At 70.5% G+C, this 56,321-nt stretch carries 54 protein-coding genes and 3 tRNA genes (1 of these 57 only partly in view); 31 read left to right on the plus strand and 26 right to left on the minus strand.

The window, feature by feature from the left end; all coding sequences use genetic code 11:
• Positions 1-83: 83 nt before the first annotated feature.
• The 3 genes from GH747_RS05225 to GH747_RS05235 form a co-directional block, all read right to left on the minus strand.
• Entirely contained in the window at positions 84-692 is a 609-nt protein-coding gene (locus GH747_RS05225; RefSeq protein WP_149768446.1) for a malonic semialdehyde reductase, read from the minus strand.
• A 120-nt stretch (positions 693-812) separates the two neighbouring features.
• A tRNA-Asp gene (locus GH747_RS05230) sits at positions 813-886 on the minus strand.
• A 117-nt stretch (positions 887-1,003) separates the two neighbouring features.
• Positions 1,004-1,076, minus strand: a tRNA-Glu gene (locus tag GH747_RS05235).
• Positions 1,077-1,185: 109 nt separating this feature from the next.
• On the opposite strand from GH747_RS05235, the gene GH747_RS05240 reads away from it, so the two are divergent.
• From GH747_RS05240 to GH747_RS05265, 6 genes are all read left to right on the plus strand, one after another.
• On the plus strand, positions 1,186-1,533 hold the full coding sequence (locus GH747_RS05240; RefSeq protein WP_323740625.1) for a metallopeptidase family protein: 348 nt from the start codon (positions 1,186-1,188) through the stop codon (positions 1,531-1,533).
• Positions 1,530-2,315 carry a pirin family protein gene (locus tag GH747_RS05245; protein ID WP_205602765.1) on the plus strand — a complete coding sequence of 262 codons (786 nt, stop codon included), beginning with the start codon at positions 1,530-1,532 and terminating at the stop codon, positions 2,313-2,315. The genes GH747_RS05240 and GH747_RS05245 overlap by 4 nt, the downstream gene beginning before the upstream one ends.
• On the plus strand, positions 2,312-2,737 hold the full coding sequence (aroQ, locus tag GH747_RS05250; RefSeq protein WP_205602766.1) for a type II 3-dehydroquinate dehydratase: 426 nt from the start codon (positions 2,312-2,314) through the stop codon (positions 2,735-2,737). The genes GH747_RS05245 and aroQ overlap by 4 nt, the downstream gene beginning before the upstream one ends.
• A gap of 160 nt (positions 2,738-2,897) precedes the next feature.
• Positions 2,898-4,280, plus strand: a complete 1,383-nt coding sequence (locus GH747_RS05255) for an FAD-binding oxidoreductase (RefSeq protein WP_228552780.1) — start codon at positions 2,898-2,900, stop codon at positions 4,278-4,280.
• On the plus strand, positions 4,277-5,569 hold the full coding sequence (locus GH747_RS05260; protein WP_149768450.1) for a class I SAM-dependent methyltransferase: 1,293 nt from the start codon (positions 4,277-4,279) through the stop codon (positions 5,567-5,569). The genes GH747_RS05255 and GH747_RS05260 overlap by 4 nt, the downstream gene beginning before the upstream one ends.
• A 39-nt stretch (positions 5,570-5,608) precedes the next feature.
• Positions 5,609-6,160: a hypothetical protein gene (locus tag GH747_RS05265; RefSeq protein ID WP_149768451.1), complete on the plus strand. Its 552-nt coding sequence runs from the start codon at positions 5,609-5,611 to the stop codon at positions 6,158-6,160.
• 65 nt (positions 6,161-6,225) lie between these two features.
• Here the strand turns inward: GH747_RS05265 and GH747_RS05270 are convergent, their stop codons facing one another.
• Positions 6,226-8,463 carry an MMPL family transporter gene (locus GH747_RS05270; RefSeq protein WP_163695299.1) on the minus strand — a complete coding sequence of 746 codons (2,238 nt, stop codon included), beginning with the start codon at positions 8,461-8,463 and terminating at the stop codon, positions 6,226-6,228.
• 139 nt (positions 8,464-8,602) lie between these two features.
• Between GH747_RS05270 and GH747_RS05275 the strand changes: the two genes are divergently transcribed.
• The 4 genes from GH747_RS05275 to GH747_RS05290 are packed head-to-tail and all read left to right on the plus strand — an operon-like array spanning position 8,603 to position 11,709.
• Positions 8,603-9,934, plus strand: a complete 1,332-nt coding sequence (locus tag GH747_RS05275) for a sensor histidine kinase (protein WP_163695300.1) — start codon at positions 8,603-8,605, stop codon at positions 9,932-9,934.
• Positions 9,886-10,530 (plus strand): response regulator transcription factor, encoded by a 645-nt coding sequence (locus tag GH747_RS05280; protein ID WP_149768454.1) that lies wholly within the window; start codon positions 9,886-9,888, stop codon positions 10,528-10,530. The genes GH747_RS05275 and GH747_RS05280 overlap by 49 nt, the downstream gene beginning before the upstream one ends.
• 47 nt (positions 10,531-10,577) lie before the next feature.
• Positions 10,578-10,898 carry a DUF2812 domain-containing protein gene (locus GH747_RS05285; RefSeq protein WP_149768455.1) on the plus strand — a complete coding sequence of 107 codons (321 nt, stop codon included), beginning with the start codon at positions 10,578-10,580 and terminating at the stop codon, positions 10,896-10,898.
• A gap of 22 nt (positions 10,899-10,920) precedes the next feature.
• Positions 10,921-11,709, plus strand: coding sequence for an exodeoxyribonuclease III (locus GH747_RS05290; protein WP_149768456.1), 789 nt, complete (start codon positions 10,921-10,923; stop codon positions 11,707-11,709).
• A 445-nt stretch (positions 11,710-12,154) separates the two neighbouring features.
• On the opposite strand, the gene GH747_RS05295 is transcribed toward GH747_RS05290, so the two are convergent.
• On the minus strand, positions 12,155-12,439 hold the full coding sequence (locus GH747_RS05295; protein WP_149768457.1) for a GIY-YIG nuclease family protein: 285 nt from the start codon (positions 12,437-12,439) through the stop codon (positions 12,155-12,157).
• Between the two features lie 486 nt (positions 12,440-12,925).
• Here GH747_RS05295 and GH747_RS05300 point away from each other — a divergent pair, with 486 nt between their 5' ends.
• Positions 12,926-15,244, plus strand: coding sequence for an Orn/Lys/Arg family decarboxylase (locus tag GH747_RS05300; protein WP_205602767.1), 2,319 nt, complete (start codon positions 12,926-12,928; stop codon positions 15,242-15,244).
• 7 nt (positions 15,245-15,251) lie between these two features.
• Here the strand turns inward: GH747_RS05300 and GH747_RS05305 are convergent, their stop codons facing one another.
• Positions 15,252-15,791: a putative immunity protein gene (locus GH747_RS05305; protein WP_149768458.1), complete on the minus strand. Its 540-nt coding sequence runs from the start codon at positions 15,789-15,791 to the stop codon at positions 15,252-15,254.
• A gap of 89 nt (positions 15,792-15,880) precedes the next feature.
• On the opposite strand from GH747_RS05305, the gene GH747_RS05310 reads away from it, so the two are divergent.
• Entirely contained in the window at positions 15,881-16,234 is a 354-nt protein-coding gene (locus tag GH747_RS05310; protein WP_149768459.1) for a VOC family protein, read from the plus strand.
• A gap of 9 nt (positions 16,235-16,243) precedes the next feature.
• Here the strand turns inward: GH747_RS05310 and mnhG are convergent, their stop codons facing one another.
• Genes mnhG through GH747_RS05340 form a run of 6 tightly spaced genes read right to left on the minus strand, consistent with a single transcriptional unit; the run spans position 16,244 to position 22,481 of the window.
• Positions 16,244-16,579: a monovalent cation/H(+) antiporter subunit G gene (gene mnhG / locus GH747_RS05315; protein WP_149768460.1), complete on the minus strand. Its 336-nt coding sequence runs from the start codon at positions 16,577-16,579 to the stop codon at positions 16,244-16,246.
• Positions 16,576-16,926 (minus strand): monovalent cation/H+ antiporter complex subunit F, encoded by a 351-nt coding sequence (locus GH747_RS05320; protein WP_205602768.1) that lies wholly within the window; start codon positions 16,924-16,926, stop codon positions 16,576-16,578. The genes mnhG and GH747_RS05320 overlap by 4 nt, the downstream gene beginning before the upstream one ends.
• Positions 16,923-17,528 carry a Na+/H+ antiporter subunit E gene (locus GH747_RS05325; protein ID WP_149768461.1) on the minus strand — a complete coding sequence of 202 codons (606 nt, stop codon included), beginning with the start codon at positions 17,526-17,528 and terminating at the stop codon, positions 16,923-16,925. The genes GH747_RS05320 and GH747_RS05325 overlap by 4 nt, the downstream gene beginning before the upstream one ends.
• Positions 17,525-19,150 (minus strand): Na+/H+ antiporter subunit D, encoded by a 1,626-nt coding sequence (locus tag GH747_RS05330; protein WP_228552781.1) that lies wholly within the window; start codon positions 19,148-19,150, stop codon positions 17,525-17,527. The genes GH747_RS05325 and GH747_RS05330 overlap by 4 nt, the downstream gene beginning before the upstream one ends.
• Positions 19,147-19,587, minus strand: coding sequence for a Na(+)/H(+) antiporter subunit C (locus GH747_RS05335; RefSeq protein ID WP_149768462.1), 441 nt, complete (start codon positions 19,585-19,587; stop codon positions 19,147-19,149). Before GH747_RS05335 ends, GH747_RS05330 begins: the two co-directional genes overlap by 4 nt.
• Positions 19,584-22,481 carry a Na+/H+ antiporter subunit A gene (locus GH747_RS05340; protein WP_149768713.1) on the minus strand — a complete coding sequence of 966 codons (2,898 nt, stop codon included), beginning with the start codon at positions 22,479-22,481 and terminating at the stop codon, positions 19,584-19,586. The genes GH747_RS05335 and GH747_RS05340 overlap by 4 nt, the downstream gene beginning before the upstream one ends.
• Positions 22,482-22,623: 142 nt before the next feature.
• Between GH747_RS05340 and GH747_RS05345 the strand changes: the two genes are divergently transcribed.
• The 5 genes from GH747_RS05345 to GH747_RS05365 all read left to right on the plus strand — a co-directional run bounded on the left by GH747_RS05345 (position 22,624) and on the right by GH747_RS05365 (position 28,562).
• Complete coding sequence (locus GH747_RS05345) at positions 22,624-23,325, plus strand: response regulator transcription factor (protein WP_149768463.1); 702 nt, start codon at positions 22,624-22,626, stop codon at positions 23,323-23,325.
• Positions 23,322-24,776, plus strand: a complete 1,455-nt coding sequence (locus GH747_RS05350; protein ID WP_149768464.1) for a HAMP domain-containing sensor histidine kinase — start codon at positions 23,322-23,324, stop codon at positions 24,774-24,776. The genes GH747_RS05345 and GH747_RS05350 overlap by 4 nt, the downstream gene beginning before the upstream one ends.
• A 265-nt stretch (positions 24,777-25,041) precedes the next feature.
• The gene (locus GH747_RS05355) at positions 25,042-26,274 is read left to right on the plus strand and encodes a bifunctional glycosyltransferase family 2/GtrA family protein (protein WP_149768465.1); all 1,233 of its coding nucleotides are present in this window, start codon (positions 25,042-25,044) and stop codon (positions 26,272-26,274) included.
• A complete protein-coding gene (locus GH747_RS05360) occupies positions 26,271-28,187 on the plus strand; it encodes an ArnT family glycosyltransferase (RefSeq protein ID WP_149768466.1) in 1,917 nt (638 codons plus the stop codon). Before GH747_RS05355 ends, GH747_RS05360 begins: the two co-directional genes overlap by 4 nt.
• A gap of 36 nt (positions 28,188-28,223) precedes the next feature.
• The gene (locus GH747_RS05365) at positions 28,224-28,562 is read left to right on the plus strand and encodes a hypothetical protein (RefSeq protein ID WP_149768467.1); all 339 of its coding nucleotides are present in this window, start codon (positions 28,224-28,226) and stop codon (positions 28,560-28,562) included.
• Positions 28,563-28,717: 155 nt separating this feature from the next.
• Here GH747_RS05365 and GH747_RS05370 read toward each other — a convergent pair whose 3' ends face one another.
• Positions 28,718-29,785, minus strand: a complete 1,068-nt coding sequence (locus GH747_RS05370) for an alpha/beta hydrolase (protein ID WP_149768468.1) — start codon at positions 29,783-29,785, stop codon at positions 28,718-28,720.
• A 134-nt stretch (positions 29,786-29,919) separates the two neighbouring features.
• Here GH747_RS05370 and GH747_RS05375 point away from each other — a divergent pair, with 134 nt between their 5' ends.
• Entirely contained in the window at positions 29,920-30,594 is a 675-nt protein-coding gene (locus GH747_RS05375; RefSeq protein ID WP_205602769.1) for a hypothetical protein, read from the plus strand.
• Between the two features lie 10 nt (positions 30,595-30,604).
• Here GH747_RS05375 and GH747_RS05380 read toward each other — a convergent pair whose 3' ends face one another.
• The 3 genes from GH747_RS05380 to GH747_RS05390 are packed head-to-tail and all read right to left on the minus strand — an operon-like array spanning position 30,605 to position 33,323.
• Entirely contained in the window at positions 30,605-31,483 is an 879-nt protein-coding gene (locus GH747_RS05380) for an alpha/beta fold hydrolase (protein ID WP_149768469.1), read from the minus strand.
• Positions 31,480-32,277, minus strand: coding sequence for a family 1 encapsulin nanocompartment shell protein (locus GH747_RS05385; RefSeq protein ID WP_149768470.1), 798 nt, complete (start codon positions 32,275-32,277; stop codon positions 31,480-31,482). Before GH747_RS05385 ends, GH747_RS05380 begins: the two co-directional genes overlap by 4 nt.
• Positions 32,274-33,323, minus strand: a complete 1,050-nt coding sequence (locus GH747_RS05390) for a Dyp-type peroxidase (protein ID WP_149768471.1) — start codon at positions 33,321-33,323, stop codon at positions 32,274-32,276. The genes GH747_RS05385 and GH747_RS05390 overlap by 4 nt, the downstream gene beginning before the upstream one ends.
• Positions 33,324-33,415: 92 nt before the next feature.
• Between GH747_RS05390 and GH747_RS05395 the strand changes: the two genes are divergently transcribed.
• A complete protein-coding gene (locus GH747_RS05395) occupies positions 33,416-33,805 on the plus strand; it encodes a pyridoxamine 5'-phosphate oxidase family protein (RefSeq protein WP_149768472.1) in 390 nt (129 codons plus the stop codon).
• Between the two features lie 8 nt (positions 33,806-33,813).
• Here the strand turns inward: GH747_RS05395 and GH747_RS05400 are convergent, their stop codons facing one another.
• Together GH747_RS05400 and GH747_RS05405 are read right to left on the minus strand one after the other, a co-directional pair.
• The gene (locus tag GH747_RS05400; RefSeq protein WP_228552782.1) at positions 33,814-34,773 is read right to left on the minus strand and encodes a cation diffusion facilitator family transporter; all 960 of its coding nucleotides are present in this window, start codon (positions 34,771-34,773) and stop codon (positions 33,814-33,816) included.
• A 46-nt stretch (positions 34,774-34,819) separates the two neighbouring features.
• Positions 34,820-36,016: an SLC13 family permease gene (locus GH747_RS05405; RefSeq protein ID WP_205602770.1), complete on the minus strand. Its 1,197-nt coding sequence runs from the start codon at positions 36,014-36,016 to the stop codon at positions 34,820-34,822.
• A gap of 78 nt (positions 36,017-36,094) precedes the next feature.
• Between GH747_RS05405 and GH747_RS05410 the strand changes: the two genes are divergently transcribed.
• Complete coding sequence (locus tag GH747_RS05410) at positions 36,095-37,483, plus strand: NAD-dependent malic enzyme (protein ID WP_149768474.1); 1,389 nt, start codon at positions 36,095-36,097, stop codon at positions 37,481-37,483.
• A gap of 22 nt (positions 37,484-37,505) precedes the next feature.
• On the opposite strand, the gene GH747_RS05415 is transcribed toward GH747_RS05410, so the two are convergent.
• Positions 37,506-38,000 (minus strand): thioesterase family protein, encoded by a 495-nt coding sequence (locus GH747_RS05415; RefSeq protein WP_149768475.1) that lies wholly within the window; start codon positions 37,998-38,000, stop codon positions 37,506-37,508.
• Positions 37,997-38,833 carry a 1,4-dihydroxy-2-naphthoyl-CoA synthase gene (menB, locus tag GH747_RS05420; protein WP_149768476.1) on the minus strand — a complete coding sequence of 279 codons (837 nt, stop codon included), beginning with the start codon at positions 38,831-38,833 and terminating at the stop codon, positions 37,997-37,999. Before menB ends, GH747_RS05415 begins: the two co-directional genes overlap by 4 nt.
• 141 nt (positions 38,834-38,974) lie before the next feature.
• On the opposite strand from menB, the gene xylB reads away from it, so the two are divergent.
• The 3 genes from xylB to GH747_RS05435 are packed head-to-tail and all read left to right on the plus strand — an operon-like array spanning position 38,975 to position 42,737.
• A complete protein-coding gene (xylB, locus tag GH747_RS05425; protein WP_149768477.1) occupies positions 38,975-40,411 on the plus strand; it encodes a xylulokinase in 1,437 nt (478 codons plus the stop codon).
• Positions 40,408-41,583: a xylose isomerase gene (xylA, locus tag GH747_RS05430; RefSeq protein ID WP_149768478.1), complete on the plus strand. Its 1,176-nt coding sequence runs from the start codon at positions 40,408-40,410 to the stop codon at positions 41,581-41,583. Before xylB ends, xylA begins: the two co-directional genes overlap by 4 nt.
• Positions 41,580-42,737 (plus strand): ROK family transcriptional regulator, encoded by a 1,158-nt coding sequence (locus GH747_RS05435; protein WP_149768479.1) that lies wholly within the window; start codon positions 41,580-41,582, stop codon positions 42,735-42,737. The genes xylA and GH747_RS05435 overlap by 4 nt, the downstream gene beginning before the upstream one ends.
• A 46-nt stretch (positions 42,738-42,783) precedes the next feature.
• Here GH747_RS05435 and GH747_RS05440 read toward each other — a convergent pair whose 3' ends face one another.
• Complete coding sequence (locus GH747_RS05440; RefSeq protein WP_149768480.1) at positions 42,784-43,989, minus strand: ROK family protein; 1,206 nt, start codon at positions 43,987-43,989, stop codon at positions 42,784-42,786.
• A gap of 110 nt (positions 43,990-44,099) precedes the next feature.
• Here GH747_RS05440 and GH747_RS05445 point away from each other — a divergent pair, with 110 nt between their 5' ends.
• The 5 genes from GH747_RS05445 to GH747_RS05465 all read left to right on the plus strand — a co-directional run bounded on the left by GH747_RS05445 (position 44,100) and on the right by GH747_RS05465 (position 50,045).
• Positions 44,100-45,632, plus strand: a complete 1,533-nt coding sequence (locus GH747_RS05445; RefSeq protein ID WP_149768481.1) for a sugar ABC transporter ATP-binding protein — start codon at positions 44,100-44,102, stop codon at positions 45,630-45,632.
• Positions 45,629-46,642, plus strand: coding sequence for an ABC transporter permease (locus tag GH747_RS05450; protein ID WP_228552783.1), 1,014 nt, complete (start codon positions 45,629-45,631; stop codon positions 46,640-46,642). Before GH747_RS05445 ends, GH747_RS05450 begins: the two co-directional genes overlap by 4 nt.
• Positions 46,643-46,664: 22 nt before the next feature.
• Positions 46,665-47,714 (plus strand): substrate-binding domain-containing protein, encoded by a 1,050-nt coding sequence (locus GH747_RS05455; protein WP_149768482.1) that lies wholly within the window; start codon positions 46,665-46,667, stop codon positions 47,712-47,714.
• 88 nt (positions 47,715-47,802) lie between these two features.
• Positions 47,803-49,041 carry a Gfo/Idh/MocA family protein gene (locus GH747_RS05460; RefSeq protein ID WP_149768483.1) on the plus strand — a complete coding sequence of 413 codons (1,239 nt, stop codon included), beginning with the start codon at positions 47,803-47,805 and terminating at the stop codon, positions 49,039-49,041.
• Entirely contained in the window at positions 49,038-50,045 is a 1,008-nt protein-coding gene (locus GH747_RS05465) for a sugar phosphate isomerase/epimerase family protein (protein ID WP_149768484.1), read from the plus strand. Before GH747_RS05460 ends, GH747_RS05465 begins: the two co-directional genes overlap by 4 nt.
• A 13-nt stretch (positions 50,046-50,058) precedes the next feature.
• On the opposite strand, the gene GH747_RS05470 is transcribed toward GH747_RS05465, so the two are convergent.
• Complete coding sequence (locus GH747_RS05470) at positions 50,059-50,667, minus strand: pentapeptide repeat-containing protein (protein ID WP_163695301.1); 609 nt, start codon at positions 50,665-50,667, stop codon at positions 50,059-50,061.
• A 139-nt stretch (positions 50,668-50,806) separates the two neighbouring features.
• Between GH747_RS05470 and GH747_RS05475 the strand changes: the two genes are divergently transcribed.
• Complete coding sequence (locus GH747_RS05475; RefSeq protein WP_149768486.1) at positions 50,807-51,394, plus strand: 5' nucleotidase, NT5C type; 588 nt, start codon at positions 50,807-50,809, stop codon at positions 51,392-51,394.
• Positions 51,395-51,478: 84 nt separating this feature from the next.
• On the opposite strand, the gene GH747_RS05480 is transcribed toward GH747_RS05475, so the two are convergent.
• The 3 genes from GH747_RS05480 to bsh all read right to left on the minus strand — a co-directional run bounded on the left by GH747_RS05480 (position 51,479) and on the right by bsh (position 54,812).
• Complete coding sequence (locus tag GH747_RS05480) at positions 51,479-52,336, minus strand: alpha/beta hydrolase family protein (protein ID WP_149768487.1); 858 nt, start codon at positions 52,334-52,336, stop codon at positions 51,479-51,481.
• A 315-nt stretch (positions 52,337-52,651) separates the two neighbouring features.
• Entirely contained in the window at positions 52,652-53,674 is a 1,023-nt protein-coding gene (locus tag GH747_RS05485) for an NAD-dependent epimerase/dehydratase family protein (protein ID WP_149768488.1), read from the minus strand.
• Positions 53,675-53,864: 190 nt separating this feature from the next.
• Positions 53,865-54,812 carry a choloylglycine hydrolase gene (bsh, locus tag GH747_RS05490; RefSeq protein WP_149768489.1) on the minus strand — a complete coding sequence of 316 codons (948 nt, stop codon included), beginning with the start codon at positions 54,810-54,812 and terminating at the stop codon, positions 53,865-53,867.
• A 367-nt stretch (positions 54,813-55,179) separates the two neighbouring features.
• Here bsh and GH747_RS05495 point away from each other — a divergent pair.
• Positions 55,180-55,252, plus strand: a tRNA-Lys gene (locus tag GH747_RS05495).
• Between the two features lie 68 nt (positions 55,253-55,320).
• Here the strand turns inward: GH747_RS05495 and GH747_RS05500 are convergent.
• A complete protein-coding gene (locus GH747_RS05500) occupies positions 55,321-55,824 on the minus strand; it encodes a DUF6924 domain-containing protein (protein WP_149768490.1) in 504 nt (167 codons plus the stop codon).
• A 73-nt stretch (positions 55,825-55,897) separates the two neighbouring features.
• Here GH747_RS05500 and GH747_RS05505 point away from each other — a divergent pair, with 73 nt between their 5' ends.
• On the plus strand, positions 55,898-56,321 hold the beginning of the coding sequence (locus GH747_RS05505; protein WP_149768491.1) for a DUF2252 domain-containing protein. It continues 992 nt past the right edge of the window; only the first 424 of its 1,416 coding nucleotides appear in the window; its start codon is at positions 55,898-55,900; its stop codon lies off the right edge, out of view.

A 56,321-nucleotide genomic window follows, 5' to 3' on the forward strand; every position in this document is an offset into this window, starting at 1 on the left:
TGCGCCCGGGGCGACCCGGGCGAGCACCACTATACAAGGCGGTCCCGACCGGCGAGAAGCCGGTCGGGAGTCCCTGCTTCCGATCAGACGACCGAGATGACGTCGGCGTCGTCGAGGCGCGGGAGCCGGTCGAGCCAGCTGTCCTCGGCGGGGTGGCCGATGTTGACGACGACGAGCGTCTTCTTCGACGTGCCGGCGTGGAACTCGGCATCGATGCCGGCGCCGTCGAAGCCGGTCATCGGGCCTGCGTAGAGGCCGGCGGCGCGGACGCCGATGATGAAGTAGCCGATCTGCAGGCCCGTGTTGAGGTCCGCCATGGACGTACGGCTGTCCTCCTGGCCGTGGAGCATGTCGCGGATGCCGGGGGCGTGCGGGAAGACCGTCGGGAGGTTCTCGTGGAACTCGGCGTCCGACGCGAGGATCGCGACGAGGGGGGCCTTGCCGGTCTTCGCGCGGTTGCCCTCGGACATGTGGGGCAGCAGACGCTCACGGCCGACGGCACTCTCCACGAGGGTGATGCGCAGCGGCTGGCTGTTCATGGCAGTAGGGCCGAACTTCACGAGGTCGTACACGGCGCGGATCTCGTCAGCGGTGACGGGCTCGTCGGTGAAGGCGTTCGCGGTACGGGCCTCGCGGAAGAGGAGGTCCTGCGCAGCGCGGGGGAGCTGAAGCTCGGGCAGAGTGATGGTCATGGTGGTTGAAACGCCAACCATAAAGGGTGTGTTCCGCAACCTTCTGTGGCATGAGTCACGGGCTGAGGCCGCAACGAACGACGAAGGTCCGAGCCGGATGGCTCGGACCTTCGTTGCTTGCGACCCTGACGAGACTCGAACTCGCGACCTCCGCCGTGACAGGGCGGCGCGCTAACCAACTGCGCCACAGGGCCATTGTTCAGTTTTCGCACCGCTCAGCGGTGCGAGCACCACTTTAGCGGACGCCTCTCTGGACTCCAAAACGGGGGTCCCTGTTTTGGGCACCCGCCCCAGAACGAGTCGAGAGAGCGTACCCCCTACGGGATTCGAACCCGCGCTACCGCCTTGAAAGGGCGGCGTCCTAGGCCGCTAGACGAAGGGGGCGCCCCGCACCCGTTCAAAGCGGTGCGGACGGTTCATCGTACGGGGAGGCCCTGCGTGGCGCCAAAGCCGGGACGACCTCCTGGTGCGCTCGGGCAGACTGGATCCCGTGATGGACATGTCGCAGGACCGCTTCGCCGAGCTGGTCGAGCAGGCGTTCGACGCCCTTCCGGAAGACCTCGTCGGTCTCCTCGAGAACGTCGTGCTGCTCATCGAGGACGATGCGCCCGCGGACGACCCCACCCTGCTCGGGCTGTACGACGGAGTTCCCGTCACCGAGCGCACCTCCGCCTACGGGGGTGTCCTGCCGGACCGGATCACGATCTACCGCAACCCGACCCTCGCCATCTGCGACGTCGAGGAAGACGTGGTGGAGGAGGTCGGGATCACCGTCGCGCACGAGATCGCGCACTACTTCGGGATCGACGACGACCGCCTTCACGAGCTGGGGTACGCGTGAGGGGTTTCGACGCGCTGCGCTCGCTCAACGAGCGGTGGAGGGGGCGCAGCGCGTCGGGGCCGCGCCGCGAGCTCGCGGTGATCCGCGCCGACGACCGGTACGCGACGCGTCGCGACGGGATCACGACGCGCCACAGCTTCTCGTACGGGGACCACTACGACCCCGACAACGTGGCGTTCGGTCCGCTGCGTGCGGTGAACGAGGAGCGGCTCGAGCCTGGCGCCGGCTACGACAGCCACCGGCACAGCGACGTCGAGATCGTCACCTGGGTTCTCGACGGCGCGCTCGCGCACGAGGACTCGACCGGCACGCGCGGGGTGGTCCGACCGGGCGAGGTGCAGCACGTCAGTGCGCGCGCAGGCGTCGAGCACACCGAGCGCAACGCGTCGGCGACCGAGCCGCTGCGTTTCCTCCAGATGATGCTCGCCCCGTCCGACGGCGAGCTCGCGGACCCCGATCCCGGGCCGCCGGCGTACCGGCAGTGGGACCTCCAGGGAGCCCGCGGATACCTTCTCGACGTCCTGCGGCTGCGCGACGGCGTCACGCTGCACGCGGCGCTGCTCGATGCCGGTGACGTCGTGGCACTCCCCGAGGACGGCCGGCTGCACCTGCAGGTCACGCGTGGACGGGTCGTGGTCGAAGGCAGGACGCTCGACGTCGGCGACGTGCTGCGCGCGACGGGGGACGGTCCGGTGCGTGTGACCGCTGACACGTCGTCCGAGATACTGGCGTGGCACTTCGCCGCCGAGCAGCCGCCCGGCAACGACCAAGGAGCATCGTGATGGCCAGCGTCCTCGTCCTCAACGGCCCGAACCTCAACCGCCTCGGGCTGCGGGAACCCGCCATCTACGGCGACCGCACCTACGACGACCTCGTCGCTCTCTGCCACGCGACCGCGGCCGAGCTGAACCTCGACGTCGACGTGCGCCAGACGAACGACGAGGCCGAGATGATCGGCTGGGTCCACGCCGCCGCCGACGAGGGCAACCCGGTGATCATCAACGCCGGAGCCTGGACGCACACGTCGATCGCACTCCGTGACGCGGTGGCGATGGTGTCCGCCCCGGTGGTCGAGGTGCACATCTCGAACGTGCACGCGCGCGAGGAGTTCCGGCACCACTCGTACCTCTCTGCTGTCGCCACCGGCGTCATCGTCGGGCTCGGCTTCGAGGGGTACGTCGCTGCGCTGCGCTTCGTGAGCTGAGCACGCGTCACGGAGGTCGGGCGCGCAGCGTACGCCTGTGTGTCGGGTTGGGACATAGCGGACACCGATCTAGCGAGCGTCGGTGTGCGTGCTTAGTCTGAGCATCGTGAGCGACCTCGTCGGACACGACCTTGTAGGCCACACGGACCACGATGGCGCCGTGCGCAGGCTCAGAGCCTCGTACGACGCCATCCCCGATGGTGCGCCGGTGCGGCTGGCGAAACGCACCACCAACCTGTTCCGGCCGCGCGACGCGACGGATGCGCCCGGCCTGGACGTCAGCGGGCTCACCGGTGTCATCAGCGTCGACATCGACCCCGAGACCGGCGAGGCGACGGCAGACGTGCAGGGCATGTGCACGTACGAGGATCTCGTCGCCGTGACGCTGGCGCGCGGCTACATCCCGTACGTCGTGCCGCAGCTCCGCACGATCACGCTCGGCGGCGCGGTGACAGGGCTCGGCATCGAGGCGACGTCGTTCCGCAACGGGCTCCCGCACGAGTCCGTCGTCGAGATGGACGTGTTCACCGGCGCCGGCGAGGTGGTCACGTGCAGTCGCGACGTCGAGAGCCGGCTGTTCTTCGCGTTCCCCAACTCGTACGGCACGCTCGGCTACTCCACGCGCATCCGCATCCTGCTCGAGAAGGCGCCGGGGTGGGTCCGGCTGCGCCACGTGCGCTTCGACGACGCGGACGCGGCTGCCGCGGCGATCGCGCGCATCGTGACCGACCGCAGCGACGCGGGTGTCCGGGTCGACGCGATCGACGGCACGGCGTTCAGTCCTGGCGAGATCTACCTGACCCTCGCCGAGTTCACCGCCACCGACCCGGCCGCCGACGGCGAGGACGTCAGCGACTACACCGGGCAGCAGATCTACTACCGCTCCGTCCGCGAGCGGACCACCGACGTGCTGACGATGGCCGACTACCTCTGGCGCTGGGACACCGACTGGTTCTGGTGCAGCGGCGCCTTCGGCGCACAAAATCCGTTGATCCGCCGCGTGTGGCCACGGAAATATCGTCGGAGTGACGTCTACCAGCGGTTCGTCGGCCTCGACACGAAGTACGCGCTGGCGCGACGCCTCGACCGCATCAAGCGCAACGGCATCGCCCAGCGTGAGCGCGTCATCCAGGACATCGAGGTCTCCGTCGACCGGCTCGCCGAGTTCCTCCGGTGGTTCGACGACGAGGTCGGCATGCGTCCGGTGTGGCTGTGCCCGCTGCGACTGCGCGAGCCCGACGGGCCCGGCAGTGCGACGCACTGGCCGCTCTACCCGCTCGAGCCCGCGACGACGTACGTCAACGTCGGCTTCTGGGGGACGGTGGCCGTGCCGGCCGACGCGCCCCCGGGGATGGTGAACCGGCGTGTCGAGACCGAGGTCCATGCACTCGGCGGCCACAAGTCGCTGTACTCCGAGGCGTTCTACGACGCGGACACGTTCGCTGAGCTCTACAACCTGCCCCACCTCGCCGAGGTGAAGGCCATGTACGACCCCAAGGACCGGTTGACCGGCCTGTACGAGAAAGCGGTGAAGCGGCGATGACGACCATGACGAAGACCACGATCACCTTGGGCGAGGCCATCGAGCGGCTCGTGCCGGGCGGTGTGTCGTTCCGGTTCGAGGGCTACGACGGGAGCACAGCCGGCCCCGACGACGCCCCGATCACGGTCCGCCTGCTCAACGAGCGTGGCCTCTCCTACATCATGAGTGCGCCGGGCGACCTCGGGTTCGCACGCGCGTACGTCACGGGTGACCTCGAGATCGACGGAGCGCACCCGGGCGACCCGTACGACGCGCTGGTGCATCTCATGGACAAGACACGGCTGCGTGCGCCGTCGGCGGCGGAGACGTTCCGCGTCGTCAAGGCGCTCGGGCTCGCTCATCTCGTCCCGCCGCCGCCCCCGCCGCAGGAGCACCTGCCGCGCTGGCGCCGCGCGCTCGAGGGACTACGGCACTCCAAGACGCGTGACGCGGTCGCGATCCACCACCACTACGACGTGTCCAACCGGTTCTACGAGCTCGTCCTCGGGCCGTCGATGACGTACACGTGCGCGGTGTTCCCGAAGTCCGGCTCGTCGTTGGAGGAGGCGCAGTTCGAGAAGTACGACCTGGTGTGCCGCAAGCTCGACCTGCAGCCGGGGCAGCGTCTCCTCGACATCGGGTGCGGATGGGGCGGCATGGTCCGCCACGCCGCGAAGCACTACGGCGTGAAGGTCATCGGTGCCACGCTCTCGGAGCAGCAGGCGCTGTGGGCGCAGGAGGCGATCGCTCGCGAGGGGTTGTCCGACCTCGCGGAGGTGCGGTTCTCCGACTATCGCGACATCGTGGAGACCGGCTTCGACGCCATCAGCTCGATCGGCCTGACCGAGCACATCGGGGTCCACAACTACCCCGCCTACTTCGCCTTCATCCGCGACCACCTCAAGGTCGGCGGGCGCCTGCTCAACCACTGCATCACGCGCCCGGACAACCGTGCGCGCGCGTCGGCGGGCCACTTCATCGACCGGTACGTCTTCCCGGACGGCGAGCTCACCGGGTCCGGCCGCATCATCACCGAGGTCCAGGACGCCGGTCTCGAGGTGCAGCACGAGGAGAACCTCCGCATGCACTACGCGATGACACTGCGCGAGTGGAACCGCAACCTGCGCGACAACTGGGACGAGGCGGTCGCGGAGGTCGGGCTCGGCACCGCCAAGGTGTGGGGTCTCTACATGGCCGGCTCGCGGCTCGGCTTCGAGCGCAACACGATCCAGCTGCACCACGTGCTCGCGACCAAGACCGACCCGTCGGGCGAGACGACGTTCCCGCTCCGGCCGACCTGGGGGAGCTGACGCGATCGCCTGGACCGCCCGAGGCCGTACGCTGCGGCCGTGACAGTTGACGGGACCACCAGCGACGTCGTCGGGATCGTGCGCTACCGCTTCGACCGACTGGAGGTGTTCGACAAGCGCATCCGTCGTTCGATGGCGATCAACGCCGTGCTCCTCGCGGTGCTGGTGACGGTCGCGCTCGGGTTCGGCGCGCTCACGGCAGCGGTCGGTGCGGTCGTGCTCGTCATCTCCGTGACGTTCGCCCTGCTGGGAGCTGTCCAGGCGTACGTGCTCGTGGCGACGTGGCGGTTCCGACGCGGGTTGCCCCGACGAGGTCTCCACGACGTGGCCATCGTCGTACGCGTGTCCGGCCTCGACGTGGCGTGGCCCGACGTGGGCCCCGAACACCCGGCCACGTTCACGTGGGCCGACCTCGCCCAGGTCGGCGTACGCGGACCTGCGCATCGCCGCGCCCTACGGATCCGCGCTCACCGTCGTCCCGCGGGGTCGTGGTGGCGGTCTGCGTTCATCCCGCAGGACCTCCTCGACACCCCGATCGAGGTGATCGCGCGCGACGTCGCCGCACTGACCGGCGGCCACGTCCGCTCCTGACGCAAGACCCGACGTCCTTCCCCTGATCCGGGGCGGGACGTCGGGTCCTCGTGTCGGGTCGTCGGTCAGGCGGGTACGGCGACCTTGGGCGCCTCGTCGGCCTTGCGGCGCTCCGGCACCCGCAGCTTGCCGAGGCGCTTGTCGAGCACGAGCAGCGCCGCCGGCAGGAGCACCAGCCGCACGAGCGTCGCGTCGACCAGGATCGCGACGGAGAGGCCGATCCCCATCTGCTTCATCTCGAGCATCGACAGCGTCGCGAACACCGCGAACACCGAAACCATCACGGCAGCCGCGCTCGTGACCACGCTCGCGGTCTCCCGCACGCCGTACTCGACCGCGAGTCGTGTCGACAGCCCGCGCCGCATGCCCTCACGGATCCGGCTCATCACGAACACGTGATAGTCCATCGAGAGCCCGACGAGGACGACGAAGCAGAACAGCGGCACCCAGTCGACCAGGAATCCCGGTGACGTGAAGTCGAGCATCCCCTCGGCCCAGGTGTTCTGGAAGACCAGCGTCATCACGCCGAACGCCGCTCCGACCGACAGCAGGTTGAGTCCGGTCGTCAGCAGGGCGACGGTGCCGCTGCGGAACACGAACCACATCATCAGCAGCGTCAGCAGCAGCACGAACCCGACGACCAGCGGCAGCGCATCCCGCTGCGCGTCCTGCGCGTCCATCGTGTCGGCGACGTCGCCGCCGATCGCCCACTCGGACGCGTCGGTCCCGTCGAGGGTGTCAGGCACGACCGTCTCGCGGAGCTCGGTGACGGCCTCCTCGTTGGCGACGTCACCCTCCGGCCCGACCGTCGTCAGCCGCAGGACCGAGGTGCGCCCGTCGTCGGAGACCGCGACCGGGTTCACCTCGGACGCGAGCCCGTCCCTCTGGGCCTGCGCGCCGAGCGCCTCGAGCTCACCCTTCACGGCCGCCGTGTCGGCGGCGGAGTCCGAGCGGGCGACGACCTCGATCGTGGGCCGCTCCGCCGGGAAGTGCTCCTGGACCTTCTGGAACGTCGCGACAGCCGGGATGTCCTGCGGGAGGGTGTCGATCGTCCCTTGGTGGAGCGTCATGCCGAGCGCCGGCGCAGACAGCGCGACAAGCACGCCGAGCGACAGGGCCAAGGCGGTCTTCGGACGTTCGAGCACTGGACGGACCAGACGCTTGCTGATGCCTCCGGTGCCGAGGCGGCGGTTCAGGCGCCACAGCCCCGGGACCCGCGGGCGGTCCACCCACCGGCCGAGCTTCGCGAGCAGCGCTGGGAGGACGGTGACCGATCCCAGCATCGCGACGGCGACCACGAGCATCGCCCCGACGGCCAGGCCGGCGAACACCGTGTCCCGGGTGAGCAGCAGACCCGACATCGCCACGATCACGGCGAGACCGGCGACGATCACGGCGCGGCCCGAGGTCGCAGCAGCGATCTCGATCGCGTCGAGCGTCGACGCACCCTTCAGCCGCTCCTCCCGCTCACGCTTCAGGTAGAACAGCGAGTAGTCGACACCGACCGCCATCCCGATCATCAGCACGACGCTGGCGACCGTGCCGGAGTCGGGGATGAAGGTCGACACCACCGCGTACAGGCCGAGGGCCGTCAGGACGCACGAGAACGCCAGCGCCACCGGGATCGCCGCCGCGATCAACGCTCCGAACGCGACGATCATGATGAGGAACGTGATCGGGAGGCTCCGCGCCTCACCCGAGCCGAGGTCCTCTCCGACGCGCTCGTCCACTTGGTTGCCGATGGAGGCGCCGCCCGTCTGCGCGATGTCGAGGTCCGGGTGGCTGTCCGCCACCTCGGTCGTCGCGTCGTGCAGCGCATCGACAGTGGCATCGAGGTCGTCGACCCCCTTCTCCAAGGTGATGGGCACGAGCATCGCCGTACCGTCGTCGGACCACACCGGCGGGCCCACGCCGTCGACGTGCGCGATCCCTTCGGCACCCGAACGGATCGCCTCGTACGCCCCCTCGCCCGCCGCGCGGTCGAGCGACCCGCCGTCGGCGGTGACCAGGACGACCTCGCTGGGAGCCTGTCCGAGGTCGGCATCGCGGATCATCTCGGCGGCTCGGCCGGACTCGCCGACGCCGTAGTCGTCATCGCTCATCGACTGCGTCGGTACGACGGTCATCAGCGCCATCGCACCGACGACCAGCGCGAGCCAGAGCGAGATCGCTCGCCACGGATGGGTGGCACTCCATCGGGCGATGCGTACGACCGGCGAGCCGCGCCCAGGTCGTACGGACCTCGGCCCCACGCGTTGGGGCTGACGTGGATCGGGCTGCGGAGGTGCTGCTGTGGTGGTCATGATGGCCTCTCGATTCGTGGTGTCTCCTTCTGCCCTCGACGATTCCGGCTCACGCGGTGGCAGACAGGGGTCCGAAGTCCCGAACCGAGGTGGTGCTAGGTCCACTGTCCCGAGCGCTTCAGGCACGCAGAGTGGGAGCATGACGACGACCGCCCTCGCAGGAGAGACGATGAGCACCGCGAACGCCTCGTACCCGTTGCCGCCCCAGCGCCGCCCCTCGCCCCTGGCGCTGACCGGGCTCGCTCTGGTGTACCTGGTGCTGGGGATCCCGACCCTCGTGGTGCTGGTCGTCGTCACGGTGGCGATCCCGTTCGTCGCCCTCGGGATCGGAGTCCCCGTGCTCGCGGTGTTCGTGCCTGTCCTGCGGCAGCTGGCGCGCGTGCACCGCTACTTCGCGGCGCAGGTCCTGCGGACGACAGTCCTCAGTCCGTACCACCCGCGCTCGTCGCAGGGCGTCAAGGTCGTCGTCGAGGACTGGGCGCGGGATCCCGCTCGATGGCGCGACCTCGGCTGGGCGTACGTGTCGGTGACCCTCGGCTGGCTCCTGTCGCTGATCCCGATCACGCTCCTGCTCGGCGTCGTGTGGTTCGCGGTGTTCCCGTTCGTCTACTGGGTGACGCCGGAGGGTGTCTTCGACATGAGCTGGTGGATCGTGCAGGTCGACGACCAGCAGTCCTCCTTCTCGATGTGGGTCGCCGCGGGCCTGTGCGCCCTCGTGTGGTGGCTCCTGACTCCGCCCGTCAGCCGACTGCGGGCGCGACTCGACCTGGGGCTGCTGTCGCCGACGCGGACAGAGCTGGAGAAGCGGCTCGTCGAGGTCTCCGCCTCGCGCACCGAGACCATCGACCACTCGGCGGCCGAGCTGCGACGCATCGAGCGCGACCTCCACGACGGCGCGCAGGCGCGCCTCGTGTCGCTCGGCATGAGCCTCGGCCTGGCCGAGCAGCTCCTGCGCACCGACCCCGATGCGGCCGCGCGGCTGATCGAGGAGGCGCGGGCGACGACGACGTCGGCGCTCGGCGACCTGCGCTCGGTGGTCCGCGGGATCCACCCGCCGGTGCTGGCCGACCGCGGACTGGTCGGTGCTGCGCAGGCGCTCGCGCTCGACCTCGCCGTACCGACGTCGTTCACCGCCGTCGTGCCCGGGCGTGCCCCGGAGCCGGTCGAGTCGGCGATGTACTTCGCGGTCGCCGAGGCCCTCGCCAACGTGGTCAAGCACGCCGGTGCGAGCGCGGCCTCGGTGGCGCTCTCGTACGACGGGACGCGCCTCCGCGCCGTGGTCGCGGACAACGGGAACGGCGGCGCTAACCCGGCCGCCGGCACCGGACTCGAGGGTGTGGGTCGCCGCCTGGCCGCTTTCGACGGCACCATGGTGGTCGAGAGTCCCGCTGGGGGACCGACCGTCGTGACCATGGAGCTGCCGTGCGTGTTGTCATCGCCGAAGACCTCGCCCTCCTCAGGGACGGACTGACCCGTCTCCTCGAGGCGAACGGGTTCACGGTCGTCGCCGCCGTCGACAACGCACCGTCGCTGGCGAAGGCGCTGCGGGAGGTCGCCGTCGACGTCGCCGTCGTGGACGTCCGGATGCCTCCGACGTTCACCGACGAAGGGCTGCGGACCGCGATCGAGGCGCGCGCCGCTCGGCCGGGGCTTCCGGTGCTGGTCCTCTCGCAGTACGTCGAGCAGCTGTACGCCCGCGAGCTGCTGTCGTCGGGCGAGGGAGCCGTCGGCTACCTCCTGAAGGACCGCGTGGCCGACGTGGAGCGGTTCGTCGACGCCGTACGCCAGGTCGCCGACGGGGGAACCGTGCTCGATCCGGAGGTTGTGTCGGTGCTGCTGTCGAAGGCGGCAGCGAACCGGCCCGTCGACCGCCTCACCGAACGCGAGCGGGAGGTGCTCGGGCTGATGGCCGAGGGGCGGTCCAACGCAGCGATCGCCGGACGGCTGTTCGTCACCGAGAAGGCGATCTCGAAGCACACGAACTCGATCTTCGCGAAGCTCGACCTTCCGGTGTCCGAGGACGACAACCGCCGGGTGCTCGCCGTGCTCGCCTATCTGCAAGGTTGACACGCACTTGCCCGGCGATTGCGACCGCGCTCAGTCAGGATGGTGACATGAGCAAGGACACGCGTGCGTACTGGTTCATGCCGTATCGCATCCGGCAGCCAGAGCTCCTCGAGATCTGGTTCGAGGACCAGGCCCAGCTCGGCTGGGTGGCGGAGCACTTCGGCCCGTCGAGTGCCATCCGCCTGACGCTGCACCGACGCGAGGACGCGCCGACCTACCGGTACGCGATCGATCCCCGGACGTTCCCCAACACGCAGGAGGACGACCTTCTCGCCGCTGCCGGCTGGGAGGACCTCGGCTCGCTCGCCGGCAAGGACGTGTGGCGCGCGCCGTACGAGGGGGAGCGTCCGGAGTTCTTGTTCGGATAGCTCGCCGGGTACGTTCGTACCCATGCGGATCGCCACCTGGAACGTCAACTCCATCCGTTCGCGCATCGACCGCGTCGCGGCCTGGCTCGAGCGCAGCGACGTCGACGTCCTGGCGATCCAGGAGACCAAGTGCCGCGACGACCAGTTCCCCGAGCTGTCGCTGCTCGCGGCCGGCTACGAGGTCGCGCACCACGGGCTCTCGCAGTGGAACGGCGTCGCGATCATCTCGCGCGTCGGGCTCGAGGACGTCCAGGTCGGGTTTGCCGACATGCCGACGTGGGGCGACCCCGCTGCCGCGGAGGCGCGGGCGATCTCAGCGGTCTGCGGCGGCGTACGCATCTGGTCGCTGTACGTCCCCAACGGACGCACGCTCGAGGATCCGCACTACGCCTACAAGCTGCAGTGGCTCGACCAGCTGCACGCCGACGCGACGGGCTGGCTCGCCGACGACCCCGCCGCGCAGATCGCGCTGATGGGCGACTGGAACATCGCTCCCCGGGACGAGGACGTGTGGGACATGGCGAAGTTCGAGGGCAGGACCCACGTCTCCAAGCTGGAGCGCGAGGCGTTCGCGGCGTTCGAAGACTCCGGGTACGCCGACGTGGTCCGGCCGCACACCCCCGGGCCGGGGACGTACACGTACTGGGACTACACGCAGCTGCGGTTCCCGCGGCGTGAGGGCATGCGGATCGACTTCGCGCTGTGCACGCCCGCGCTGGCGGCGCGCGTGACCGCGGCGTCGATCGACCGCGAGGAGCGCAAGGGCAAGGGCGCGTCGGACCACGCCCCGGTCGTCGTCGACCTCGCCTGACGTCCCGGTGGTCGAGGCGCCCCTCCCGCTGGTCGAGGCGCCACCTCCCGCTGGTCGCTGCGTCCCTCCCGCTGGTCGAGGCGCGAAGCGATCGAGACCCCCACCCTCCGCTGGTCGAGGCGCCCCCCATCCGCTGGTCGAGGCGCGAAGCGATCGAGACCCCCACCCTCCGCTGGTCGAGCCGCCCCCTCCCGCTGGTCGAGGCGCGAAGCGATCGAGACCCCCCACCCTCCGCTGGTCGAGGCGCCCCCTCCCGCTGGTCGAGGCGCGAAGCGATCGAGACCACCGCTGCGTCCCTCCCGCTGGTCGAGGCGCGAAGCGATCGAGACCACCGCTGCGTCCCTCCCGCTGGTCGAGGCGCGAAGCGATCGAGACCACCGCTGCGCCCCCCATCCGCTGGTCGAGGCGCCCCCTCCCGCTGGTCGAGGCGCGAAGCGATCGAGACCTACCTCGGTGTTCGCCTCTTCGCCAGTGCAGACAGCGCAGCAAGATCGCCTCTGATCAAGGCCTCGCGCTTCGCGCGTGACCAGTTCTGGATGCGCTTCTCCCAGCCGTACGCCTCCGCAACGCTCTCCGTCTCCGCTGCGAAGACGAGGGTGATCGGCAGCCGACGGCGTGTGTAGGCGGCGCCGCGGCCCGAACGATGCTGGTCGATGCGCTGCTCGAGATTGCGGGTGCTTCCGACGTAGTAGCTGCCGTCGCTGCAGCGGAGGATGTAGACCCATGCCATCGCACGAGTGTGGCGGTCGGCAGCGGCGGGCTACCCGGATATCCACAGGCGGGGTGGTCTCGATCGCTTCGCGCCTCGACCAGCGGTGGGGTGGGTGGTCTCGATCGCTTCGCGCCTCGACCAGCGGGAGGGACGCAGCGGTGGTCTCGATCGCTTCGCGCCTCGACCAGCGGGAGGGGGGCGGCTCGACCAGCGGAGCGGGTCTCGATCGCTTCGCGCCTCGACCAGCGGAGGGGTGGGGTGGTCTCGATCGCTTCGTGCCTCGACCAGCGGTGGGGTGGGTGGTCTCGATCGCTTCGCGCCTCGACCAGCGGAGGGGGCTGCTCGACCAGCGGTGGGGAGGGGGTCTCGATCGCTTCGCGCCTCGACCAGCGGTAGGGGGCGCCTCGACCAGCGGAGGGGGTCTCGATCGCTACGTGCCTCGGCGGGCGTGGATCGCGTAGGGTTTACGGGGAGACTCTCGACAAGCAGGAGGATTTGCGGCACATGGGCGATCTGGCCGAAGCGAGCATGACCGCGCGGGCCATCAAGGTCCTCATCGTGGACGAACGACCGCAGTCGTCCACGGCGCACGAGGAGATGCTCCGGCGCGTGGTCCAGGAGCTGGACCGGATCGACGTACGGACCGAGTTCGCGCCGAGCCCTGACGACGCCGTGCTGCGGATCGCCTCCGACGCGTCGCTGTGCGCCGTGATCGCCGACGCTGGTGGCGACTCCGACCACCACGCCGCCCACGTGGAACCCGATCGGCTGACGTCGTTCCTCGCCGGCGTGCGCGCCCGCAACGCCGACCTGCCCGTCTTCGTGATGACGGGCACCCGCGGCGCCGACTCGCTCGACACGGCGGTGCTGCGTGAGGTCGACCAGCTGATCTACCTGCTCGACGACACGCCGTCGTGGATCGCCGGGCGCATCCGCAACGCCGCAGAGCGCTATCGCCAGGACGTGCTCCCGCCGATGTTCGGAGCCCTGGTGGCGTTCTCCCGCAAGCACGAGTACTCGTGGCACACTCCCGGCCACGAGGGCGGCGCCGCATTCCTGCGCTCCCCGGCCGGGCGCGCGTTCTGGGAGTTCTTCGGCGAGCAGACCTTCCGCTCGGACCTGTCCGTGTCCGTCCGCGAGCTCGGCTCGCTGCTGGACCACTCCGGCCCGATCGGCGAGGCAGAGCGCCGCGCCGCGACGATCTTCGGCGCCGACCGGACGTACTTCGTCACCAACGGCACCTCCACCTCCAACCGCGTCCTGCACCAGGCGTCGGTCGTCGCGGGCGACGTGATGGTGCTGGACCGCAACGCCCACAAGTCGATCGAGCAGGCCGCGACGCTCACCCACGGCGTACCGGTCTATCTCACGACGACCCGCAACCACCTCGGCATCATCGGCCCTGTCCCGCCGAGCGAGCTGACCCGGGCCGCGGTCGCCGGCAAGCTCGCCGCGTCGCCGCTCGTCGAGGACCCGTCTGTCCGCCCCGTGATCGCGATGATCACGAACTCGACGTACGACGGTCTGCTCTACCACGTACCGACCGTCGAGCAGACGCTCGGCGAGCACATCGACCGCCTGCACTTCGACGAGGCCTGGTACGGCTACGCCGCGTTCCACCCGATCTACGCGGAGCGGTTCGCGATGCACACCGGCGAGAGGCCGGCCGATGCGCCGACGACGTTCGCGACGCAGTCGACGCACAAGCTGCTCGCCGCGCTCTCGCAGGCGTCGTACCTGCACGTCCGCAACGGCCGCAACCCCGTCGAGCACGACCTGTTCAACGAGGCGTACATGATGCACGCCTCGACGTCCCCGCTGTACGCGATCATCGCCTCCAACGACGTGTCCGCCGCGATGATGTCGGGTCGCGGGGGGCCGCTGCTGACCGGGATCTCGATCCAGGAGGCGGTCGCCTTCCGGCGTACGCTCGCCCGCGTCGCCGCGGAGACGCCCGAGGACGACTGGGCGCTGGTGCCGTGGCAGCCCGAGACCGTCACGCAGGCGGACGGGTCGAAGGTCCGGTTCGAGGACGCCGACGAGGAGTGGCTGTGCAGCTCGCCGGACCCGTGGCTGCTGCGGGCAGGCGACGACTGGCACGGGTTCGACCTGCCCGACGCGTACGCGATGCTGGACCCGATCAAGGTCACCGTCGTGACGCCCGGCGTGAAGGAGGACGGGTCGCTCGCGGCGTTCGGCGTGCCGGCGCCGATCCTGTCCGAGTACCTCGAGCAGCAGGCGTCGATCGTCGTCGAGAAGACCCAGTCGTACTCGATCCTGCTCCTCTTCTCGATCGGCGTCACCCGCGGCAAGTGGGGCTCGCTGGTCACGACGCTGATGTCGTTCAAGCGGGACCTCGACGCCAACCGGCCGTTGGAGCAGGTGCTGCCCACGACGTACGCGTCCGACCCACGCCGCTATGCCGGAATGGGGCTGCGCGACCTCGCCGAGGAGCAGCACGCGGCGATCGCCCGGACGCGGCTGCTGGCGCTGCAGAGGGAAGCGTTCGGGGCGCACCCGGTGCCGGTGATCACGCCGGCTGAGGCGTACGCGCACGTGGTCCGCGGCACGGTCGACGCCGTACCGCTGGACGATCTCGCGGGGCGGACCCTCGCGATCGGCGTCGTGCCCTACCCGCCGGGCATCCCCCTGGTCATGCCGGGCGAGTCGATCGGACCGGCGGACGGGCCGTTCCTCGCGTATCTGCAGGCGCTCGAGGATTTCGACCGGCTGTTCCCCGGGTTCGAGCACGAGACGCACGGCGTCGAGGTCGTCGACGGCCGGTACGTCGCGCGCTGCGTCCGCGACTCTCCTGTCGGTTGAGCTCGTCTCATCGCGACGCGCGAATCGCGCTGTCCAGCGCGGACATGAGCTGCGCGGCGCGACTCCTGCCGGAGGGTGGGGACGGGTACCGGCACAGAATCTCGATCAGCAGCGGGGTGGCCCGCGCGCGAGCCTGCTCGATGATCCTGTTCGCGGCATCCTCGTCGCCGTCGGACTGGATCTCGGCGATGCGCGCGGCATTCGCGGCGGCGCGGAGGATGTGCCCGACCTGGTGCGCCTTGCGGATCGGGTGCAGGTAGGCAGCGGAGGCGGCGTCTCCGGCGGCCTGGGCGGTGAGGCGGGAGACCTCGGTGCTCGCCTCCCTTGCCGCTCGGTGGGCGTCCACGGACGTGACGCGCTGCAGCGCGGTCCTCGGGGCGCCGTGGACGAAGTCCCACGCAGCATCGACGGCCGCGCGGGGACGGGGATCATCGGGATCGGCGCTCTCGAACACCGGGAGCAGCTCCTGCGCGGTGTCCGTCACGTAGCGCGCGACGACGCGCAGCTCGTGGACGGTGAGCTCGAAGTCACCGCTCCCAGTCACCACCCGGCGATTCTCGCCGAGGAGACAGACGCACGCCAACACGGGTCGTTTGAGCGAGCGAAGTGTCGCCACCGCCCGCTAGCGTGACGGGCATGGCACTCACGGTGGGAATGGTCACGATCGATTGCGTCGACGCTCTGGCACTCGGCCGGTGGTGGGCAGAGCAGGTCGGCGGTGAGATCGTGCAGGAGAACGAGGGATTTTTCGTCGTGGTCTCGACCGGCGAGGGCAACGTCATGCTGGCGTTCCAGAAGGTCGAACGCGTCACCCCCGGCAAGAACAAGATGCACCTCGACCTGGTCACCGCAGACCTCGATGCCGAGGTCGAGCGACTCGAGGCCGCAGGCGCCGAGCAGGTCGCCACGCAGACCATGGACGACTTCCGGTGGGTGACGCTCGCCGATCCCGAGGGCAACTACTTCGACGTCGCGCAGGGCGAGGGCTGACGCGACCCGTCAGTCGGGCAGCTGCTCGTCCACGAGCCGCTCGTCCGGCTCCTTGTCGCCGGTGCGATAGACGGCGCGTCCGAGCATGTGGGCAGCGACCGGTGCCGTGAGCAGCTGGAAGGCCGCGACCAGCACGAGGAGGCCGAGGTCGCTCCAGTGCTCCATCCGTAGCGCGATGCCCATCAGGATGAGCAGCAGGCCGAGCACCTGGGGCTTCGTGGCGGCATGCATCCGGCTGAAGAGGTTGTCGAACCGGATGATGCCGATCGCGGCGATCAGGGCGAGGAACGCGCCGACGAGCAGGCAGAATGCCGAGGCGATGTCGCGGATCAGGTCGAGGTTCATTGCGGCTGCTCCGCTCCGCCGGCGAAGCCGCCGCCCCCGCTGTCGGCGCGGTCGGCCTGGTCCGCCTCGTCCGACTCGTCGGGCTCGTCCCCCGTCGCGAAGCGGGCGATGCTGACGGATCCGACCACGCCCACGAGCGACAGGACGACGAGGATCGGGAGAGTGTCGGTGTGCCGGTTGTACGCCGCCTCCACGCCGAGACCACCGACGAGGACGGCCACGAGGACGTCGATCGCGACCGCACGGTTCGGCATCGACGGGCCGATCGCGGCACGGACCACGCAGAGCAGGGCGGCGATCCCGAGCATGCCGCCGGCGGTCCAGGCGACCGCTGTCATCCAGGTCATGACGACGTGCCCTCCCCGTGGTCAGCGCGCCGCGCAGGCGGCAGCGCGGGAGGGGGTTGCTCGATGCGGGCGATGTCCTCGGCATTGCCCAGGGCCCGGACGACGCGCTCCTCCTCGGCCCACACGCGCTGCCGCGCGGCCTCGACGTCGTCCGCGTCGTTCGTCTCGATCACGTGGATCTGGAGGGTCCAGTCCTTGCGGGAGACCTCGATCAGCAGACTGCCGGGCACGAGCGACACGATCTCCGACGTCATCATCAGGGCCAGGTCGCTGCGCGTCCGCATCGGCACGATGATGACGGAGTTCACGGGCTGGTAGCCGAACCGCAGCACGATGCCTGCCACCTGGATGCTGGAGAGGACCAGGTCGCGGAAGAACGCGTAGACGAGCACGGCCAACCGCCACGGGTGCACCCGCCCGGTGAAGTCGATCGGGGGCAGCGGGAACACACGGATGATCGCGATGGAGATCACCACGCCGGCCAGGATGTTGCCGACGGTGAACTCTCCCCACAGCAGGACCCAGACGAGGGTCAGCCAGACCAGGACCGGCCACTCGAGCGCGCGCCGTGCCTGCGCGCTCCGCGACGTCTCGGGGCTCATGGCGACACCTCCCCGGCGGCGGAGTCACCGGGCATGCTTCCGTCCTCCAGGACGGTCTCGATGTACGGAGTGCGGTCTCGCAGCTCGGCAGCGGCCCGCTCCGTGATCCCGAACAGCGGTCCGGCGACCAAGGTCAGCGCCGTGCCGAGGGCGACCAGCGTCAACGTCGGCGCGACCATCGCACGCGGGAGGGAGCGTACGGACGTGACGGTGACCGTGTCGCCCCACGGCTCGCCCGACTTGGTGCCGGTGCTCGGGACCCACTCGCCGACCTCGTCCGGCTCCTCGGTGCGTGGACGCCAGAACGCGCGGTTCCAGGTCTTCGCAACGGCGTACAGGGTCAGGAGACTCGTCACGATCGACGCCGCGACGACCAGGTAGGCCAGCCAGCCTGCGCGGTCGACGCCGGCCTGGACGAGCGCGACCTTGCCGAGGAACCCGGAGAACGGCGGGATCCCGGACAGGTTCATCGCCGGGAGGAAGAACATCAGGGCGAGCACCGGCGCCGCCTTGGCCAGGCCACCGAGATGCTCCAGCGACGTCGAGCCGCCGCGGATCTCGATGAGGCCGGTGACGAGGAACAGCGTCGTCTGGATCGTGATGTGGTGGACGATGTAGAAGATGGCGCCGGCGAGGCCCAGATCGGACGCGATCGCCACCCCGAACACCATGTAGCCGATGTGGCTGACCAGGGTGAACGAGAGCATACGTTTGATGTCCGACTGGGCGATGGCGCCGAGGATGCCGATCAGCATCGTCAGCAGCGCTGCCCACAGCAGCAGGTCCGACAGGGGACTGTCGGGGAAGAGCAGGGTCTGCACGCGCATGATCGCGTACACGCCGACCTTGGTCAGCAGGCCGGCGAACACCGCCGTGACCGGAGCGGGCGCCGTCGGGTAGGAGTCGGGAAGCCAGGCCGACAGCGGGAACACCGCCGCCTTGATCGAGAACGCCGTGAGCAGCATCAGCTGCAGCACGACGCGCACGCCCTCGGGCACCTCCTGCAGCTTGACCGCGAGATCAGCCATGTTGACGGTGCCGGTGGCGGCGTAGACCCCCGCGATGGCGATGAGGAACACCATCGACGACAGCACGGACACGACGACGTACGTCGTGCCGGCCCGCACCCGCGGACCGGTGCCGCCGAGCGTGATGAGCACGTAGCTCGCCGCCAGCAGGACCTCGAAGCCGACGTACAGGTTGAAGAGGTCGCCCGACAGGAAGGCATTGGAGACACCAGCGACCAGGACGAGGTACGTCGGGTAGAAGACCGACAGCGGGGTGTCGCGGCCGAACTCGATGATCCCCTGGCCGACCGAGTAGACGAGGACCGACAGCGTGACGATCGCCGACACGAGCAGCAGCAGGGCAGACAGACGGTCGGCGACGAGCACGATCCCCATGCGGGCGGGCCAGCCACCGACGTACACGACCTGGGGCCCGTCGCGGTCGGCCGCCCACAGGAGCGTGGCTGCGATGCCGACGATCGCGGTGAGGACCACGAAGCTGATCACCCGCTGGGCGCGGGCGTTGTGCCCGACGGCGAGGCAGACGCCTGCGCCGAGGAGCGCCAGCACCACGGGGAGGGGGATCAGGAAGGACATCGCGGAGTCAGCGGTCATCGCTCGGCCTCCGCAGGATCGGCGCCTTCCTCGTCCGGGTCACCGGTGCCTTCCTCGTACGACTGCGACGCCTCGTCGAGGTCGGCGAGACGCATGATGAGACGGTCCTCGACGTCGTCCTGGACCTCGTCGTGGCCCTCGAGCTGCCAGGACCTGTACGCGAGCGCGAGCAGGAACGCCGCCACGCCGAGGGTGATCACGATCGCCGTCAGAACCATGGCCTGAGGGAGAGGGTCGCTCATCGGAGACGGGTCGCTCTCGTCCACGATCGGGGCGCGACCGGGGGCCCCGGAGGCGACGATGAAGATGAGGTTGACGGCGTTGCCGATCAGCAGCGTGCCGACGACGATCCGGGTCAGGCTGCGCTCGAGCAGGAGCGTGACCCCGCAGGCGAACGTCACGCCGATGACGACGATCAGGACGAGGTTGACGGTCATCGCGCCCCTCCTGTCATCGGGGTGGACTCGTCGTCGGTGTACGAGCCGGGCAGGTCGGGCATCTCGTCCTCCGCGTCGGCGTCGATGCCACCGCCCAGGCTGCGCAGGACGTCGAGCATGAGACCGAACACGACGAGGTAGACGCCGATGTCGAAGAACAGCGACGTCACGAGGTGGATGTCGCCGATCGCCCACAGGTGGAGATCGATCGTCGCGCTCTGGAGCACCTGCCCGCCGAAGGCCAGCGGGGCGAGCGCGGCGCTCGTCGCGACAGCGAGCCCGAGCCCGAGGACCCGACCAGCATCGACGGGTGCGGCCTCGTCCAGCTCGTACCGGCCACCGGCGAGATAGCGGACCATCAGGGCGAGACCCGCCATGAGGCCGCCCGCGAACCCGCCTCCAGGGCCGTTGTGGCCGGCGAACACCAGCCACACCGAGAACAGGATGATCGTGTGGAACACGAGTCGCGTGACGATCTCGAAGACGATCGAACGTCGCTCGGCGGACAATGTCCTGCCCGCACGCAGCCAGCGGCCGGTGTCCTGGTGGGACGGCAGCGGGTTGGCGGGGCTCTGAACGCCGCCGCGGCCGGTGATGAGGAAGATCAGCGAGGCGACACCGGTCGCGGCCACAACCAGCACGGACAGCTCGCCCATCGTGTCCCATGCGCGGATGTCGACCAGGGTCACGTTGACGATGTTGTGCCCGCCGCCGTACTCGACGGCGCTCTCGGGGAACTCCACCGACACCGGGTCGCCGATCCGGACGCCGGCCGCGGCGAGCGCGATGCCGGAGGCGAAGATCCCGGACGCGGCTCCGATCCCGACGCGGAGCCAGCGCGCCCGGGTCAGCGGGCGGTCGGAGAAGTACGGGACCATCCGGCGGAGCACGAGCACGAAGATCACGAGGGTGACGGTCTCGACCAGCACCTGTGTCAGCGCGAGGTCGGGAGCTCCGTGCAGCAGGAACAGCATCGCCGTGCAGTAGCCGGAGACGCCCGCGAGCAGCACGGCCTTGAGCCGCCGTCGCGAGCGGACGGTCAGCACCGCAGCGGTCGCCATCAGGACCGCGACGACGGCCTGCGCCGCCGAGTCGAACCATACGACGTCGTCGGTCCAGGTGCGGTTGAGCACCAAGGCGGTGCCGGGCACGAGGAGCACGACGACGAGGATCGACCCGAGGTAGAACGGCAGCGAACCGCGCTGCGTACGGCCGGTGACCTCGACGGCCAGACGGTCCGTGCCGCGCATGACGGCCTCGTACGACCGCTCGGCCGAGGGCATCCACGGTGCGGTGGGCACGTACTGGGCGCGGCGCTGCCAGACGAAGAGGGCGACACCGCCGAGCACCGCGATCGCCGACAGGCCGAGAGCGGGCGACAGGCCGTGCCAGAGGGCGAGCTCGGCGTGGTGGACACCCGGCGGGAAGAGGTGGTCGTACCCGGCCCACAGGTCGGTCAGCGCGCTCCCGAAGAAGCCCAGGACGAGCGACACGGTCGCCAGCACGGCGGTCGGCGCCGCGAAGCCGACCGGCACCGCGACCAGGTCTGCGGGGCGCTCGACGCCGGGCTTGTCACCGAACACGCCCCAGACGAACCGCAGCGTATAGGCCATGGTCAGCAGCGAGCCGACGACGAGCCCGGCGAGAACGAGGCTGCCGGCGACGGGGCCGATCCCTGTGCCGTCACCGTCCGCGACCACGTCGACGAACGCCCCGTAGACCGACTCCTTCGCGACGAAGCCCAGCATCGGTGGGATGCCGGCCATCGATGCCGCAGCGAGCACCGTGAACCCGAACAGCCAGGGCATCGCGGGCCGCAGCTGCGACAGCTTGCGCAGGTCGCGCGTGTGGGCCGAGTGGTCGACGATGCCCACCACCATGAACAGCGCCGCCTTGAACAACGCGTGTGCGACGACCATCGCCAGGCCTGCCAGGGCCGCGGCACGGGTGCCGAGACCGACGACCGCCGTCAGGAAGCCGAGCTGGCTCACCGTGCCGTACGCGAGGAGCAGCTTGACGTCGTGCTGTCCGAGAGCGCGGACGCCGCCGACGATCATCGTGACGACGCCGAGCGTGAGCAGGGCCGGCCGCCACAGCGACACCTCGGCGAACGTCGGCGCCATGACCGCGACGAGGAAGACGCCGGCCTTCACCATCGCGGCGGCGTGCAGGTAGGCGCTCACCGGCGTCGGCGCCGCCATCGCGCCGGGCAGCCAGAAGTGGAACGGCACGAGGGCGGACTTCGACACCGCGCCGACCAGGACGAGCGCGATGGCGGCCGTCGTCGCGGCTCCGGACGGGGCGAGGCCCATGATCGCGTCGATCTGGTACGAGCCGGCGCTCTCGCCCAGCATGATGAAGCCGACCAGCATCGCCAGTCCGCCGAAGGTCGTCACGAGCAGGGCGGTCATCGCGGCGCGCCGGTTGGCGATGCGCTCGGGGTTGTGACCGATGAGGATGTAGGAGAAGACGGTCGTGAGCTCCCAGAAGACGTAGAGGAGCAGCACGTCGCTCGCCAGGACGAGCCCCAGCATCGAGCCAGCGAAGGCGACGAAGGCGCCGGAGAACCGCCACAGCGCGGGGTCGTACGCCCGGAAGTACCAGGTGCAGTAGAGCAGGACCAGGGCGCCGATCCCCGTCACGAGCAGAGCGAGTGTCCAGCTGAGCGTGTCGAGACGCAGGCCGACCTCGAGCCCGATCGTCGGGACCCACTCGTACGTCTCGGTCCGGACCGCAGCATCGGGCCCCGCGACCTCGCCGCCCAGGGTGAGCAGCCAGACGAACACCGAGGCAGGCGCCAGGGCGAGGACCGGGAACGCGTAGCGGTCCAGTCGGCTGACGAGAGCAGGTGCTGCCGCTGCGGCGACCAGGTGGATCAACAGGGCGAGCAGCATCAGATCCACCTGCCTCCTCTGCCGCCGTCACCCGTGGGGCAATTCTAAGGGTCGGCCCCTGAAGGCCGCCGGGGGCCGTTCACAGGAACCTCACAGCCTCTGCCCAGGCGGGTCGGAGAGACCTGGGACAGACTCGTGGGCGATGGCCACCGAAGACACTCCAGCACGGCTGCTCGTCGTCGACGACGACGCGAGCATCCTCGACCTGCTCGCCTCCAGCCTCCGGTTCGCCGGGTTCGACGTGGCGACCGCCACCGACGGCCGGCAGGCCCTCGACACCATCGTCACCGACCCCGCGCTCGACCTCGTCGTGCTCGACGTCATGATGCCTCGCGTCGACGGGTTCGAGGTCGTGAAGCGGCTTCGTGCCGAGCGGCGTGAGGTCCCTGTCATCTTCCTGACGGCGCGCGACACTCCCGCCGACCGGGTCAGCGGACTGACGGCGGGGGGCGACGACTACCTCGCGAAGCCGTTCAGCCTCGACGAGCTGGTCGCACGCGTCCATGCCGTGCTGCGTCGTACGCGTCGGTCGGAGGCGTCGGACTCGCGGCTGCGGCTGGCCGACCTCGAGATGGACACCGACAGCCACGAGGTCCGCAAGGCCGGCCACCTCGTCGAGCTGTCGCCGACGGAGTTCAAGCTCCTGCGCTACCTCCTGCTCAACAGCGGGCGGGTGCTGAGCAAGCAGCAGATCCTCGACCACGTCTGGAACTACGACTTCGGCGGAGACGGCAACGTCGTCGAGACCTACGTGTCGTACCTGCGACGCAAGCTCGACACCGCCGAGCCACGACTGATCCACACGGTGCGCGGCGTGGGATACGTCCTGCGGCGTCCGCGATGAGCGCCACGCGGCAGCCCTCGTCCGTCTCAGGGCTGATCCGTCGGTGGCGCGACCAGCCCCTGCGCGTCCAGCTCGTCGTCGTCCTGGTGGCGATGGTGACGATCGCACTCGTCGTCAGCGCGCTCGCCACCAACGTGCTCCTCGAGCGGACGCTCACCCAGCGGGTCGACCGTCAGCTGACGTCGGAGGCCGACCGGCTGGCGAACGGCCCGGGTCCGCGGCCGCTGGAGGCGGCAGGGCGCGCCGGGCTGCCGTCGCAGTACGTGATCCAGTTCTTCGACGACGCCGGCAACGCGTCGGACCCGATCGCCGACGACCGGCTCGACCCCGCCGACTACCCGGATCTTCCGTCCCCTGACGAGGTCACCCTCGACGAGCCGCTGACCGTGTCGTCGGTCGACGACGGCAGGCAGTGGCGCGTCGTCTTCACCACCACGCGTGACGGGCTGACGGCCGCGGTCGCGGTCGGCCTCGACGACGTCTCCGCGACGTTGACTCAGCTGCGCTGGATCGAGCTCGCCATCGCGGCCGTCGTGCTGCTCGCCCTGGCTCTCGTCAGCTCCGCCGTCGTACGGCGCAGCCTGCGTCCGCTCGTCGAGGTCGAGGCGACCGCGGAGTCGATCGCCGCCGGGGACCTGACGGCTCGCGTCGACACCGGCCTCGACCCGCGCACCGAGGTCGGCGCGCTGTCGGCATCGCTCGACACCATGCTCGGGCACATCGAGGATGCCGTCCGCAACCGCGAGGAGGAGGCGCGCAGGGCCGAGGAGTCGGAGCGGCGGATGCGCCGCTTTGTCGCCGACGCCAGCCACGAGCTCCGTACGCCGCTGACGTCGATCCGGGGCTTCGCCGAGCTGTACGGCCAGGGTGCTGCGGCTGACCAGGCGACCGTGGACCGGTTCATGGGGCGGATCCGCCAGGAGGCCGACCGGATGGGCGTCCTCGTCGAGGACCTCCTCCTGCTCGCCCGGCTCGACCAGGAGCGACCGCTGCTCCAGGACCCGGTCGACCTCCGTGAGCTGGCTCGCGACGCCGCCGTCGACGCACGAGCCGTTCAGCCGGATCGCGTGATCGTCGCACCCGACGCGGGGGCTCCCGTGGTGGTCGAGGGCGACGAGGCCCGCCTGCGCCAGGTCCTCGGCAACATCGTGGGCAACGCGCTCGCGCACACGCCCGTGGACGCCGAGGTCCGGATCGACGTGAGCATCGACGGGGACGACGGTGTGGTCGCGGTGTCGGACGCCGGGCCGGGCCTCGACCCGCAGCAGGCGGACCACGTGTTCGAACGCTTCTACCGTGCCGACGAAGCACGCAGCCGCGAGGACGGAGGGTCCGGGCTCGGGCTCGCGATCGTGTCCGCGCTCGTGGCGGGCCACGGCGGTCGCGTCGACCTCGACACGGCGCCCGGCGAGGGTGCGACGTTCACGGTGCGGATCCCGCTCGCCCGCTGAGGCCCCATCTTCTGCTGGTCGGCCCCATCTTCTGCTGGTCGAGTAGGGCGGAGCGCCAGCGGAGCCCGTATCCCTCCGCTGGTCGAGTAGGGCGGAGCGCCAGCGGAGCCCGTATCGAGACCGGGTCTCGACCGGGGGGGTCTCGATATGTCCTCGCCCAGCGGCTCGGACTACTCGACCGGCGGGGATGGGGCGGCGGCAACTCACAGTCGACTCCCAGGCTTGCCGCAGGGGAACGTGAAGTTCCGGCGCGACCGTGAGGGACATGAGCCAGTCATCCCCCGTGATCGACATCGTCGTCCCGGTCCTGAATGAGGCGCACGTCCTCGAACGTAGCGTGCACCGGCTGCGGACCTACCTCGACACCGCCGTCCCGTATGCGAGCCGGGTGGTGATCGCCGACAACGGCAGTACCGACGGTACGGCGGAGGTTGCCGCCGACCTCGCGGCGACGCTGCACGGGGTGGAGCTGGTCCGCATCCCCGAGCGCGGCCGCGGACGGGCGCTCGCGACGGTCTGGTCGCGCAGCACGGCCACGGTCGTCGCGTACATGGACGTGGACCTCTCCACCGACCTCGACGCCCTGATGCCGCTGGTCGCGCCGCTGCTCTCGGGCCACTCCGACGTGGCGATCGGGACGCGGCTGCGTCGTGACTCCCGCGTCGTACGGGGGACGAAGCGCGAGGCGCTCTCGCGGGGCTACAACACGATCCTCCGGGTCGCGCTCGGCGCCCGGTTCAGCGACGCGCAGTGCGGCTTCAAGGCCGTGCGTGCCGACGTCGCCCAGGCGCTGCTCCCGTACGTCGAGGACACCACCTGGTTCTTCGACACCGAGCTCCTGGTCCTTGCCGAGCGCGCCGGCCTCCGGATCGCCGAGGTCCCCGTCGACTGGGTCGACGACCCCGACAGCCGGGTTGCGATCGCGTCGACCGTACGCGACGACCTGCGGGGCGTCGCGCGGATGGCGCGGGGCCTGACGACGGGGTCGCTCGACCTCGAACCCGTACGCCGAGCCTTCGGCCGCTCACGACCCGTGATGCCGATCGGCATCCGGGTGGTCAGGTTCGGCCTCGTCGGCGCGCTCAGCACGATCGCGTACGCGGTCCTCTTCCTGCTGGCCCGCGAGGTCGCCTCCGCGCAGGTCGCGAACCTCGTCGCCCTCGTGATCACCGCGATCGGCAACACCGCGCTCAACCGGCGCTTCACCTTCGAGGTCGTCGGTGCCGGCGGACTCGCCCGGCACCACCTCCAGGGACTGGTCGCCTTCGGCTGCGGCTGGGTGCTCACCGCGTCGGCGCTGCTGCTCACGGCAGGCCATGGCCACACGCCGCTCACGGAGGTCGGCGTCCTCACGATCGCGAACGTCGCGGCGACTGCGCTGCGGTTCCTGATGCTCGACCGCTGGGTGTTCGCCGACCGCCAGCGCGGGGCCGTCGTCCCCGCCCCACTCCGCACCGACACGCTCACCGCCCCGGCGGACGAGAGGAGCATCGCATGACCACGCTCGCACGAGAGACAGCTTCCGCGCCTGTCGGTGCGCCCGCCGATGCCGCGGCGACGAGCCGCTGGTGGACCGTCGACCGCACGCTCCTCGTCGCGCTGCTCGCGGCGACGGCCGTGGCGTACTGCTGGAACCTGTCGATCAACGGCTACGCCAACGAGTACTACGCGGCGGCCGTGCAGGCGGGTTCGGAGAGCTGGAAGGCCTGGTTCTTCGGCGCCCTCGACGCGTCGAACGGCATCACCGTCGACAAGACGCCGGCCTCGCTGTGGGTGATGGGCGTGTCCGCGCGTCTCTTCGGGTTCAGCTCCTTCAGCATGCTGCTGCCGCAGGCACTCCTCGGCGTCGCGAGCGTCGGTGTCCTGTACGCGGCGGTGAAGCGCTGGGCCGGCCCGTGGTCGGCGCTGATCGCCGGAGCGGTGCTCGCGACCACCCCGGTCGCGGCGCTGATGTTCCGGTTCAACAACCCGGACGCGCTGCTCGTCTTCCTCATGGTCTCCGCTGCGTGGGCGGTGACCCGGGCGGTCGACGCCAAGAAGGCGCTCCGCTGGATGGTCCTGGCCGGGCTCCTGATCGGGTTCGCGTTCCTGGCGAAGATGCTCCAGGCGTTCCTGGTCGTCCCCGGGATGGCGCTCGCGTACGGCGTCGCCGGCGCGGCGCAGCTGCGTACCCGTCTTCTTCACCTCCTCGCCGCCGGCGGTGCCGTGATCGTCGGAGCCGGGTGGTGGGTGCTCGTCGCCGAGCTGTGGCCAGCGGGGTCGCGGCCGTACATCGGTGGCTCGACCGGGAACAGCATCCTCGAGCTCACGCTCGGCTACAACGGCCTCGGCAGGCTCAACGGCGAAGAGACCGGGTCCGTCGGCGGTGGAGGGGGTCAGGGCGGTCAGTGGGGGACGCCCGGCATCGGGCGCCTCTTCAGCTCGCAGATGCAGACTCAGGCGAGCTGGCTCCTCCCGGCAGCGCTGGTGGCGCTCAGTGTCCTGGCGGCCTTCTCCTGGCGCGCGGCGCGGACCGACCGGATGCGCGCGTTCGTGATCGTCTGGGGCGGATGGCTGATCGTCACGGGGCTGACGTTCAGCCTCATGCAGGGGATCATCCACGAGTACTACACGGTGGCGCTCGCACCGGCGATCGCCGCGCTGGTCGGGGTCGGGACCGTCCTGCTCTGGCGGCGCCGTACGGAGCTGGTGCCGCGGGCGGTTCTCGCGGGGACGGTCTTCCTGACGGGGGTCTGGCAGTGGCGGCTCCTGGCTGCGACCCCGGCGTTCCTGCCGTGGCTTCGCTGGGTCGTCGTCGTGGCAGCGGTCGCCGCCGGTGTCCTGCTCCTGCTCGGGCCCGAGCTCACCCTCGTCGGTGCCAGGGCTCGACGCCTCGCGGTCGCGGTCGCGGTCCTCGTCGGGATCGTCGCGCTCGCCGGTCCGACCGCGTCGGCGATCGAGACCGTCGGCACAGCGCACACGGGGTCGATCGTGACCGCAGGCCCGTCCTCGGGCGGGGGGCCGGGCAGGGGCGGTGGGTTCGGAGGCGCGGCGCCAGGCGGAACCGGGACCGGTGGCACCAGCTTCCTCGGGGGCAACGGGATCGCCGGTGTCAGCGACGACGTCGTGCGGCTCCTCCAGAGCGGCGACTACCGGTGGGCCGCTGCGGCGCAGACCGCCAACGGTGCAGCGCCGTTGCAGCTCGCCTCCGGGGAGCCGGTCCTCGCCATCGGCGGCTTCAACGGCACCGACGACTACCCGACCCTCGACCAGTTCAAGGAGTGGGTCGCGGCCGGCGAGATCCACTTCTACGTCGCCGGCACCGGCCGGGGCGGCGGAAGCAACAGCGAGATCGAGAGCTGGGTGACCGCGAGCTTCACGGCGCAGACCGTGGACGGCACCACGCTGTACGACCTCACGTCCGCGCAGTGACGCGCTGACCTCACCACAACCACGAAGGACAGAGAGATGAATGAGACGAACCCCCAGCAGCCGTCGTACGAACCGCAGCCGCAGCCCCAGCCCCAGCCCCAGCAGCCGCAGCCCCAGCCGACCGCGGGCTGGCGTGGGACCGACCGCAAGACCCGGATCGGCGCCGCCATCGCCGGGATCGCGCTGTGCGGCTTCGGGTTCCTCGGAGGGATGGCCGTCGGCACCGCCTCGGCCGACGACGGGCAGGGCGGCCCGGGCTGGGGCGGCGGTCGTCCGGGGATGGGCGGTGGTCCTCCGGGAATGAGCCAGGACGGTACGGGCCCGCAGGGCGGGGGCGGGATGCCCGGCGGATCCGGCACGGACTCCGGAATCTAGCCCGCAGTCACGCGCGTCAACCCGTGCGCGGTGAGCCTGGTCCCACGGCACGGGCGGTGCGTGGGATTCAGCTCACCGCGGGTCGGTTGGACGGGCGGTGCGTGGGACTCAGCTCACCGCCGGTCGGTTGGGCGGGCGGTGCCGTGTGGCCGACCTCAGGCCTGGCGCGTGCGGGCGCGCCGGGGCCGACGGGTCGACCTCGCGCTGCGTGCGGCGGCGGCCGTGGCGTCGCGCGCGAACCGCCCGACCTCCCTCGTCGCCTCTCGCGACTCCGGGACGATGCCGATCGCGAGCTGGAAGACGTGCACCTGCTTCTCCCAGACCTGCAGCTCGACGTCGACGTCGGAGCGGGCGAGGCGGATCGCCATCAGCTCGGCGTCGGGAAGGACGAGCTCGTCGGACCCGACCTGGATGAGCGTGCGGGGAAGGCCGCGCAGGTCGGCGTCGACGAGCGACGACGCCGGTTGCAGGAGCTCGGAGAGCAGCTCGTTCTCGACCATGTCGACGAGCCGCAGGAACCCCCGCCACGCCGAACGGGGGAAGAGCGCGCAGGACGGACGGTCGGGGTGGTCGAGCTTGCGCTCGGGGTCGAGGTCGGTCAGTGGGGACATCGCCACGAGGCCGGCGGGGGCAGCGAGGCCCTCCTGCAGGATCGCGAGCGTGACGGCGAACGCGAGGTAGCCGCCCGCTGAGTCGCCGGCGACGACGATCCGCTCGGGCGGGTATCCCTGCTCGAGCAGCCAGCGGTAGCCGTTCAGGCCGTCCTCGATCGCATGGCTGACGGGATGCTTCGGCATCATCCGGTAGCCGACGTTGAGGACGGTGCAGCCTCCGGTCGCCGACAGGCGCGCTGCGAGGCCGCGGTGGGTGTTGAGGCCGCCGATGAGGAACGCCCCACCGTGGAGGTAGAGGATCGCGTGCGTGTCGGCGTGCTCGGCGGACTCCGCGCGGATGACCTCGGCGTCGCACTGCGGCAGCCGGATCTCGTCGATGGTCGTACGGCGGGGGGCGGGAAGGAAGGCGGCGGCACCCTCGAGAAGACCGGTCGGCCAGGGCGCTCCCGGGGCGTGCGCCCACACCGACAGCGCGGGCTTCACGGTCATCCTGAGCGCGCTGGACAGGATCAGGGATCGCGCGCTGCGGCGCGACTTGGCGACGACGCGGAGGTTGTCCCTCTCCAGGGGGATGATCTCGGCGGTGCGCAGGCCCTCTGTCGGGGTCATGGTGACCGTTCCTTCCTGAGGTGAACGCCAGGCAACCCGAGTGTGTGCCGTGCGTCACATCTCTGTAAACGGATGTTATCCGGTCGTCGGTCCGGATTCCGGCCAGCCCGCAGGTTTGGTGCCATTCTGGGCAGATGGTGACCTCGCACGACGGGGCGGCGACGCCCCCGGAGAATCCGCCGGAGCGCGCGCGGGACGCGGCCGACGGCGCTCCGCGGCGTACGGCTCCCAGCCACGTCTCCGATGCCTCGACGCGCGCGAAGGACGTGGCCCGCAAGGCCGTGTTCGTCCTGGCGATCGCCGTGGTGCTCGTTGCGGTCGGCTACGCGCTCGCTGCGTTCGTGCCGCGCTGGTGGGCGCAGTGGATCGGGACCCGAGTCGACGGGAAGCTCACCGCGGGCACCGTATGGGGGCTGTTCCTCGGCGTCGTCTTCACGTTCGTGCCGCTTCTCATCGTGTGGCAGGCGATCGCCCGACGATGGATCAAGGGGGTCTGGATCGCCGTGCTCGTCGGGGTCGGGATCCTGCTCGCCCTCCCGAACCTGATGACGCTGTCGATCGTCATCGGGACCAGCGACGGCGCGCACGCCGGTGAGCGCATCCTCGACGTGGACGGGCCGGGGTTCCGCGCGGCGACCTTGTGGGGCGTGATCATCGCCGTGGCGCTCATCCTCGGGCTCGCCTGGCTGACCAGCTCCAACCGGCACCGCGGCCAGCGGGTCCGCGACCTGTCGGCCGAGGTCTCTCGGCGCAACGAGGCCGAGCGTGCCCGCGAGAGGCCCGAGGACGTGGGTGGATCACCCGCCTGACGGGTACGGCTCAGCCGCGGGTGCGCGCCACGATCTCCGAGGCGACCACGTCCGGGAACTCCTCCGGGAACCAGTGCGACGCCCCCGCGACGGGCACGAACCGGTACTCGGCGTCGACGTGCTCGCCGCACCGCCGGGCGCCTGCCGCGCCGAGCGCCCAGTCCGCGTCACCCCACAGGTAGGTCGTGGGCACGACCACCGTCGGGGTCTGGTCGAGATCGCGGTCCATCGCGCGGTACCAGTTCAGCGCTGCCGTCAGCGCTCCCGGCTCCTGCATCGCGGCGACGAACGACGCAGCGATCTCCGGCGGGACCGCGCCGTCGTACATCGCCGTGATCCGTCGTGCGCCGTCAGCGAGCAGGACCTCCTCGGCCTTGCCGGGCTGGCGCATGAGCTGGATGTACGAGGCACGCTTCTGCTGGTCCTCGTCGTGGCGCAGCGCCCACCCGTACGCCGCGAGGTGCGGCACCGAGAGCGCGACCAGCGAGCGGACGCGGTCGGGGTGGTGCGCCGTCAGCGCCCACGACACCGCCGCACCCCAGTCGTGACCGACCACGTGTGTGGCGTCGTACCCAAGCGCGTCCATCAGCCCCGTGACGTCGCCGACGAGGTGCTCCATGCCGTACGCGTCCGTGTCCAGCGGGCGGGCTCCGGGCGAGTAGCCGCGCTGGTTCGGAGCGATGACGCGCAGGCCTGCCTCGGCGAGCCTGGGGGCGACCCCCAGCCACGAGTCGTACGTCTGGGGGAACCCGTGCAGCAGGACCACGGGAGTGCCCTCCTCGGGTCCGGCGAACGCGACGTCGAAGGTCAGCGCGCCGACGTCGACGCTGCGCCGCTCCGTCCAGACGTCGGCCGTTCTTCCGGTCGAGCCCGTCGAGATCTCGCTCATGCGTCCAGCACCACCGATGCCTCGGAGGTGAGCGGGAGGAACGCGAACGACTCCTGCAGGTAGAGCGTCACGGACTCGTCGTCGTGATGGAGGTAGCCGATCGACGTGTCCTGCCCGAGGTGCAGGTCGTAGTCACCGCCACGAGTCGACAGGAGGACGGCGCCCGAGATCGCCGGCGCCCACACGATGTTGCCGTCCACCAGGCGCGACAGCTGTTGGTGGATCGGGTAGCCGTGGTCGGTCGTCTCGTTGACCAGCGTGAACGCGTCGGCGCTGAGCAGCAGGGCGTACGGGCCTTCGACGCCGACCAGGCGCAGCTGGCTCAGCGCCTGCGCGACCACGTCGGGATAGTCGACCGCGTTCACCGGCAGCGGCATCCGCGGGTTGCTCGACGACTCCGCGATGCCGCGGATGCCGACGTCGGTGAGGCCGTGGAAGATCGCCCCGTCCTCGGCGAACGCGAGCGCACGCGCGGCGTCCTTGACCGGCTGCCAGTCGGAGTCGTTCGAGCCGCGCTCCACGTCGTCGATGTCCTCGCGGCTCAGGTCGAACGTGACGCGCAGCTCAGCGACCGGAGCGACCTCGCGGCGGCGTACGGCGACGCCGAAGCTGTCGGTCGTCGCAGCGCCGCGGTGGCCGGTCGACAAGCCGGCGAACTCCACGCCCTGCGGGTCGTGGACGTCGACCACACGTCGGGCGGCGAGGTTGCGGCGGAACGTCCGGCTCGCCTCCTCCTCGATCTGCGCCCAGGCCGGCGCGGAGATCGGTGCGAGCGAGCGGTACAGGTTGTTCATCGTTCGTACTCTCCTCGAAGGCTCCCGACGCGCAGCGAGCTGTCGGGGGTTGGTGGGGTGGCCTCGGCCGGCGGGGTCGGGGTGGCCTCGGCCAGCGGGGGTAGGTCGTCGAGCATGGCGAGCGTGGCGGACGAGGGGACGAAGAACAGGCAGCCGGACGTCGCTGTCGAGAAGTCGAGGATGCGGTCGTAGTTGCCCGCGGGCTTGCCCACGAACATGTTGCGGAGCATCTCCTCGGTGATCGCCGGGTCCTTGGCGTAGCCGATGAAGTAGGTGCCGACCTCGCCGGCGGCGTAGCTCCCGAAGGCCATGTTGAACCGCACGATGTCGAGATCGTTGCCCTCGTCGTCGGTCAGCGTGTTGAGCACCACGTGCGAGTTCGACGGCATCACCTCGTCGGCGAGCTCGACGTCGTCGGCCTTGGTGCGCCCGATGATCCGCTCCTGCTCCTCGGTCGACAGCCTTCCCCAGGCGGCGAGGTCGTGGGTGTAGCGCTGCGTGACGACGTAGCTTCCGCCCGCGAAGTCGCCGTCGCCGTCGACGTACGCGGCGTCCGTCAGGCCGTCGCCGACCGGGTTCTCGGTGCCGTCGACGAATCCGAGCAGGTCGCGGGCGTCGAAGTAGCGGAACCCTGGCGTGTCGTCGACGACGCTGACCGCGTCGCCGAGCGCGTCGAGGATCAGCCGCTCGAGCTCGAAGCACAGGTCGTGACGCGAGGCGCGGATGTGGAAGAGGAGGTCGCCTGGCGTGCTCGGAGCGTCATGGGCGAAGCCGTCGATCGCCACGAACGGGTGCAGGTGCTCCGGCCGTGCCGGTGCGTCGAACCGGTCCCACGCCTCCGAGCCGATGCCGACGACGCAGGTGAGGCCGCCGTGGAGGCTGCGGAAGCCGACCGCGCGGACCAGGTCGCCGACCTCGCCGACGACGTCCCGAGCGGTCTGCGCAGCCTCGTGTCCGGGCGCGATGGTGACGACGAGGAAGACGGCGTACTCGGTCAGTGGTGAGGTCACGGCCTGCGGCTCTGGGAAGCGGGAAACGCTGGTCACGACACCCCTCTCGTCGGCTGCTGTGGCCACCCTACGACGTGCGCTGTGATCCGACCTCCGACGTAGACTCGAACTACGGCCAGGAGGTGGCGATGAGCGGCAAGGCGCTGGTGACCCTCGACGATGCCGAGACGCGCGACCTGCTGGGCACAGCACGCGTCGGGCACATCGCGTACGAGTCCAGCCGCGGTGTCGACATCACGCCGGTGAACTTCCGGCTGAGCGGCGACATGATCTACATCCGTACGGTCGAGGCGGGCACCCTCGCCGAGCTCGCGCCGGGTCCGGAGCAGGTCGCGTTCCTCGTGACCTATCTCGACCGGCTGGCGCAGACCGGCTGGAGCGTCAAGGTCCGCGGCACGATCAGGGCGGTCGGCGACGCCGACCTTCCGGACGTGGACCCCGAGCCGTGGGTCGGATTCCCGGGCACGGTGCTCCTCGGCCTCGCGATCGAGGAGCTGACCGGACGCCGGGTGGCCTGACCGCCGGGTCACGCAGGCCGGAGCGTCTCCTCGTCAGGGGTCGCCGGGCTGAGGACGCACTCGACGACGAGAGGGTGCTCCTCGATCCGGCGCTCGAGCGCCCGCAGCGCGTACGCGACCGCCGCCTCGTGGGTGTCGCCGACGAGGTCGACGTGCGCGACGACGTACACCTGGCGGGGACCGACGAACTCGACGTGCAGGTAGGTGACGCGCTCGATCTCCTCGACGCGCGAGAGCAGGTCCAGCGTCCGGTCGCGCTGCGAGGGCGACACGTGCTCGCCGACGATGAACCGCCGGTTGCGGTCGATCAGCACCACGGCGACCACGGCGAGCAGGATGCCGACGGCGATGGACCCGATGGCGTCGGGGACCGGTGATCCCGTCAGCTGGTGCGCGAGGATCCCGGTGAACGCCAGGACGAGTCCGATGAGAGCCGCGGCATCCTCTGCGAAGACTGCGCGCAGGGTCGGATCGGAGGTGTTCAGCGCGGCGTCGAAGACGTCGATGCTCTCGCGACGGGCGGCGCCGCGGGTCTGCCGGAACGCCTGCGCGAACGAGACGCTCTCCAGGACGAATGCGATGCCGAGGACCGCGTAGGCGATGCCGAAGTCGCCGGCCGGCTCCGGGTCGAGGAGCTCGGTGACGCCGTGCCAGATCGACACGGCGGCACCTGCGGTGAAGAGGCCGATCGCGGCGAACATCGACCACACGTACGCCTCGCGGCCGTAGCCGAGGGGGTGCTCGTCGTCGGGTCGGCCGCGCGAACGCCGGTCGGCGACGATGAGGAAGATCTCGTTGCCGGTGTCGGCCCACGAGTGCGCCGCCTCGGCGACCATCGACGCTGAACCGGTGAGAGCGGCGGCCACGCTCTTGGCGATCGCGATGAGCGCGTTCATGGTGAAGGCGACGACGACGGTGAGGGTGCTCTCGTCGTGCGAGTCGGGGCGCGGTGACTGGTCGTCGCTCACACCCCGGTTCTACCGTCGGTGCGGCCCACCCGCAGGTCGTACGGCGCTAGCGAGAGGTGAGCGCGACGGTGACTGTGCCGACGGCGACGGCCACCGGGGCGAGGACGAGCCCCTGTCCGAGCGTACGGCGCCACGTCGGCCGTGCGCCGTCGTCTCCGTGCCGCTGGACCTGGCGCCACCACAGCAGCGTGGCCAGGGACCCCCACGGCGTCAGCAGCGGTCCGGCGCCGACGGCGACGAGCAGCACCGCCGTACGCGCGGCGTCGTCCACGGCGACCGGTGCGAGCGCGAGGTAGGCGGGCAGGTTGTTGATGGCGTTGGCGGAGCCGGCTCCGACGGCGGCGAGACGTGCGAGGTCGGCGAGGCCCGTGCCGCTCCCGGCGATGCTCGCGGCGACCTCGTCAAGACCGTGGGCGTGGGCGCCGCCGACGACGACGAACAGTCCGGCCACCGCGACGACCATCCGCCACGGCACCAGGTCGGACGCGGGGACCACGAGGCTGCGGCGGCGCACGAGGATGGCCGTGCCGAGCACGAGCGTGCCCGCGACGGCCACCCAGGCGTACGAGGCTCCCGCGACGAAGCCCGTCACGACTCCGACGGTGGTCACCGCCGCGGTGCGCAGCAGCACGAGATCCTCGGGGCGGGTGCTCGCCGTGACCGTGAACCGTCCGGTGATCCCACGGCGGTGGAGGAGCGCGAGAACGACGATCGTGGCGGCGAGGACCGCAAGTGCGGGCAACGCCATCGTCGCGACGTAGCTGGTGCCGGCGCGCTCGAACGCTGGTGCCGCCAGCAGGTTCGTCAGGTTGGAGACGGGGAGCAGGAGCGATGCCGTGTTGGCGAGCGCCACCACGGTCAGGGCGAGCGGGAGCGGGTCCGAGCCCGTCCGACGTGCCATCGCCAGGACGACGGGGGTGAGGAGGACGGCGGTCGTGTCGAGCGAGAGGGTGATCGTGCAGAGCGTCGCGAGCGCCGCGACCCACGCCGACAGGACGAGGCGACGCCCCGCGGACGCGCGGACCGCGATCCCTGCGGCGGCGTCGAAGAGCCCGCAGACCGCGCACAGCTCGGCGTACGCGGTGATGGCGACGACGAAGACGAGGACGGGCCCGGTGTGGCGGAGGAGCTCGACCGCATCGGCGTACGGGAGCCAGCCGGTCACCAGCACCAGGGTGCCGGCCAGTGCCGCGACAGCGGGAAGGGCGGCCGCGGGGGCGGCGACACGACGGACGACCCTCACCGAGGAAGGGTACGCGGCACCCGGAGAACATGAGGGGTGCCTCATGTCTTGTCCGGCGTGGTGTGACACGCTGGACCGGTGCCAGCACCGAGCGTCTCGTACTCCATCACCATCCGCCTCGAGGTCCCGTCCGGCGGATCCGCCGTCAGCGACCTGACCACCGTCGTCGAGAAGGCGGGCGGCATCGTCACCGCCCTCGACGTCACCGGGTCGCACACCGAGCTCCTCGGGATCGACCTCACCGTCGCGACGTCGGACACCGACCACGCCGACCGGATCGTGGCCGCGCTCCGGGCGATCGGGGACGCCGACGTCAAGAAGGTCTCCGACCGCACGTTCCTCATGCACCTCGGCGGCGTCATCGAGGTCGCGACCAAGCACCCGCTGCGCACCCGCGACGACCTCTCGATGATCTACACGCCCGGCGTCGCGCGCATCAGCGAGGCGATCGCCCGCGACAAGGAGGATGCGCGCCGCCTGACGGTGAAGCGCAACGCCGTCGCGGTCGTCACCGACGGGTCGGCCGTCCTGGGACTGGGTGACATCGGCCCGTATGCCGCGCTGCCGGTGATGGAGGGGAAGGCGGCGCTGTTCAAGACGTTCGCCGACATCGACGCCTGGCCGCTGTGCCTCGACACCCACGACGTCGACTCGATCGTCGAGACTGTGGCCGCGATCGCACCGGGCTTCGCCGGCATCAACCTCGAGGACATCGCCGCCCCGAAGTGCTTCGAGATCGAGGACCGCCTGCGTGCCCGCCTCGACATCCCCGTGTTCCACGACGACCAGCACGGTACGGCGATCGTCGCGCTCGCCTCCCTGCGGAACGCCTTGCGTGTGGTCGGCAAGGACATCGCGGACGTCCGCATCGTCATGTCGGGCGCCGGCGCGGCCGGGACTGCGATCCTCAAGCTCGTCCTCGAGGCCGGCGCCTCGGACGTGGTGGTGTGCGACATCGACGGCGTCGTCCACGCGGATCGCCCGGGACTCGTCGGGCAGCTCGGGTGGATCGCCGAGCACACCAACCCGCGCGGCGTGACCGGCACGCTGCGCGACGTGATCGGCGGTGCGGACGTCTTCATCGGTGTCTCCGCCCCGAACGTGCTGACGGTCGACGACGTCGAGGCGATGAACGACGGCGCGATCGTGTTCGCGCTCGCCAACCCGACGCCGGAGATCGACCCCGCGCTCGCTCGCGCGCACGCCGCCGTCGTCGCGACGGGGCGATCGGACTACCCGAACCAGATCAACAACGTGCTCGCGTTCCCCGGTGTGTTCCGCGGCCTGCTCGACGCGCAGAGCCACGGCATCGGGACCGACGTGCTGCTCGCGGCGTCGGAGGCGATCTCGGCGACCGTCTCCGACGACGAGCTCAACGCGAACTACATCATCCCGAGCGTGTTCCACCCGGAGGTGCACGACCGCGTCGCCGAGGCCGTACGCGCGGTGGCGTCGGCCAAGCGCTGACCGCGTCGCCGGCCGTGCGCGCTCAGCGCAGGCCGAGCCCCAGCGGGTGCGGCAGGTCGGGCCACGTGTCGCCGTCGGCGATCGTGGCGTCGAGGCGCGCTGCCACGTCGTCGGCCCAGGGGACCGTACGGCGCTGCTCGAGGCTCACGTGCCCCTCGACGAACTCGAGGGTGTTCGCGAGCGACCCGGTCGTGGTGTCGAACAGCAGTTGGATGCCGTGCACGATCTTGGCCGACCGCGCGAGCATGCGGACGTACACCGCGACGTCGTGACCGACGAGGACCTCGTCGAGGTAGCGGATGCGGTGCTCGATGCTGAAGACGCTCAGCCTCCGCTCCTCGCGGTAGGCGTCGTCGATGCCGAACGCCTCGAACGCGGGGTCGCTCGCTCGCGCGTGCAGGTCGAAGTAGTGGCGAATGTTGACGTGGCCGTTCTCGTCCTCGAACTCCGGCGGGACGGTGAGCGTGAGGATCGGATCGATCCCGGCCATGTCCTCGGCCCGCAGCACGCCGCTCACGCGCGTCGGGGGAACTGCGTGAAGTCGGGCTTGCGCTTCTCCTTGTAGGCCTCGCGGCCCTCCTTGGCCTCGTCGTTGCCGTAGAAGAGCAGGTTGGTGTCGTGGGCGAGCTGCTGCAGTCCTGCGTACCCGTCCTCGGAGGCGTGGAAGCTCGCCTTCATGAGACGCAGCGCGTACGGCGACAGTGCGAGCATCTCGCGGCACCACTTCACCGTCTCGGCCTCGAGGTCGGCGAGCGGGACGACGGTGTTGACCATGCCCATCTCGAGCGCCTGCTGAGCGTCGTACTGGCGGCAGAGGAACCAGATCTCCTTGGCCTTCTTCATGCCGACCAGCTGCGACAGCGAGCTCGCGCCGAAGCCGCCGTCGAACGAGCCGACCTTCGGGCCGACCTGGCCGAAGCGTGCGTTGTCGGCGGCGATGGTGAGGTCCGCGACGACGTGGAGGACGTGGCCGCCGCCGATCGCCCAGCCGGCCACCATCGCGACGATCGGCTTCGGGCAACGCCGCATCTGCACGTGCAGGTCGGTGACGTGGAAGCGGCCGGTGGCGCCGGCGTCCGTCTTGTAGCCGGAGTCGCCGCGAACCCGCTGGTCGCCGCCCGAGCAGAACGCCTTGTCGCCCGCGCCGGTGAGGATGATGACGCCGACCGACTCGTCCTCGCGCGCCACGGTGAGAGCGTCGGAGATCTCGATGATCGTCTGGGGCCGGAAGGCGTTGTGCACCTCGGGCCGGTTGATCGTGATCTTCGCGATGCCGTCGTCGGTCGTCTCGTACCGGATGTCGGTGTAGTCGCCGGCCGCGTGCCAGACGGTAGGGGTCGAGTCAGTCATGGGGCCATTCTCCAACGTGCCTCTCGCGTCGGTGCGTCAGCGTCCACCGCCTCCGCGCGGGTGGACGCTGAGGCGCCGACGCGGGGCGCGATGAGGCAAGCCGCTTGACATTAGTTTGAGACTCGTACTAAACAGGGTGGCGTGGCTCACAGCACTCGCGTCGTCGGCATCGACTCGTCGACCCAGTCCACCAAGGCCGTGCTCGTCGACGCGGCCGACGGCACGGTCCTCGCGCAGCGCTCGGCTCCCCATCCGGACGGCACGTCGGTCGATCCGCGCCACTGGCTGAAGGCCTGCGACGACGCCCTCGGCGACTGGCTCGGCGAAGCTGCCGCGGTCGCGGTCGCCGGCCAGCAGCACGGCATGGTCGCGCTCGACGCAGACGGCGAGCCGGTCCACGACGCGCTGCTGTGGAACGACACGCGCTCCGCCGACGCGGCCGTCGACCTCGTCGCCGAGATGGGCGGCCCGCAGGAGTGTGCCGCCGCCGTCGGCAGCGTGCTGGTCGCGTCGTTCACCGCCAGCAAGCTGCGGTGGTTGCGTGATCACCGGCCCGAGGCAGCAGACCGTACGACGCAGGTGCTGCTCCCGCACGACTACGTCTCGTGGCACCTCGCCGCGCGTCGTACCGGACCCTTCACCGACCGCGGCGACGCGTCGGGCACCGGCTACTTCGACGCGCGGACCAGCGCTTGGCGCGAGGACCTCGCCGCGGCCGCGCTCGGCCACGAGGTCGCCCTGCCGCGCGTGGTCGCCGACGGCGCGGCGGCGTACGAGGGCTCCGTCGTCGTGGCGGGCGGCACGGGCGACAACATGGGAGCCGCGCTCGGCCTCGGGCTCGCCGCGGGCGACGTCGTCGTGTCGATCGGTACGTCGGGGGTGGCGTCGGCGATCGCCGAGACGCCGGTCGCCGACGGGACCGGCTCCGTCACCGGGTTCGCCGACGCGACCGGACGCTACCTCCCGATGGCGACGACGATGAACGCCGCCGGCATCCTCGACCTCCAGGCCCGGCTGCTCGGCGTCGACCACGCCGAGCTCGGGCGCCTGGCGCTGGCCGCACCGCCGGGGGCCAACGGCGTGACGCTCTCCCCGTACTACGGCGGCGAGCGCACCCCCGACCGTCCGCACGCGGTCGGCGTCTGGGACGGGCTGCGGCCGAGCACCACCCGCGAGGACCTCGCCCGGGCCGCCGTGGAGGCGCTGCTGTGCTCGCTCGCCGACGCGGTGGACCTCCTGCGGAGTCGCGTCGGCGGGGCCCTGCTCGCGGGTCGCAGCGGCGGTGACGGTGACGGACGACTCCTGCTCATCGGCGGTGCCGCCCGCAACCCGGCCGTACGAGCGCTCGCTCCCGCGATCCTCGGCATGCCGGTGCACGTCCCGCCGTCAGCCGAGTACGTCGCGCTCGGCGCAGCCCGGCAGGCCGCCTGGGCGCTCAGCGGCGCCGTCGACCCGCCCACCTGGGAGGCCAAGGGCGCCGAGGTGCTCGAGGCCGACCCGACTCCCGCCGTACGCGAGGCGTACGCAGACCTGCGCGACCGCACCGGCGCGTGGACCCGACCCGAGAGGACATCATGACCATTCCCAAGCCCATCCGTCAGCCCACCCCGGCCGACAAGTTCTCCTTCGGCCTGTGGACGGTCGCCTATCCGGGCCGCGATCCGTTCGGTGAACCCACGCGAGGCGAGATGGACCCCGTCCACGCGCTCGAGCGGCTGGCCGACCTCGGCGCGTACGGCGTGAACTTCCACGACGACGACCTGATCCCGTTCGGGTCCGACGACGACACCCGGGCCCGCATCATCGAGCGCTGGAAGAAGGGCCTCGCGGACACCGGCCTCGTCGTCACCACCGCCACGACGAATCTCTTCACCCACCCGGTCTTCAAGGACGGCGGCTTCACGTCGAACGACCGCGACGTCCGTCGGTTCGCGATCCGCAAGGTCATGCGCAACATCGACCTCGCGGCCGAGCTCGGCGCGAAGGTGTACGTCTGCTGGGGCGGCCGGGAGGGCGCCGAGTCCGGCGCGGCCAAGGACGTCGCCGCAGCGCTCGATCGCTATCGCGAGGCCTTCAACGTGCTGGGCGAGTTCGTCCACGACCGCGGCTACGACCTGCGCTTCGCGATCGAGCCGAAGCCCAACGAGCCCCGCGGCGACATCCTCCTGCCGACGATCGGCCACGCGCTGGCGTTCATCGAGACGCTCGACCGCTCGGAGAACGTCGGCGTCAACCCCGAGGTCGGGCACGAGGAGATGGCGGGCATGAACGCCGCGCACGGCTACGCCCAGGCGCTCTGGCACGACAAGCTCTTCCACATCGACCTCAACGGTCAGCACGGGCCCCGCTACGACCAGGACCTGCGCTTCGGCGCCGGCAACGCCCGCGGTGCGTTCTGGGTCGTGGACGCGCTCGAGGCAGGCGGGTACGACGGGCCCGTGCACTTCGACTTCAAGACCCCGCGCACCGAGGACGAGGACGGCGTGTGGGTCGCGGCCGCCGCGTGCATGACGAACTACCTCGTCCTTCGTGACAAGGTGCGGGCGTTCCGCGCAGACCCCGACGTGCAGGAGGCGCTCGCCGCCGCGCGTCTGCCCGAGCTCTCCGTCCCGACGCTGGACGAGGGCGAGGGCTGGCGCGAGCTGGAGCAGGCCGAGCTCGCCGACCCGGAGCAGCTCGCCGCCCGCGGCGCCGCGTTCGAGCACCTGGACCAGCTCGCGCTCGAGCACCTCTACGGGGTGCGCGGGTGACACCGGTCGCGACCGAGGACCTCCGGCGCCAGAACACCGCGTCGGTGCTGCGCTCGCTCCGGCACGACGGCCCGGCGACCCGCACGGAGCTGGCGCGCCGTACGGGCCTCGCGAAGGCGACCGTCGGCACGATCGTCGGCGCCCTCGTCGACGGCGGGCACGTCAGCGAGTCCGACGCAGTTCCGGCATCGCGGGGGCGCCCGGGCCGACCGCTGGTCCTGACCGGCGGGATGCTCGTCGGTCTCGGGCTCGAGGTGAACGTCGACTACGTCTCGGCAGTCGCGATCGACCTCGGCGGCGCCGTACGCCTCGAGCGCACGGTGGCGGTCGACGGCGGCGACCCGTACGACGTGGCGGTCGGTCTCGCGCAGCTGGCCGCGGCTGAGCTGACCGGCGAGGGGATCCGGCTGACCGGCGCGACGGTGGCCGTCCCCGGTCTCGTCGACCGGCGCAACGGCGTGGTCGCCATGGCCCCGAACCTCGGGTGGCGCGGGCGACCGGTCGCCGACGACATGGGGGAGGCCACCGGGCTCCCGGTGGCCGTCGAGAACGACGCGAACTGCGCCGCGCTCGCCGAGGCCCGCCGGGGCGCGACCGTCGGACTGGGTCAGTCCGTCTACCTCACCGGCACCGTCGGCATCGGTGCCGGCGTGATCAGCGACGGCGCGATCGTCCGCGGTACGTCCGGCTTCGCGGGCGAGGTCGGGCACATCCCGCTCGGCGACCCGGCCGCCTCGTGCGGGTGCGGGCGTCAGGGGTGCTGGGAGGCGTCGGTCGGCCTGCGTGCCGTGCTGGCGGCGGTCGGGGTGAGCGAGGACGGGACACCGCTCGAGGCCGCGGAGGCAGTGTCGCGTCGAGCCGCAGCCGATCCCGGGGCGGCTGAGACCCTCGAAGGCGTCGGGGTGTTGCTCGGCAAGGGGGTCGCGACGATGGCGAACATCCTGAACCCCGACGCGGTGGTGCTCGGGGGCTTCTTCGTGCCCTTGGCGCCGTATCTGCTGCCTGCGGTCGTCCGCGAGGTCGAGGCCCACGTGACGGCGGCCCCGTACGCGACCCTGGACGTGCGCCTGAGCACGCTTGGTCTGCGCGCCGCCGCCGCGGGCGCGGCCGAGGAGGCCCTGACGCAGGTGTTCACCGGAGCGACCGCCGTGTGATGACGAGGCGTACAGCGCTGGCGGGCGACGCGCGGACGTACGGCGCTCAGGCGCTCGCGCGGCTCCGGCGCTCGACAAGTGCCTCGACGGAGCGCGGCGACAGCACTTCCTCGATCACCATCGCGGCAGCGCCGAGCACCGCCTCGCGTCCGCGCATGGACGAGCTGACGATGCGCAGCTGGTGCGTGGCGAGTGGCAGCGACCGTTGGTACACGACCTCGCGGATGCCGGCGAGCAGGTATTCGCCGGTGGCCGCGAGCGAGCCGCCGATGACGACGACCGACGGGTTCAGGAGGCTGACGCACGTCGCGAGGACGCTGCCGATGGCGCGTCCGGCCTCGCGGACCGCGCGGACAGCCTCGACCTCGCCGCGCTCGACCGCAGCGACCACGTCGTGCGGGGTCTCGACCCCGATGTCGAGCCCGGCGAGCTGCTTGGCGATCGCCGGACCGGCGGCGACGGCCTCGAGGCATCCGAGGTTGCCGCAGCGGCAGGCGACGTCCTCGCCCTTGCCGCTGACCTGGACGTGGCCGAGGTCGCCGGCGGTGCCGAGGGCGCCGCGGACGAGTCGTCGGTTGGAGATGATGCCGGACCCGATGCCGGTCGCGACCTTCACGAACAGGAGATCGTCGGTCTCCGGCCAGTGGGCCGTGTGCTCTCCGAGCGCCATCACGTTCACGTCGTTGTCGACGAGGACGGGAACGGGGAACGACGTACCGAGGTATCCCGGGATGTCGAAGTCGTGCCAGCCGGGCATGATCGGCGGGTTCGCGGGTCGTCCTGTGGAGTGCTCCACGGGCCCAGGGGCGCCGACGCCGATCCCGGCGAGCGACTCCGGGGTCAGCCCGTGGCTCGCCAGGAGGCCGCCGCCGAGCTCGATGACCCGGTCGAGCACCGGTCGCGGACCGTCGGTGATGTCGCTGTCGACGCGGACCTCCCCGAGGATCTCGCCGCCGAGGTCGGTGAGGGCAACCGTGGCGTGGCTGGCGCCGAGGTCGACCGCGAGCACGACGAACGACCGGGTGTTCATCGCAAAGCGTGCCGGTGGTCGTCCACCGGTGGAGGCGGCCTCGCCGACGGGGACGAGGAGGCCGGTCGCCAGGAGGAGGTCGAGCCGTGCCGAGACCGTGGATCGCGCAAGAGAGGTGGCCTCGGCGATCTCCGCCTTGGTCCGTGCGCGTCCGTCTCGCATCAGCTGGAAAACCTCGCTGGCTGCAGTCGCCGAGCTCGGCTGCGGCACGAACGGATCCATGGGGATGAGTCTCCCACGGGAACTTATGGAGTCAAGTCCGACAGAAGTATGTCGGCAATCATCGGACTTTTGCTTGACGTTCGACATTGGACGTGACTAGCATCACGCCCATGCCAGCCCCATTGCTTCAGCTGACAGGCATCGTCAAAGAGTTCCCCGGTGTGCGGGCGCTCGACGGTGTCGATCTCGTCGTCCGTGCGGGTGAGGTCCACTGTCTCCTCGGCCAGAACGGTGCCGGCAAGTCGACCCTCATCAAGGTCCTCGCGGGCGCCTACCAGCCCGACGAGGGCGAGATCGTCATGGACGGCGAGCACGCTCACTTCGCCGATCCCCAGGCAGCGCTGGCCGCAGGCATCGCCACGATCTACCAGGAGCTCGACCTCGTCGACGGGCTGAGCGTGGCCGACAACATCTTCCTCGGCCACGAGCGGAGCCGCTTCGGCTTCTCCCGCGTGTCCGACTCCAACCGCGCCGCCCGCGAGCTCCTCGTGTCGCTGGGCCACCCCGAGATCCGCCCCTCCCGCGAGACGGGCAGCCTGTCGGCAGCAGGCAAGCAGATCGTGTCGATGGCGCGGGCTCTGTCGCGCCAGGCGCAGGTCATCGTCATGGACGAGCCGTCGGCCGTCCTGGACCCCGACGAGGTCGGCGGGCTCTTCCGCGTGATCGAGGACCTCCGCGCCTCCGGCAAGGCGATCGTCTACATCTCCCACCGCCTCGAGGAGATCCGCCGGATCGGTGACCGGCTCACGGTGCTCAAGGACGGCCGCACCGTCGCCGCAGACCTCCCGGCCCGCGAGACCCCCACGTCCGAGCTCATCGCGCTGATGACCGGCCGTGAGGTGTCCGCCGAGTACCCACGCCGTACGACCCCGCTGCCCGACGCCGAGCCCCTGCTCGTCGTCGACGGCCTGGGTCGCACGGACGAGTTCGAGGACGTCTCGTTCTCGGTCCGCCCCGGCGAGATCGTCGGCCTCGCGGGCCTCGTCGGCGCCGGCCGCAGCGAGATCGTCGAGACTGTGTACGGCGCGCGCCGGGCCGATCGCGGCACGGTGACCGTGGACGGCAGGACCCTGCGTCGCGGCTCCGTCGATGCCGCGGTCGCCGCCGGTCTCGGCCTCTGCCCCGAGGAGCGCAAGTCGCAGGGTCTGGTGCTGGACGAGGCGGTCTACCGCAACATCTCGCTCGCGAGCCTGCCGCGGTTCTCGCGCTTCGGCGCGACCCGCGACTCCGCCGAGCGCAGCGCCGCGCACGAGGCGTCCCGCACCGTCGACGTACGCCCCGACGATCCCGACCGCGTCGTCCGGACGCTGTCCGGCGGCAACCAGCAGAAGGTCGTCCTGGCGCGGTGGCTGCTCAGGTCGTGCCGCGTGCTGCTGCTCGACGAGCCGACCCGAGGTGTGGACGTCGGGGCCCGCAGCGAGATCTACACGCTCATCCGCACCCTCGCCGACGAGGGGCTCGCCGTGGTCGTGGTCTCCAGCGACATCGACGAGGTCCTCGGTCTGTCCGACCGCGTCCTCGTCGTCGCGGACGGGCGGGTCGTGCACTCCGGCCCGTCGGCCGAGATCGACGCCCACAACGTCCTCGACCGCATCCTCGCCAGCAACGAGTCAAGTCACGAATCGGAAGGTGACGCCGCGTGAGTACCCCATCGGTGACCGGAGACACCCAGACGACGGAGGCCGCCCCCGCAAAGCGGGCGGGCTCGATGGGAGTCGCCCGCAACCTCGGCCTGGTGGTCGCCCTGGTCATCCTGTGCGGGGTCGGCCTGATCACCGCCGGCGACCGGTTCGCGAGCACCAACAACATCATCACCGTGCTCAGCCTGGCCTCGGCGATCGGCGTCGTGGCGATCGGCATGACGTTCGTCATCACCGGCGGCGGCATCGACCTCTCGGTCGGTGCGATCGTCGCGCTCGCCTCGGTGTGGGCGTCGACGACCGGCACCCAGGCGATGGCGGAGAGCGTCGGCTGGATCGTCATCGTGACGACGGCGATCGGCGTCGGTATCGCGTGCGGCGTGATCAACGGCCTCCTCATCGCCTACGGCAAGATCGTGCCGTTCATCGCGACCCTCGCGATGCTGGCCAGCGCCCGTGGGCTCGCCGAGATCATCGCCGACCGCAAGACGCAGATCATCCGCGACCAGGGCTTCCGCGACGCGCTCGGCGCCCGGCCGTTCGGTGTCCCGGTGATCGTCTACATCTTCGCGATCGTCGTGATCGTCGGCTGGTTCCTGCTCAACCGCACGACCTTCGGCCGGCGGACCTTCGCTGTCGGCGGCAACCCCGAGGCCGCGCGCCTCGCCGGCATCAAGGTCCAGCGGCACACGGTCTACCTGTACGCCCTGCTGGGCGCCACGTGCGGCCTGGCTGCCGTGATGCTCATGTCGAGGACGCAGACGGGCTCGTCCACCCACGGCCTCATGTGGGAGCTCGACGCCATCGCGGCGGTCGTCATCGGCGGCACGCTGCTCAGTGGCGGCCGCGGCACCGTGATCGGGACCCTCCTGGGGGTCCTGATCTTCACCACCCTCACCAATGTCTTCACGCTCAACAACTTGTCGACGTCCGTCCAGGCCGTCGCCAAGGGCGTGATCATCGTCGTCGCTGTGCTCCTCCAGCAGCGTCTGGCGAACCGCAGCAGCACCTAACACCACCCCACGAGGAGACGGCATGTCCACCACCACCCCGCGCCGCCGGCTGCTGGCCCTCGCCGGCGTCGCCGCCGCAGCCAGCCTGGCACTGACGGCCTGTACGAACAGCTCCGACGGAGACGACGACACAGCGAACGTCTCCAACACCGGCTCCGGCGACAACGCCGAGGCCGGCGACACGGTCACCATCGGCTTCTCGGCCCCGGCGGCCGACCACGGCTGGATGGGCGCGATCTCCAGCGCCGCCGTCGAGCAGGCGGAGGCGTTCGAGGACGTCGAGCTGGTCAACGCCGAGGGCACGAACGACGTGAACCTGCAGATCTCGCAGGTGGAGACCTTCATCAACGACAAGGTCGACGCGATCGTGCTCCTGCCGTTCGACGGTGCTGCGATGACCGACGTCGCCACCCGTGCGATGGAGGCAGGCATCCCGGTGATCAACGTCGACCGTGAGTTCGACTCGCCGTTCGCCGCCCGGACGACCATCCTCGGCGACAACTACGGCATGGGTGTCTCCGCCGGCCGCTACGTCTGCGAGCAGGCCGACGGCAACACCGACGCCGTGGTCGCGGAGATCGCGGGCATCGACTCGCTCCCGCTGACGCAGGACCGTTCGCAGGGCTTCGCCGACGCGCTGGAGGACTGCGGTCTGAAGGTCTCCAACCGGGTCGCGGCCGAGTTCACGGTCGAGTCCGGTGAGCGCGCTGCCGCGAACCTGCTTCAGGCTGCTCCGAAGATCGACTACCTCTGGAACCACGACGACGACCAGGGCGTCGGCGTCCTGGCCGCCATCGAGAACGCCGGCCGCGACGAGTTCGTGATGATCGGCGGCGCCGGCTCGGCGAACGTCATGCGCTCCATCGAGGCCGACGACACGGTCCTCAAGGCCACGGTCATCTACCCGTCCACGCAGGGTGCCGACGGCATCAAGCTCGCGCGCCTCATCGCGCAGGGCAAGTCGATGTCGGACCTGGCCGAGGTCGAGGTGCCGCGCAAGATCCAGCTGGCGGCGCCGATCGTGACCAAGGACAACGTCGACCAGTACATGGACTCCGCGTTCGAGTCCTGACAGACGGCGGTGCGCTTCGCTCCGACCCCTTCGGGGCGGGGCGCACCGCACCCAGCGCAGACGCTCCCCCTCGGACCGAAGGATTCTCATGTCAGACACGTCTCGCGAGCTCCGCGTCGGCCAGGTGGGCTACGCCTTCATGGGCGCGGCGCACTCCCAGGCCTGGCGCACCGCACCCTCCTTCTTCGACCTCCCGCTGAAGCCCCGTCTCACCGCGTTGTGCGGTCGTGACGAGTCCGCTGCGGGCGTCGTGGCCGAGCGGTTCGGCTGGGAGTCGGTCGAGACGGACTGGCGCGCGCTGATCGAGCGCGACGACATCGACCTGATCGACATCTGCACGCCGGGCAGCACGCACGTCGAGATCGCCGTGGCCGCGCTCCGGGCCGGCAAGCACGTGATGTGCGAGAAGCCGCTGGCCAACACGGTCGAGGAGGCCGAGGAGATGGCCGCCGCGGCTGCGGAGGCCGCCGCCGAGGGCGTCTTCGCGATGGTCGGCTTCACCTACCGCCGTACGCCCGCGCTGTCGTACGCGCGCCAGCTCGTCCGTGAAGGTCGGCTGGGCACCATCCACCACGTCCGCTGCCAGTACCTCCAGGACTGGCTGGTGGATCCCGACAGCCCTCTGACCTGGCGGCTCGACAAGTCCCTCGCGGGCTCCGGTGCACTCGGGGACATCGGAGCGCACGTCGTGGACGCGGCGCAGTTCGTCACCGGCGCGTCGATCACGTCGGTCAGCGGTGTGCTGCAGACCTTCGTCGACAGCCGCCCGGTCGCAGGCGAGCACGCGACGCTCGGGGGCAGCGGCAGCGCGTCCGCCGAGCGTGGCCCGGTGACGGTCGACGACGCGGCGGCCTTCACCGCGCGCTTCGACAACGGGGCGCTCGGCGTCTTCGAGGCGACCCGCTTCGCGACGGGTCGCAAGAACGCGATGAGGATCGAGGTCAGCGGCTCCGACGGCGCGCTGGCCTTCGACTTCGAGGAGATGAACATCCTCCGGTTCTACGACGCGACGGAGCCGGCGGAGACCGCAGGCTTCCGGAGGATCGTCGTGACCGAGGCCAGCCACCCGTACGTCGACGCGTGGTGGCCGGCCGGTCATGGGCTCGGCTACGAGCACGGCTTCACCCACCAGGTCGTCGACATCGTCAGGGCCATCGCGGCCGGCGAGCAGCCGACCCCGTCGTTCGCCGACGGGCTCGCCGTGCAGCGCGTCCTCGCTGCGGTCGAGGCGAGCTCTGAGGACGACTCCCGTCAGCAGAAGGTGCCGCACGACGCGGTCACCGTACGAGCAGGTGCGCCCGCGGCGCGAGAAGGAGAGGCATCATGACGCGACCGATCACGCTCTTCACCGGCCAGTGGGCCGACCTGCCGTTCGAGGAGGTCGCGCGGCTGGCGTCCGGGTGGGGCTACGACGGTCTCGAGATCGCATGCTGGGGCGACCACTTCGACCCGTGGGCCGCGGTCGAGGAGGACGGCTACGTCCAGGCGAAGCTCGACCTGCTCGACAAGTACGGGCTGAAGGTCTACGCGATCTCCAACCACCTGAAGGGCCAGGCGGTCTGCGACGACCCGATCGACCAGCGGCACCGCGACATGCTGCCGGACCGCATCTGGGGTGACGGCGATGCCGAGGGCGTCCGGCAGCGGGCCGCCGAGGAGCTCAAGAACACCGCGCGTGCGGCACGGATGCTCGGCGTCGACACCGTGGTCGGGTTCACCGGCTCGTCGATCTGGAAGTACGTCGCGATGTTCCCGCCGGCGAGCCAGGAGCTGGTGGATGCCGGGTACGAGGACTTCGCGAACCGCTGGAACCCGATCCTCGACGTGTTCGACTCCGAGGGCGTGCGGTTCGCGCACGAGGTCCACCCGAGCGAGATCGCGTACGACTACTGGACGACCGTCCGCACGCTGGAGGCGATCGGCCACCGCGAGGCGTTCGGGCTCAACTGGGACCCCTCGCACTTCGTCTGGCAGGACCTCGACCCGCTGGGGTTCCTCTGGGACTTCAAGGACCGGATCTACCACGTCGACTGCAAGGACGCGAAGAAGCAGGTCGGCAACGGACGCAACGGCCGGCTCGGGTCGCACCTCGCCTGGGCGGACCCGCGGCGCGGCTGGGACTTCGTGTCGACCGGGCGTGGTGACGTGCCGTGGGAGGCGTGCTTCCGGATGCTCAACACGATCGGCTACGAGGGGCCGATCTCGATCGAGTGGGAGGACGCCGGCATGGACCGCCTCCTCGGTGCACCTGAGGCCCTGGCGTTCGTGAAGGCCAACCTGTTCGACGCGCCGGAGGCTGCGTTCGACGCGGCGTTCAGCACGAAGGAGTAGCCGGCGCTCGGGATCAGGCGTCCTCGACGCGGATCCCGAGCGAGTCGGCGAGCAGGGGAGCCAGCAAGGCGAGTTGGAGCGGGCTGATCGTCATCCCTCGCAGCGACGTCACGCCGACGATCTCGCGAAGCTCGGCGCCCCGGAGGTCGACGTCGGTCGACGCGGTGTGCTGGACGTCGAGGCGCGCGATCGTGCATCCGGCGAAGCTCACGCGGACCGCGGTCGCCTGCACCAGGTCGAGCTCGTCGATGACGCAGTCCTCGAAGACCACGTCGCGCAGCTTCGCTCCTCGGAGGTTGACGAAGGACAGCTTGCACCCGGTGATCCGTACGGAGTCCCACTCGCTGTCGTACAGGTCGGCCGACCCGATCCGGCCCCCGTCGATCCGGACGTCGCGCAGCACCGCACGCGGTCCTCGCAGGACGGCGACGTTGACGCGTTCGAGGAGCGACTCGCGCAACCGCGCGCCTGCGAGGTCCACGGTGTCGACCGTGAGGTCACGGAACGCCTGGCTCTCGAGGTCTGCCGACGGCCTGATCTCCTCGACGGCGCCGTCCTCGAGGTGCTCGACGGGGAGCGGGTCCAGCTGTGGTGCGCGGGTCGTCCGACGTGTCGTGCCCACAGGTGATCCTCTCGGTAGGCCGACGTCGCCGGCGCGCGTCCTCGCAGCGTACGGACGAGGACCGACAACGAATCCGGGACCGGGGCCGGTCAGGTCGTAGGCGGGGACCGCGTCAGAGCGCCCTGGTAGGAATCTCCTCATGAGGAAGCTGCGGGTGGGGTTCGACGTCGACGAGGTGCTGTACCCATGGGTCGAGACCTTCCGGCACCACCTCCACACGACCCAGGGCTGGACGGTCGACCGGATGCCTGACCCGACGCGCTACGCCTTCGGGCCCGAGTGGGGCATCGCCGAGGAGCGCGAGTTCCTCGACCACGCCGTGGCAGCCGCACGCAGCGGCCTCCTCCACTCGTACGGCGCGCCGATCGCGGGCGCTTCGGAGGTCACGCGCCGTCTCGTGGACGCCGGTCACACCGTCCACATCGTGACCGCTCGCCGCTACGACGACAGCTACGGCGTCAACGACGTCCTTATGAGCTCGACGCGGCGCTGGCTCGACCAGCACGGCATCGCGTTCACGACGCTCGACTTCGAGACCGACAAGACGGCCGTGCCGACCGACGTCTACATCGACGACCGTCCTGAGAACGTCGATGCGATCTGCGCTGCCGGTGCCGTCGGCGTGCTCATGGACGCGTCCCACAACCAGGACCCGGCCTGCGTGCGCCGCCGCGTCACCTCCCTCGCTGCGTACGCCCAGATCGTCGACGAGGTCGCCACAGCCTGACGGCGACGTCTGACGACCGGACGGGCGACGCCCCGGCGGGAGGTTGCCGGGGCGTCGCTGTCGGGAGGGGGACCGGTCCGCAGATCAGGCCGGGCAGGTGTTGCGGTACTCCGAGAGCTGCGTCGAGACGGTCGACGGCAGCGGGCAGAGGATCGACGAGTAGCGCGTGTCGTTGTCGAGGTAGCGCTTGAGCCAGCTGACCATCAGCGCACCCTGGTCATTGGGGTTGGTGTTCGCGGCCAGGTGGTCCTCACCGGAGAGCTCGGCGTACGCCTTCTCGGGGGCGCCGGACAGGGTGCCGTAGAACGACTCGGAGTGAGAGCCGACCGGCGCGATCGTGTCGCCCTGTGCGCCGATGATCATCGTCGGGATGTCGATGCCGCCCCAGGTCTTGTCGGTGTGCCAGGGCTGGAGCGCGACGGCGGCCTTGATGTTCGAGCCACCGTTCTCCGCGGCATAGAGCGTGCCGCCGCCACCCATCGAGTGACCGGCGACCGCGACCCGGGAGGTGTCGATCCGGGTGCGGATCGAGCTGCGCTGGGTGAGGTAGGTGACCCCGGAGAGGATCTGACGGCCACGGCTGTCGGGCTGGTCGAGCGTGGTGTTGGTGTCGATGACCATCACCACGAACCCGTGGGAGGCGACGCGCCGTGCGAGGCCGGAGTACATGCTGGCGTACGCCGTGAAGCCGGGTGAGAAGACGACGGCTCCGTAGCCGCTACCCGTCGACGGGTAGTAGATGTCGCCGCCACCGAAGCCGGTGACGAGCAGGCTCGACACCGAGGTGTTGCTCACGCTGTAGGAGCCGTTGCCCAAGATGTTCGAGGGAGTGGGGGCGGGACCGTTCTCGACCGCGTTCGCCGCTGGTGCGGTGACGCCGACAAAGGGGAGGGCCACGATCGCGAGGGGGGCCACGATCCTGACCGCGAGATGCTTCAACATCCTCGTTCTCCTTCTCGTTCTGCGGCTCCGAGAACGCCTCGACGGTCGAGGTTGCCGCTGGGTGGCACGGGACGTTAACGACTCTGAGACATACCCCGCAACAAACCCGGAGGACTTTTTGTCACGGCCGGTGACGAGGTGACTAAGCGCTTGCTTACCGCGAAGGGAAGGAAAGATTCTCTCGCAGAACAGGCAGTTGACCGAACACTGTTATGCCGGGGAATTGCTATGCCGATAGTTGTCCGGTCAACTTCTGAGCGCCTGTGAGACGGGTCACTTTGGCGCGCCGGCGCGGCCACCACGCGACGACGCGAGTCAGGGAAACGTGGGGTCGGGATGGAGGGGCGGCATCCCTGAGCCGGCTCCTGACCGCGCACCGCTGATCATCGCCTCCAACGCGTCGGCGGCGGAGTGCTGCGGCTGCCACCCGAGCTCCTCCTTGGCGCGCGCGGTCGACATGACCGGAAGACGCATCAGCGCGTCGTACAGGTCGCCCGGTGCACCGACCAGCCGCGCCCGCCAGGCGGCTTCGACGGCTGCCCGCACGAGTCGCCGAGGGACCTCGGCCGTCCTGGCGTCGAGGATGCGTCCCAGGTCCTCGCGTCGCAGCACGTCGTCTGCGGCGATGTTGAACGCGCCGTGGACCGGTCGCTCGAGCGCCTGGGCGTACGCGCGGGCCAGGTCGCCGGTGTGCACGGCCTGCAGCCGCAGACCTTGCGGGACGGGCACCGCGGGGATGAAACGACGGTCGAGCATCCACGGCCGCAGGGCAGGCGCTCCGAAGATCCGTCGTTGCTCGGAGGCCGCGGAGCGCTGGAACACGAAGGCAGGTCTCATGCGCACCACCCGGAGGTCGGGTCGTTCCGCCTCGAGGGCATCGAGCAGGCGCTCGGCGTACGCCTTCTCTCGGCAGTACGCCGCGGAGGACGGGCCATCGGTCGGCCAGGTCTCGTCGACCGGCTCGTCGTCGACCGCCGGCGAGTACGCAGCGATCGAGGACGCGGAGATGACGATCGGGACCCGGCTCCGTGCCGCCGAGTGCAGGGCCCTCCGCGTCCCGACGGCGTTGGCCTCCCAGGTCCGGTCGGGGTCGTGGGTCGGCTGGAACATCCAGGCCAGATGGACGAGCGCGTCGCAGCCTTCGAGGGCTGGGTCCAGGTTGTCCCGCCCGACGTCGGCGGCGTGCCACCGCACCGACGCGATGTCGGCGTCTTCGACATCCTGGAGGCCGTCCGGGACGCGACGCGCCACAGCGATGACGTCGTGGCCGCGACTGCCGAGCTCCCGCAGCAGTGCACTGCCGACATTCCCACTGGCACCGGTCACTGCTACGCGCACGAGCTGCTCCCTCCGACCGTCGAGGGGTACCCGCGCGGCCGGACGGTCAAACCGAGGCCCGCCTCCCGGCGCTACCTGCTCGAGCCGGCGGCGGCCGGCGTGACTCGAAACAGCGGATCCGGGAGTTCGGAGAGGTGCTCGACGGGACGCCGGGTACCCCCGGGATCTGTCAGGTCTAGGGTCGTAGCGCCTAGACGAGGACGAGGTTCGTCCCGTCGGGCGCGTGGTCGGCCATCGCGACGCTGCGGATCGCCGGGTCGTCGTACGTGTTCCAGTAGTAGGTCGTCGTCCGTGACGAGAAGAGCCCGGTGTAGATGGTCTTCTCGAACTCGCCCGAGCCCATGGCCGCGCAGCCGTCCACCATCGCCACCTGCTGCAGCGTGTGGAACGCGCGGCTCACGTTCTCCTCCTCGGTCGCCTTGTCCGGGTAGTGCGTGTTGACATAGGCCGCACGCACGAACCGGGACGGCGAGTAGTAGTCGCCGGGGACCCCGCGCATGTGCGACCCCGAGCCGAACGGGCTCAGATGTGCCCGCCCGAGCACGATCTCCTCGGGGAACTCGGGCGACAGATTGAGATAGTTGCGAAGGTTCTCGTGGTGCCACGCGAAGCCGGGCTGGTTCGCCAGGACGTCGACGTCGTCGTCGAAGACCTGCATGCCGTCGCTCGTGGACTCCACCACGATGGCGCGCGTCGAGTCGCCGATGATCCAGTGGAGCAGCGAGCTCGGGTACTTCTCGTTGATCGGCCTGTCGACGATGACGACATCGCCGAGTGCGGCCTCGACGTCGTCGACCTTGGTGAACTGGGAGGCCACCCAGAGCGGGAACTCGAAGGCGGCGACGTTCGTCGCACCCTCGACCGGTTCCTGTGCGTAGCTCGCGTAGCCCGGGAAGTTGAGGCCGGCAACGGCCAGGCCCGCGTCGTTCCCGCAGTCGAAGTACAGCGGCGTGTCCTCCTCGACGATGCCCATGCCGATCACGGCGTGCCCGATACGCGGAACCGCGCCGAACGGCGATCTCGTGGCGTACCCGGTGGGCGTAAGCACCACGCGCTCCCCGTAACCGCTCGTCCAGTCGAGGTTGCGTGCGAGATAGAGATTGCTGCTGCCGTCCGAGAACCTGATGCTCGTACACATGTCGCTTCCCCCTGCTGTGCGACGGCGCTGCATGAACGCCCGCCGTCGGCCTCGCTCGTCCCGTACGCCCGAGCCAGTCGGGCCACGAGTAGTTCCGCTCCTCGATCTTGGCCCGGGGCGCCGCGATCGGCACGTCGATGCGGTGGCGCACGCCGGTCGGGGGCCGATCGCACCGATGCCGACGCGCCCACGTCGACCCGCCGGAGTCCAGGCCCGCTTCGACGCAGACTGAGGAGCGCCTCGCAGGCGACCAGCCGACGGAGAGCCGCCGCTGTCCGTCATACTGGGCGCCAGGATCAGCCGCATCGGGCCCCTGAACCACACGGGAGCTGTCCCGAGGGTTCTCCCGACTAGTTCCTGATCCCCCGGGCCTCTAGCTCAATTGGCAGAGCAGCGGACTTTTAATCCGCGGGTTGTGGGTTCGATCCCCACGGGGCCCACAGAGTTCGGACCCCCCACGTCCTCGTCGTCGGGCGGGGCGGCGGCGGGCAGCTCAGTCAGCCGCGTCCTACCCGCTCGCCCCGAAGCCACGGAAGACGCCGTCGGACTGCACATTGTCCGCGAAGTCGCGGAAGTCCATGTTCGCGATCGCGAGATTGGACTCGACGGAACCGAACTCGCGAACTGCGCACCTGAACGTGCGGCCGAACGACTCCGACATCTTCGGGTCCACGTCCCCCTCGACGGAGAGGTCCACGTACGCAACGGTCAGCTCAGCGCCGCTAGCTGCCTCGTGCATGGAGCGAGCGTCCGCCACGACGATGAATCCACTGAGTCGACGGTAGAGCGCGGCGGAGGCCCTCACGAGCGTGTCCCCCGTGGCACCCTCGAACTCTGGGTGGTCGAACGCAGTGACGTTGGGCGTGTAGGTGCCGTCCGAAGAACCGCCGAAGTCGGTCGGCTGCGTCACCTCTGCGATCACGCGACTCCAAGCCTCGTCATCAGCGAAGTCGGTACGCAGCAAGGGAGTGCCGCAGGCTTCGAACGTGTCGGCCAGGATTGAGAGGTCCACGACGGGCGATTATCGCAGCCACGGGGCCCACAATGATCGGGCCGACCACGCGCGTCTGCGCGATGCTGGCGTCGTGACGACCACACGAAGCGGCGTGCGACAGCACCCCACCGTCGAGGAGCGCAGAGAGCGCGGAGCGGCCGCGCGCCGCGAGGTGCCGCGCTCGCGGCTGGCGGAGTGGGATCCGCCGGCAGACAGGTTCGACCCCGTCCAGCTGCTCGAGTCGCAGGCCGTCTCGCGGATCCAGGATCTCGTCCCGATCCGGTACGGCCGGATGCTGGCGTCGCCGTTCGCCTTCTACCGAGGCGCTGCGGCGATCATGGCTGCCGACCTCGCGGCGAGCCCGACGTCGGGCATCACCGTCCAGGCGTGCGGCGACGCCCATCTCTCGAACTTCGGGCTCTACGCCTCGCCGGCGCGCACCCTCGTGTTCGACCTCAACGACTTCGACGAAACGCTGCCGGCACCGTGGGAGTGGGACGTCAAACGGCTGACCG

Origin of the sequence: Mumia xiangluensis (assembly GCF_010994095.1) — a bacterium.
Classification (GTDB): domain Bacteria; phylum Actinomycetota; class Actinomycetes; order Propionibacteriales; family Nocardioidaceae; genus Mumia; species Mumia xiangluensis.

Excerpts from the sequence above, each read along its gene's own strand:
- GH747_RS05225 (WP_149768446.1), bottom strand. The coding sequence starts at position 692 with ATGACCATCACTCTGCCCGAGCTTCAGCTCCCCCGCGCTGCGCAGGAC.
- GH747_RS05240 (WP_323740625.1), top strand. The coding sequence starts at position 1,186 with ATGGACATGTCGCAGGACCGCTTCGCCGAGCTGGTCGAGCAGGCGTTC.
- GH747_RS05260 (WP_149768450.1), top strand. The coding sequence starts at position 4,277 with ATGACGACCATGACGAAGACCACGATCACCTTGGGCGAGGCCATCGAG.
- GH747_RS05270 (WP_163695299.1), bottom strand. The coding sequence starts at position 8,463 with ATGACCACCACAGCAGCACCTCCGCAGCCCGATCCACGTCAGCCCCAA.
- GH747_RS05275 (WP_163695300.1), top strand. The coding sequence starts at position 8,603 with ATGACGACGACCGCCCTCGCAGGAGAGACGATGAGCACCGCGAACGCC.
- GH747_RS05285 (WP_149768455.1), top strand. The coding sequence starts at position 10,578 with ATGAGCAAGGACACGCGTGCGTACTGGTTCATGCCGTATCGCATCCGG.
- GH747_RS05290 (WP_149768456.1), top strand. The coding sequence starts at position 10,921 with ATGCGGATCGCCACCTGGAACGTCAACTCCATCCGTTCGCGCATCGAC.
- GH747_RS05295 (WP_149768457.1), bottom strand. The coding sequence starts at position 12,439 with ATGGCATGGGTCTACATCCTCCGCTGCAGCGACGGCAGCTACTACGTC.
- GH747_RS05300 (WP_205602767.1), top strand. The coding sequence starts at position 12,926 with ATGGGCGATCTGGCCGAAGCGAGCATGACCGCGCGGGCCATCAAGGTC.
- GH747_RS05310 (WP_149768459.1), top strand. The coding sequence starts at position 15,881 with ATGGCACTCACGGTGGGAATGGTCACGATCGATTGCGTCGACGCTCTG.
- mnhG (WP_149768460.1), bottom strand. The coding sequence starts at position 16,579 with ATGAACCTCGACCTGATCCGCGACATCGCCTCGGCATTCTGCCTGCTC.
- GH747_RS05320 (WP_205602768.1), bottom strand. The coding sequence starts at position 16,926 with ATGACCTGGATGACAGCGGTCGCCTGGACCGCCGGCGGCATGCTCGGG.
- GH747_RS05325 (WP_149768461.1), bottom strand. The coding sequence starts at position 17,528 with ATGAGCCCCGAGACGTCGCGGAGCGCGCAGGCACGGCGCGCGCTCGAG.
- GH747_RS05330 (WP_228552781.1), bottom strand. The coding sequence starts at position 19,150 with ATGACCGCTGACTCCGCGATGTCCTTCCTGATCCCCCTCCCCGTGGTG.
- GH747_RS05335 (WP_149768462.1), bottom strand. The coding sequence starts at position 19,587 with ATGACCGTCAACCTCGTCCTGATCGTCGTCATCGGCGTGACGTTCGCC.
- GH747_RS05340 (WP_149768713.1), bottom strand. The coding sequence starts at position 22,481 with ATGCTGCTCGCCCTGTTGATCCACCTGGTCGCCGCAGCGGCAGCACCT.
- GH747_RS05345 (WP_149768463.1), top strand. The coding sequence starts at position 22,624 with ATGGCCACCGAAGACACTCCAGCACGGCTGCTCGTCGTCGACGACGAC.
- GH747_RS05350 (WP_149768464.1), top strand. The coding sequence starts at position 23,322 with ATGAGCGCCACGCGGCAGCCCTCGTCCGTCTCAGGGCTGATCCGTCGG.
- GH747_RS05355 (WP_149768465.1), top strand. The coding sequence starts at position 25,042 with ATGAGCCAGTCATCCCCCGTGATCGACATCGTCGTCCCGGTCCTGAAT.
- GH747_RS05360 (WP_149768466.1), top strand. The coding sequence starts at position 26,271 with ATGACCACGCTCGCACGAGAGACAGCTTCCGCGCCTGTCGGTGCGCCC.
- GH747_RS05365 (WP_149768467.1), top strand. The coding sequence starts at position 28,224 with ATGAATGAGACGAACCCCCAGCAGCCGTCGTACGAACCGCAGCCGCAG.
- GH747_RS05370 (WP_149768468.1), bottom strand. The coding sequence starts at position 29,785 with ATGACCCCGACAGAGGGCCTGCGCACCGCCGAGATCATCCCCCTGGAG.
- GH747_RS05375 (WP_205602769.1), top strand. The coding sequence starts at position 29,920 with ATGGTGACCTCGCACGACGGGGCGGCGACGCCCCCGGAGAATCCGCCG.
- GH747_RS05380 (WP_149768469.1), bottom strand. The coding sequence starts at position 31,483 with ATGAGCGAGATCTCGACGGGCTCGACCGGAAGAACGGCCGACGTCTGG.
- GH747_RS05385 (WP_149768470.1), bottom strand. The coding sequence starts at position 32,277 with ATGAACAACCTGTACCGCTCGCTCGCACCGATCTCCGCGCCGGCCTGG.
- GH747_RS05395 (WP_149768472.1), top strand. The coding sequence starts at position 33,416 with ATGAGCGGCAAGGCGCTGGTGACCCTCGACGATGCCGAGACGCGCGAC.
- menB (WP_149768476.1), bottom strand. The coding sequence starts at position 38,833 with ATGACTGACTCGACCCCTACCGTCTGGCACGCGGCCGGCGACTACACC.
- xylA (WP_149768478.1), top strand. The coding sequence starts at position 40,408 with ATGACCATTCCCAAGCCCATCCGTCAGCCCACCCCGGCCGACAAGTTC.
- GH747_RS05440 (WP_149768480.1), bottom strand. The coding sequence starts at position 43,989 with ATGGATCCGTTCGTGCCGCAGCCGAGCTCGGCGACTGCAGCCAGCGAG.
- GH747_RS05445 (WP_149768481.1), top strand. The coding sequence starts at position 44,100 with ATGCCAGCCCCATTGCTTCAGCTGACAGGCATCGTCAAAGAGTTCCCC.
- GH747_RS05455 (WP_149768482.1), top strand. The coding sequence starts at position 46,665 with ATGTCCACCACCACCCCGCGCCGCCGGCTGCTGGCCCTCGCCGGCGTC.
- GH747_RS05460 (WP_149768483.1), top strand. The coding sequence starts at position 47,803 with ATGTCAGACACGTCTCGCGAGCTCCGCGTCGGCCAGGTGGGCTACGCC.
- GH747_RS05465 (WP_149768484.1), top strand. The coding sequence starts at position 49,038 with ATGACGCGACCGATCACGCTCTTCACCGGCCAGTGGGCCGACCTGCCG.
- GH747_RS05475 (WP_149768486.1), top strand. The coding sequence starts at position 50,807 with ATGAGGAAGCTGCGGGTGGGGTTCGACGTCGACGAGGTGCTGTACCCA.
- GH747_RS05480 (WP_149768487.1), bottom strand. The coding sequence starts at position 52,336 with ATGTTGAAGCATCTCGCGGTCAGGATCGTGGCCCCCCTCGCGATCGTG.
- bsh (WP_149768489.1), bottom strand. The coding sequence starts at position 54,812 with ATGTGTACGAGCATCAGGTTCTCGGACGGCAGCAGCAATCTCTATCTC.